This window comes from Rheinheimera pleomorphica, assembly GCF_011634895.1.
Classification (GTDB): domain Bacteria; phylum Pseudomonadota; class Gammaproteobacteria; order Enterobacterales; family Alteromonadaceae; genus Alishewanella; species Alishewanella pleomorphica.
Genome location: NZ_SIRR01000006.1, coordinates 1 through 57,671, shown reverse-complemented (window position 1 = coordinate 57,671; position 57,671 = coordinate 1). Strand labels below are relative to the sequence as shown.

The 57,671-nt window shown below is 51.8% G+C and carries 50 protein-coding genes; 34 read left to right on the top strand and 16 right to left on the bottom strand.

Going from position 1 to position 57,671, the window contains the following annotated elements:
- The first annotated feature begins 8 nt into the window (after window positions 1-8).
- The 4 genes from EYB30_RS06665 to EYB30_RS06650 are packed head-to-tail and all read left to right on the top strand — an operon-like array spanning window position 9 to window position 5,558.
- Window positions 9-1,376: an NADH-quinone oxidoreductase subunit L gene (locus tag EYB30_RS06665; RefSeq protein WP_166838141.1), complete on the top strand. Its 1,368-nt coding sequence runs from the start codon at window positions 9-11 to the stop codon at window positions 1,374-1,376.
- Window positions 1,373-3,796 (top strand): DUF2309 domain-containing protein, encoded by a 2,424-nt coding sequence (locus EYB30_RS06660; protein ID WP_166838140.1) that lies wholly within the window; start codon window positions 1,373-1,375, stop codon window positions 3,794-3,796. The genes EYB30_RS06665 and EYB30_RS06660 overlap by 4 nt, the downstream gene beginning before the upstream one ends.
- Window positions 3,793-4,587, top strand: coding sequence for a DUF6671 family protein (locus EYB30_RS06655; protein ID WP_166838139.1), 795 nt, complete (start codon window positions 3,793-3,795; stop codon window positions 4,585-4,587). Before EYB30_RS06660 ends, EYB30_RS06655 begins: the two co-directional genes overlap by 4 nt.
- On the top strand, window positions 4,584-5,558 hold the full coding sequence (locus EYB30_RS06650; RefSeq protein WP_166838138.1) for an L-threonylcarbamoyladenylate synthase: 975 nt from the start codon (window positions 4,584-4,586) through the stop codon (window positions 5,556-5,558). Before EYB30_RS06655 ends, EYB30_RS06650 begins: the two co-directional genes overlap by 4 nt.
- A 73-nt stretch (window positions 5,559-5,631) precedes the next feature.
- Here the strand turns inward: EYB30_RS06650 and EYB30_RS06645 are convergent, their stop codons facing one another.
- Window positions 5,632-6,447 carry a DUF2884 family protein gene (locus EYB30_RS06645; RefSeq protein ID WP_166838137.1) on the bottom strand — a complete coding sequence of 272 codons (816 nt, stop codon included), beginning with the start codon at window positions 6,445-6,447 and terminating at the stop codon, window positions 5,632-5,634.
- A gap of 341 nt (window positions 6,448-6,788) precedes the next feature.
- Here EYB30_RS06645 and EYB30_RS06640 point away from each other — a divergent pair, with 341 nt between their 5' ends.
- The 5 genes from EYB30_RS06640 to EYB30_RS06620 all read left to right on the top strand — a co-directional run bounded on the left by EYB30_RS06640 (window position 6,789) and on the right by EYB30_RS06620 (window position 14,395).
- Complete coding sequence (locus EYB30_RS06640) at window positions 6,789-8,378, top strand: M12 family metallo-peptidase (RefSeq protein WP_166838136.1); 1,590 nt, start codon at window positions 6,789-6,791, stop codon at window positions 8,376-8,378.
- A gap of 65 nt (window positions 8,379-8,443) precedes the next feature.
- The gene (locus EYB30_RS06635) at window positions 8,444-9,937 is read left to right on the top strand and encodes a M23 family metallopeptidase (RefSeq protein WP_166838135.1); all 1,494 of its coding nucleotides are present in this window, start codon (window positions 8,444-8,446) and stop codon (window positions 9,935-9,937) included.
- 183 nt (window positions 9,938-10,120) lie between these two features.
- Window positions 10,121-11,932, top strand: a complete 1,812-nt coding sequence (locus EYB30_RS06630) for an assimilatory sulfite reductase (NADPH) flavoprotein subunit (protein ID WP_166838134.1) — start codon at window positions 10,121-10,123, stop codon at window positions 11,930-11,932.
- A complete protein-coding gene (cysI, locus tag EYB30_RS06625) occupies window positions 11,932-13,650 on the top strand; it encodes an assimilatory sulfite reductase (NADPH) hemoprotein subunit (RefSeq protein ID WP_166838133.1) in 1,719 nt (572 codons plus the stop codon). The genes EYB30_RS06630 and cysI overlap by 1 nt, the downstream gene beginning before the upstream one ends.
- Window positions 13,634-14,395: a phosphoadenylyl-sulfate reductase gene (locus tag EYB30_RS06620; RefSeq protein WP_166838132.1), complete on the top strand. Its 762-nt coding sequence runs from the start codon at window positions 13,634-13,636 to the stop codon at window positions 14,393-14,395. The genes cysI and EYB30_RS06620 overlap by 17 nt, the downstream gene beginning before the upstream one ends.
- Before the next feature lie 3 nt (window positions 14,396-14,398).
- On the opposite strand, the gene EYB30_RS06615 is transcribed toward EYB30_RS06620, so the two are convergent.
- Window positions 14,399-14,797 (bottom strand): META domain-containing protein, encoded by a 399-nt coding sequence (locus tag EYB30_RS06615; protein ID WP_166838131.1) that lies wholly within the window; start codon window positions 14,795-14,797, stop codon window positions 14,399-14,401.
- 197 nt (window positions 14,798-14,994) lie between these two features.
- On the opposite strand from EYB30_RS06615, the gene ahpC reads away from it, so the two are divergent.
- From ahpC to rsuA, 9 genes are all read left to right on the top strand, one after another.
- Window positions 14,995-15,561: an alkyl hydroperoxide reductase subunit C gene (ahpC, locus tag EYB30_RS06610; RefSeq protein ID WP_166838130.1), complete on the top strand. Its 567-nt coding sequence runs from the start codon at window positions 14,995-14,997 to the stop codon at window positions 15,559-15,561.
- Window positions 15,562-15,740: 179 nt separating this feature from the next.
- Window positions 15,741-17,285, top strand: a complete 1,545-nt coding sequence (ahpF, locus tag EYB30_RS06605; RefSeq protein WP_166838129.1) for an alkyl hydroperoxide reductase subunit F — start codon at window positions 15,741-15,743, stop codon at window positions 17,283-17,285.
- A gap of 261 nt (window positions 17,286-17,546) precedes the next feature.
- A complete protein-coding gene (locus EYB30_RS06600) occupies window positions 17,547-17,834 on the top strand; it encodes a hypothetical protein (RefSeq protein ID WP_166838128.1) in 288 nt (95 codons plus the stop codon).
- Between the two features lie 245 nt (window positions 17,835-18,079).
- A complete protein-coding gene (gene cysG / locus EYB30_RS06595) occupies window positions 18,080-19,501 on the top strand; it encodes a siroheme synthase CysG (protein ID WP_166838127.1) in 1,422 nt (473 codons plus the stop codon).
- 10 nt (window positions 19,502-19,511) lie between these two features.
- On the top strand, window positions 19,512-20,423 hold the full coding sequence (gene cysD, locus EYB30_RS06590) for a sulfate adenylyltransferase subunit CysD (protein WP_166838126.1): 912 nt from the start codon (window positions 19,512-19,514) through the stop codon (window positions 20,421-20,423).
- A complete protein-coding gene (gene cysN, locus EYB30_RS06585) occupies window positions 20,423-21,868 on the top strand; it encodes a sulfate adenylyltransferase subunit CysN (RefSeq protein WP_166838125.1) in 1,446 nt (481 codons plus the stop codon). The genes cysD and cysN overlap by 1 nt, the downstream gene beginning before the upstream one ends.
- 72 nt (window positions 21,869-21,940) lie before the next feature.
- A complete protein-coding gene (cysC, locus tag EYB30_RS06580; protein ID WP_166838124.1) occupies window positions 21,941-22,540 on the top strand; it encodes an adenylyl-sulfate kinase in 600 nt (199 codons plus the stop codon).
- Between the two features lie 176 nt (window positions 22,541-22,716).
- Window positions 22,717-23,478, top strand: coding sequence for a 3'(2'),5'-bisphosphate nucleotidase CysQ (gene cysQ, locus EYB30_RS06575; RefSeq protein ID WP_166838123.1), 762 nt, complete (start codon window positions 22,717-22,719; stop codon window positions 23,476-23,478).
- A gap of 175 nt (window positions 23,479-23,653) precedes the next feature.
- Complete coding sequence (rsuA, locus tag EYB30_RS06570) at window positions 23,654-24,349, top strand: 16S rRNA pseudouridine(516) synthase RsuA (protein WP_166838122.1); 696 nt, start codon at window positions 23,654-23,656, stop codon at window positions 24,347-24,349.
- A gap of 45 nt (window positions 24,350-24,394) precedes the next feature.
- Here the strand turns inward: rsuA and EYB30_RS06565 are convergent, their stop codons facing one another.
- The 3 genes from EYB30_RS06565 to EYB30_RS06555 are packed head-to-tail and all read right to left on the bottom strand — an operon-like array spanning window position 24,395 to window position 26,109.
- Window positions 24,395-25,069 (bottom strand): DUF799 domain-containing protein, encoded by a 675-nt coding sequence (locus tag EYB30_RS06565; protein WP_166838121.1) that lies wholly within the window; start codon window positions 25,067-25,069, stop codon window positions 24,395-24,397.
- A 1-nt stretch (window position 25,070) separates the two neighbouring features.
- Window positions 25,071-25,415, bottom strand: coding sequence for a DUF4810 domain-containing protein (locus EYB30_RS06560; protein WP_166838120.1), 345 nt, complete (start codon window positions 25,413-25,415; stop codon window positions 25,071-25,073).
- A 10-nt stretch (window positions 25,416-25,425) separates the two neighbouring features.
- Window positions 25,426-26,109, bottom strand: a complete 684-nt coding sequence (locus EYB30_RS06555) for a CsgG/HfaB family protein (protein ID WP_166838119.1) — start codon at window positions 26,107-26,109, stop codon at window positions 25,426-25,428.
- A 306-nt stretch (window positions 26,110-26,415) separates the two neighbouring features.
- Here EYB30_RS06555 and EYB30_RS06550 point away from each other — a divergent pair, with 306 nt between their 5' ends.
- Together EYB30_RS06550 and EYB30_RS06545 are read left to right on the top strand one after the other, a co-directional pair.
- Entirely contained in the window at window positions 26,416-26,661 is a 246-nt protein-coding gene (locus EYB30_RS06550; RefSeq protein ID WP_166838118.1) for a GlsB/YeaQ/YmgE family stress response membrane protein, read from the top strand.
- An 88-nt stretch (window positions 26,662-26,749) separates the two neighbouring features.
- Window positions 26,750-27,727 (top strand): catalase family peroxidase, encoded by a 978-nt coding sequence (locus tag EYB30_RS06545; protein ID WP_166838117.1) that lies wholly within the window; start codon window positions 26,750-26,752, stop codon window positions 27,725-27,727.
- Between the two features lie 41 nt (window positions 27,728-27,768).
- On the opposite strand, the gene EYB30_RS06540 is transcribed toward EYB30_RS06545, so the two are convergent.
- A complete protein-coding gene (locus EYB30_RS06540; protein WP_166838116.1) occupies window positions 27,769-28,011 on the bottom strand; it encodes a DUF1289 domain-containing protein in 243 nt (80 codons plus the stop codon).
- Window positions 28,012-28,404: 393 nt separating this feature from the next.
- Here EYB30_RS06540 and ilvG point away from each other — a divergent pair, with 393 nt between their 5' ends.
- The 6 genes from ilvG to EYB30_RS06510 all read left to right on the top strand — a co-directional run bounded on the left by ilvG (window position 28,405) and on the right by EYB30_RS06510 (window position 34,662).
- A complete protein-coding gene (ilvG, locus tag EYB30_RS06535; RefSeq protein ID WP_166838115.1) occupies window positions 28,405-30,060 on the top strand; it encodes an acetolactate synthase 2 catalytic subunit in 1,656 nt (551 codons plus the stop codon).
- Window positions 30,057-30,311 carry an acetolactate synthase 2 small subunit gene (gene ilvM, locus EYB30_RS06530; RefSeq protein WP_166838114.1) on the top strand — a complete coding sequence of 85 codons (255 nt, stop codon included), beginning with the start codon at window positions 30,057-30,059 and terminating at the stop codon, window positions 30,309-30,311. Before ilvG ends, ilvM begins: the two co-directional genes overlap by 4 nt.
- A gap of 65 nt (window positions 30,312-30,376) precedes the next feature.
- On the top strand, window positions 30,377-32,227 hold the full coding sequence (gene ilvD, locus EYB30_RS06525) for a dihydroxy-acid dehydratase (protein WP_166838113.1): 1,851 nt from the start codon (window positions 30,377-30,379) through the stop codon (window positions 32,225-32,227).
- Between the two features lie 28 nt (window positions 32,228-32,255).
- Entirely contained in the window at window positions 32,256-32,399 is a 144-nt protein-coding gene (locus tag EYB30_RS06520) for a hypothetical protein (protein ID WP_166838112.1), read from the top strand.
- Between the two features lie 16 nt (window positions 32,400-32,415).
- Entirely contained in the window at window positions 32,416-33,984 is a 1,569-nt protein-coding gene (gene ilvA / locus EYB30_RS06515; RefSeq protein ID WP_166838111.1) for a threonine ammonia-lyase, biosynthetic, read from the top strand.
- 153 nt (window positions 33,985-34,137) lie between these two features.
- A complete protein-coding gene (locus EYB30_RS06510; protein ID WP_166838110.1) occupies window positions 34,138-34,662 on the top strand; it encodes a tetratricopeptide repeat protein in 525 nt (174 codons plus the stop codon).
- A gap of 469 nt (window positions 34,663-35,131) precedes the next feature.
- Here EYB30_RS06510 and EYB30_RS06505 read toward each other — a convergent pair whose 3' ends face one another.
- The 4 genes from EYB30_RS06505 to mtnA form a co-directional block, all read right to left on the bottom strand.
- A complete protein-coding gene (locus tag EYB30_RS06505; RefSeq protein ID WP_166838109.1) occupies window positions 35,132-35,413 on the bottom strand; it encodes a hypothetical protein in 282 nt (93 codons plus the stop codon).
- A gap of 217 nt (window positions 35,414-35,630) precedes the next feature.
- A complete protein-coding gene (locus EYB30_RS06500; protein ID WP_166838108.1) occupies window positions 35,631-35,885 on the bottom strand; it encodes a hypothetical protein in 255 nt (84 codons plus the stop codon).
- A 92-nt stretch (window positions 35,886-35,977) separates the two neighbouring features.
- Entirely contained in the window at window positions 35,978-36,247 is a 270-nt protein-coding gene (locus EYB30_RS06495) for a hypothetical protein (protein ID WP_166838107.1), read from the bottom strand.
- Between the two features lie 510 nt (window positions 36,248-36,757).
- Complete coding sequence (gene mtnA, locus EYB30_RS06490) at window positions 36,758-37,789, bottom strand: S-methyl-5-thioribose-1-phosphate isomerase (RefSeq protein WP_166838106.1); 1,032 nt, start codon at window positions 37,787-37,789, stop codon at window positions 36,758-36,760.
- Between the two features lie 86 nt (window positions 37,790-37,875).
- On the opposite strand from mtnA, the gene mtnK reads away from it, so the two are divergent.
- Window positions 37,876-39,078, top strand: coding sequence for an S-methyl-5-thioribose kinase (gene mtnK, locus EYB30_RS06485; RefSeq protein ID WP_166838105.1), 1,203 nt, complete (start codon window positions 37,876-37,878; stop codon window positions 39,076-39,078).
- A gap of 31 nt (window positions 39,079-39,109) precedes the next feature.
- Here the strand turns inward: mtnK and EYB30_RS06480 are convergent, their stop codons facing one another.
- Both EYB30_RS06480 and EYB30_RS06475 read right to left on the bottom strand, forming a co-directional pair.
- Window positions 39,110-39,709 (bottom strand): redoxin domain-containing protein, encoded by a 600-nt coding sequence (locus tag EYB30_RS06480; RefSeq protein ID WP_166838104.1) that lies wholly within the window; start codon window positions 39,707-39,709, stop codon window positions 39,110-39,112.
- Between the two features lie 31 nt (window positions 39,710-39,740).
- Window positions 39,741-41,813 (bottom strand): protein-disulfide reductase DsbD family protein, encoded by a 2,073-nt coding sequence (locus EYB30_RS06475; protein ID WP_166838103.1) that lies wholly within the window; start codon window positions 41,811-41,813, stop codon window positions 39,741-39,743.
- A 223-nt stretch (window positions 41,814-42,036) separates the two neighbouring features.
- On the opposite strand from EYB30_RS06475, the gene EYB30_RS06470 reads away from it, so the two are divergent.
- The 3 genes from EYB30_RS06470 to msrA all read left to right on the top strand — a co-directional run bounded on the left by EYB30_RS06470 (window position 42,037) and on the right by msrA (window position 46,952).
- A complete protein-coding gene (locus tag EYB30_RS06470) occupies window positions 42,037-44,301 on the top strand; it encodes a TonB-dependent receptor (protein ID WP_166838102.1) in 2,265 nt (754 codons plus the stop codon).
- Window positions 44,302-44,553: 252 nt separating this feature from the next.
- Window positions 44,554-45,636, top strand: coding sequence for a low-specificity L-threonine aldolase (ltaE, locus tag EYB30_RS06465; RefSeq protein WP_166838101.1), 1,083 nt, complete (start codon window positions 44,554-44,556; stop codon window positions 45,634-45,636).
- A 56-nt stretch (window positions 45,637-45,692) separates the two neighbouring features.
- Window positions 45,693-46,952: a peptide-methionine (S)-S-oxide reductase MsrA gene (gene msrA, locus EYB30_RS06460; RefSeq protein ID WP_166838100.1), complete on the top strand. Its 1,260-nt coding sequence runs from the start codon at window positions 45,693-45,695 to the stop codon at window positions 46,950-46,952.
- A gap of 241 nt (window positions 46,953-47,193) precedes the next feature.
- Here msrA and ppc read toward each other — a convergent pair whose 3' ends face one another.
- The gene (gene ppc / locus EYB30_RS06455) at window positions 47,194-49,824 is read right to left on the bottom strand and encodes a phosphoenolpyruvate carboxylase (RefSeq protein ID WP_166838099.1); all 2,631 of its coding nucleotides are present in this window, start codon (window positions 49,822-49,824) and stop codon (window positions 47,194-47,196) included.
- Between the two features lie 182 nt (window positions 49,825-50,006).
- The gene (locus EYB30_RS06450; protein ID WP_166838098.1) at window positions 50,007-52,517 is read right to left on the bottom strand and encodes a TonB-dependent receptor; all 2,511 of its coding nucleotides are present in this window, start codon (window positions 52,515-52,517) and stop codon (window positions 50,007-50,009) included.
- Between the two features lie 328 nt (window positions 52,518-52,845).
- On the opposite strand from EYB30_RS06450, the gene EYB30_RS06445 reads away from it, so the two are divergent.
- Together EYB30_RS06445 and EYB30_RS06440 are read left to right on the top strand one after the other, a co-directional pair.
- A complete protein-coding gene (locus EYB30_RS06445; protein WP_166838097.1) occupies window positions 52,846-53,580 on the top strand; it encodes a LytR/AlgR family response regulator transcription factor in 735 nt (244 codons plus the stop codon).
- Window positions 53,581-53,634: 54 nt separating this feature from the next.
- Window positions 53,635-54,345: a VC0807 family protein gene (locus EYB30_RS06440; protein WP_241697984.1), complete on the top strand. Its 711-nt coding sequence runs from the start codon at window positions 53,635-53,637 to the stop codon at window positions 54,343-54,345.
- On the opposite strand, the gene EYB30_RS06435 is transcribed toward EYB30_RS06440, so the two are convergent.
- Both EYB30_RS06435 and EYB30_RS06430 read right to left on the bottom strand, forming a co-directional pair.
- On the bottom strand, window positions 54,332-55,168 hold the full coding sequence (locus tag EYB30_RS06435) for an ion transporter (protein WP_166838096.1): 837 nt from the start codon (window positions 55,166-55,168) through the stop codon (window positions 54,332-54,334). The genes EYB30_RS06440 and EYB30_RS06435 overlap by 14 nt on opposite strands.
- A 96-nt stretch (window positions 55,169-55,264) precedes the next feature.
- Window positions 55,265-56,230 (bottom strand): integron integrase, encoded by a 966-nt coding sequence (locus EYB30_RS06430; RefSeq protein ID WP_166838095.1) that lies wholly within the window; start codon window positions 56,228-56,230, stop codon window positions 55,265-55,267.
- A 236-nt stretch (window positions 56,231-56,466) separates the two neighbouring features.
- On the opposite strand from EYB30_RS06430, the gene EYB30_RS06425 reads away from it, so the two are divergent.
- Both EYB30_RS06425 and EYB30_RS06420 read left to right on the top strand, forming a co-directional pair.
- Window positions 56,467-57,024, top strand: coding sequence for a hypothetical protein (locus EYB30_RS06425; RefSeq protein WP_166838094.1), 558 nt, complete (start codon window positions 56,467-56,469; stop codon window positions 57,022-57,024).
- 94 nt (window positions 57,025-57,118) lie between these two features.
- Window positions 57,119-57,529, top strand: coding sequence for a hypothetical protein (locus tag EYB30_RS06420; RefSeq protein WP_166838093.1), 411 nt, complete (start codon window positions 57,119-57,121; stop codon window positions 57,527-57,529).
- Window positions 57,530-57,671: the final 142 nt, after the last annotated feature.

The following is a 57,671-nucleotide window of genomic DNA, read 5'->3' as shown; positions in this document are numbered from 1 at the left end:
GATGTACTATGCAAGGCTTTTTCTCAGTTAATGCCGTGTCACTGCTGTTATTGGCGCTGGTCGCCGTGCTGGCGCTGGTGATTTGGCGCTACAGTGCCACCGCGCTGGCAGGCGAGACGGATAAACCCCGCTTTATGCGGGCGCTGGCCGCCACGCTGGCTGCGGTGGTGTTTACGCTGTTTAGTAATCATTTGCTGCTGTTTTGGCTGGGCTGGGTCGCGATCAGTCTGGCGCTGCAACAGTTGCTGTTGTTTTATCCGCAGCGGCCACGCGCCCAGCTGGCAGCGCATAAAAAGGCGCTCAGTGCACGCTTAAGCGAGTTACTGCTGGCCGTCGCCTTTACGCTGCTGTATCTGCAGTTTGACACTGCCATCATCAGCGACATCAGCGCTGCGGTTGCCGCTCAACCGGCCGGCAACCTGATGCTGCACGGTGCTGCGGTGTTACTGGTACTGGTCGCACTGTTAAACTGTGCCCAGCTGCCGCTGCATGGCTGGTTAATTCAGGTGGTAGAAGCACCTACGCCGGTATCTGCCCTGCTGCACGCCGGCATTATCAACTTAGGCGGTATCTTGCTGCTATGCTTTGCGCCGCTACTAAGTTACAGCAGTCCGGCCTCTGCCCTGCTGCTGGCAGCGGCGCTGTTTAGCACCATACTGGCGGCCCTTATTATGACCACCCGCATCAGTATTAAGGTGCGGCTGGCCTGGTCTACCGTGGCACAAATGGGCCTGATGCTGGTAGAAATTGCGCTGGGCCTGTATACCCTGGCATTGCTGCACCTGTTGGCACACTCCTGCTACAAAGCTTACGCTTTTTTACACAGCGGCAATGCGGTGAACCATTATCTGGCGGCGCAGCTGGCCGAGCAAACCAACCCGGCGGCCCGCCACTGGCTGCTGTCACTGACCCTGGCCGCGGCTATGGTTTATCTGGTGCAACTGCTGATACCGTTATCGAGCTTAAGCAGTGCGGTGTTACTGGTGCTGGCTATTACTGTGCTGCTGGCGCCGTCAGTATATCGCGCCGATAAGCGCCGACCATTGCGGGTGCTGCTGGCGCTGGGGTATGCGCTGGCGTTGCTGGCGTTATATTTTGCGTTAAAAACGCTGCTGCGCCAGGTTCTGCCGACCCCTGAACCCGTGGCATTACTGGCAGATGTGATTACCAGCCTGGCGTTTGCCGCCTTGTTTGTGCTGGCGATACTGCTGCGCTATCACAGCCAGCATAAAGCCGTGAATAAGCTGTTTATCTGGTTAAACGCCGGAGGCTATCTGGACGAGTGGGCGACCCGCATCACCTTGCAAATCTGGCCCTATCATGCCCGGCACACAGCAACCCATCAGCATAACAACAGCCTGCAGGAGATAAAATGAGCGCATTAAGCCTGTACCCAGCCGACACTGACAAAGCCGTGCTCGCGTTAATTCACCAGGCAGCCAGCCAGATTGCCCCGCAGTGGCCGCTGGACCAATTAATTGCTGTTAACCCCTGGTGGCCGAAGCGGCAGCAGCCATTCAGCACAGTTTGTGCCGAGCAACAACAGCTGGCCGGTACCGACTGTTTAATGAGCGCCAGCTGGTATTTAAGCCAGTGGCAACAGCAAATTCAGCCGGGCCATTTACAACAAGCGCTCAACGAGCAAGGCCTGATAATGACGCCGGATGCCGCTGTGGCCGGCCTGAAACAACAACCGCGGCTTAACCGCTGGCAGCGGCTGTCTGAGTTGTTGGCCACGCAACAGCCACAGCAATCCGGCCTGCCCTGGCCACAATTAATTGTGCAGCAGCTAAGTCAGTTTCTGGCGTTGTATCATCAATATCCAGAGCGCTTCAGTGTGGATGCCGACAGTGAACATCACGCCTACCACAGCTGGTTAACCGTAGTGCGCCAGGATAAAGGCCTGCAGGTGCTCTCCTCCACCCGGCTGACAAGTTTATTTGCCGCGCTGCCAGATGCGCCAGAGCAACTCATCGCCACCTTATCACCCTGGCTACGCAGCTGGTGCCCTGACGAACAAGGGCAGCTGGCATATTTCGAGGCCTTATTGCAAAGTTTGTCCGGCTGGGCGGGCTGGCAAGCCTGGCTGGACTGGCAACAGCAATTACAGGGCAACAGCAGCCATCAGGCGGTATGCCAGCTACTGTATATGTTGCTCGGCTGGGATTGGGTACTGTGGCAACACAGCCAGCAGCATAACCAACAGCATCTGGCGTTACTCAGCCAGTTACAACTTCAGGCCAGGCAGCGCAAACAACAGCTGGGCTTGCTGCAGCAGCAGTTACAACTGCGCCAAAGCTGGCAGCGCGCGCTGGAGCTCAGTGTGCAGCAGCCACTGCTGGCACAGATACAGCAACAGCAGCAAATGCTGGCCAGTACCGGGAACCATCGCCCCCGCCTGCAAGCGGCTTTTTGCATTGATGTGCGCTCAGAGCTGATGCGCCGTGCGTTAGAACAACAAAACCCTGACATTCAAACCCTGGGGTTTGCGGGCTTTTTTGGCCTGCCGCTCGCCTATAAAACGGTTGGCAGTAAGTTACAACGGCCACAACTGCCGGGCTTACTGGCGCCGGTACTGACCGTAAGCCAGATAAAGCCCGATGTAGCACCACTATCACGCCAACCGGATCTGGGTTGGAAACAAGGTTTTGATCTGGCTTCATCCAGCCTGGGTATGGTAGAAGCTGCCGGCCCGGCGAAACTGGTTAGCCTGCTAAAACGGGCTTTCTTTCGTCCCCGGCCGTTACATGCGTTAAATAAGCACCTGGATGATAGCCGCTGGCTATTGTGTAAAGATAAGCAACCGTTAAGTAGTGCAGAGCAAGCCGAACTGGCCGCTGCCATTCTCACCGCCATGGGGTTAACCGGCCAGCTGGCGCCGGTGGTGCTGCTGTTTGGCCATGGCAGCGACAGCTGCAACAACCCGCATGCGGCAGCACTGGACTGCGGTGCCTGCGGCGGCCAGACCGGCGAAGTGAATGTCAAAGTGTTAGCGCAACTGTTAAATGACGACGAAGTAAGGCAAGCCCTTAGCCGCCATCATGGCATAAGCATTGCGGCAGATACCCGGTTTTACGCCGGTTTGCATCACACCACTACCGATGAATTACAGCTGTATCAAGCCCCGGCGCAGGCTCAGTGGCAAAGCTGGTTAACTGCCGCATCCACCCAGGCGCGCCGGCAGCGCTCAGCGCAATTTAGCGAGGCTAAGCCTGCTGACAGTGCGCTGGCACGCTTCTTTAAATTACGCAGTACCGATTGGGCCCAGTTGCGCCCGGAATGGGGCCTGGCCAATAACGCCGCTTTTATTGTTGCGCCCCGGGCCTTAACCAAAGGCCTCGATTTACAGGGCCGGGCATTTTTGCATGATTACGATGCCAGTAAAGACCAGGATTTCAGCCTGCTGTACAGCATTATGACAGCGCCGATGATCGTCACAAACTGGATTAACCTGCAGTACTACGCCTCTGTTGTCGCGCCGGAAAAATACGGCAGTGGCAATAAGCTGCTACACAATGTGGTGGCCGGCCACATTGGCGTATTTGAAGGCAATGGCGGCGATTTACGCAGCGGTTTAGCCTGGCAGTCGGTACACGATGGCAAAAAACTGATGCATCAACCGGTGCGGTTAAGTGTCATCATAGCAGCGCCGCGCGACGCCATCGCCAACGTGATAAACCGGGCGGCTGATGTCGCAGCCTTGGTCAATAACCAATGGTTGTTTCTGTATCAGCTCTGTGCTGATGGCAGCATCTGCCAATGGCAGCAGCATAGCTGGCAGCCGGTAATACTATGACACAACAGGTAGCATTACTGACACGACATGACAAAGCACGGTTGATTGCGCCTGCGCTTAGTCAGTTGCCCTGGCAAGTGTCAGAGATACAAAGCTTTGATACCGATGCTCTGGGCAGTTTTTCTGCTGAGCGGCCAAGGTTTATGTCGCCAAACGAGTGCGCACTGCGCAAAGCTGCTCTGGCGGCGGAGTTGTCGGGGTTGGATATCGGCCTTGGCAGTGAAGGCAGTTTCTCGCCTGGCCCTTATGGCCTGGGAACCTATAATCTGGAGCTACTGTGCTGTGTCAATATTGCTCAGGGCTGGGCGGTAACCGGGCGTTTTTACGGCCCCTCAATGGCACAGCAATGGCAGCTAACCAATTTGGCGCAATTGCAGCAGGCGCTAACGCAAGTGCCTGCCGGACAACACCTGCTGTTGCAGCAAGGCTCGCGTATCGATAAGGCACTGACGGCACAACAAGCGTATCAACTTGGCAGCACTCTGCTGGCACAGGGGGCGCTCACACTGAGTTATGATCTGCGGGCACACTTAAGCCCAGAGCGACAAATCCACATTGCAAATGCTGCCGCAGACTTACAGCAGCGTATACTTAGCCTGTGTCCTGCATGCGCCACGCCGGGGTTCTGGCCAGACAAAGCCATACCGGGTTTACCCTGTGCAGCCTGCGCTACGGCAACGTCATTAACCTTACACAAGTTGGCGTGCTGTCAGCGCTGCCAATTCAGCACGACACAAGCCGTTGCCGCGCGCTATGCCGAGCCTCAATATTGTCCGGAGTGTAATCCTTGAATACCATATTGTTAAACGCGCAGCGGGATGCCGATCTGGCCTTAGCGGCTGGCTGGCTTAAAGCGGGCAAGCTGGTTGCTGTGCCTACTGAAACCGTTTATGGCCTGGCGGCGGATGCTTCCAACCCAGATGCTGTCAGCGCCATTTTTACCGCTAAGGGCAGGCCGGCAAATCACCCGTTAATTGTGCACCTGCCAGACAAAACCGCTATTGGCGACTGGGCCTGCAATATTAACACCGCGGCTTATGCGTTGGCAGAAGCATTCTGGCCTGGCCCGCTCACTTTGCTGCTGCATAAAGCGCCGCAGGTTAATCCGGTTGTGACCGGCGGGTTAACGACGGTAGGTTTACGGGTACCGTCACATCCGGTATTGCTGAAGTTACTGCAGCAGCATCAGCTGGCGCTGGCCGCGCCGTCGGCCAATCTATACAAAAAGCTGAGTCCAACGTCGGCAGCACAAGTAATGGTTGGGCTGCAGGGTAAAATAACGGCGGTGCTGGACGGCGGGGAATGTCAGTTTGGTGTTGAATCAACCATTATCGATCTGACGCAAACAGTACCGACTATTGTGCGTGCCGGCCCGATTACGGCGGCACAAATTGAGGCCGTATTGGGGCGACCGGTGGCACAGCCCCGGCAACACAACGTTAGCGTTTCTGGCAATGTCGATGCGCATTATCAGCCAGAAAAGCCCCTGCTATGTTTTAGCCGCGAGGAACTCTTATTGCATTTGCCGCAGCAGAAACAGCCATTAGCCTTGTTGCATTACACCCCCTTCGCTGACTATCCGGGCCTGACACAATTAACCATGCCCACTACGGTGCAGGCCTTTGCCCAACGCTTGTATGCCAGCTTGTTCAAGGCAGACCAGCTAGCAGTAAGCGCCATTTGGTGTGAGCTGCCGCCGGATACCGACGCGTGGCGGGCAGTTAATGACAGGCTGAGCCGGGCCAGTAGCCAGCGACGTTAATAAAAAAGGCGCGCTGTCGGGATGAGAGCAGCGCGCCAAAGTCGTGGTTGGGAAAAGCACACGAAAGTGGTTGCTAGTTAAACAGGTGAAATGCCGTTTTGTTATTCACGCTGACGTCGATTAAATCGTACTGCTGCATTTGCGGTATTGCCTGCTGGATCTGGCTTTCCAGCACATCAAGCTGCTGCAGATTGGTGCACATACTGTCGCCACGCTGCTCCAGTGCTTGCGCTTGCACATCCATCCGCGCTTCTAAATCTTCGCCAAAACGCTCCATCCGCTGGCCAAAGGCTTCCATCCGCTGTTCAAAAGTACCTTCACCGCTGGCCATTGCTTTGCCAATAATCGTAAAGATACTGCCCATCGAGCTGGTAACGGCTTCTTCAATCGCTTGTTCAAATTCCGGGCCAAATGCCTGATCGATATTGTCGAACCGGCTACCGTAGATATTAATAGTGTCACCGCTACGCTCTACGACACCGGCGGTGGTGGTACGAATTTTTTCCAGCGCGGTTTGCAGCGCGGGATGCTGTTGCAGTGTTTCACCGGTTAGCTCTGTCAGCACCGAATTAACCGCGTCGGCCGCCAGCACCAGCGCGTCTTCTACCAGTGCTACCGTTTCCAGCGTTTGGCTACGGATACCGGCCTGATAATCACGTAATAATGCCTGGGTCTGACTATCGGTAGTAACCGCTTTGCCATCTAACCACAGCTGGCCGTTGTCACTAATACGCCACAGCTCAGTGCCCTGCTCCAGCATCGCCACCTGGCTGCTGTTGATGGTCAAATCTTTGTCAAAGCTGATATTGCAGCTATGGTTGTCGTGCGCCATCACAGCGCTGCTAATACTGGTTAACATAAAACCGCTGGCGATAAGTAAGCTTTTCATATTGATTATCCTTGTTGGCATGGCCACTGTTGATTACGCTTCTAGCATTACAAACTTAATGCCAAAATTAACTATTTGTTTTTTATTATTTTTATTAAAAGCCACTCCCACAAAAAGCCCCCAAATTAGTAAAAATGACCAAAAAGTAGTGTTTATTGCTACAGGCGTTAGCAGCATACGGTTGACATCACCGGGAAAAGTTGAAAAAATGCGCAAGTTAATATTATATTAATCAAGTTAATAGAAAGTGTTCCTATAATACTTAAACCCGCTGTTAACGCAGCCAGCCCCACCTCTGGCTTACAGCAATAACAATTAGCCTCTTACTTAAAGGACATCCGATGAAATTTGCGTTACTTGGCGCAGCGTTACTGTTTAGTGTCGCCGCCCATAGCCAAAGCGAACTGTTATTTGAAACGCTGGAGTATCAGCAACATAGCACTAAAGCACTTAAAGGTGCACCTGCTCATGCTGCCAGCCATACTGCCATTAAAGTGCGTATTAACAAGACGTTACTTGCCAAACAACGGCTGCAGTTTAAGCGCTCGGCAAAAACTGCACGCCAACGTGAAGCTTTTAGCCTCAGCTTGCCCGATGGTAGCGTGCATGACATTGTTATTACCCGGGTTACCAACAATACCAATAACGGCTTTTCACTGTTTGGCCATATTAGCGGCCAGCCGCAGTATAAAGTGGCGCTGAACAGTGTTAATGACACCGCCTTTGCCGGCACGGTGATGCTGGATGATATCAGCTATAAAATTATGCCTGCCGGTGATGGCCTGGCGTTAATTGAGCCTATTGTTGGTGAAGAACATCAATGTGGCGGCGGCCAGACCGACCATGCACTGGAGCAGCAAATTAAAAGCCAGCTAACCCCACAGCTGGAGCAGTTAAACCAAACACAGACACTGAACAGCACAGCGCCAAGCCAGATAGATGTGATGCTTATTTATACTGCCGCCGCACGCAGTGGTGCCGGCGGTACTAATAATATGCAAGCACTGGCGCAGCAATCGGTAGATCAGATGAATTTATCGCTGCAAAACAGCGCCGTTAATGCCCGGGTTAATCTGGTGTATGCCAATGAAATTGCTTACCAGGAAACCGGTAATGGCTATACCGATCTGGACTGGGTTACCAGTAACAGTACCGTTGCCCGCCTGCGCGACCAGTATGCCGCCGATTTAGTGGGCATGATCCTGGAAAACCCGGGCAATCTGTGTGGTTTAGGCTGGTATATGGGCACCCCCAGTGTCAGCTTCGCGTCACGCGGCTTTCAGATCACCCGCCGCAGCTGCGTAGGCGGCTGGACCATAGCGCACGAGTTTGGCCACAATATGGGCTTACAGCACGACCGGGCCAACGCCGGCGGCACACCTGGCCCAACGCAGTACAACTATGGGCATATACTGGCGAACAATACCCACACTATTATGGCGTATGGCAGCTCTTGTAACTGGTGCCCGGCCATTAACCATTTTTCTAACCCGGACGTGTACTACAACGGTTATGCCACCGGCAGTGCCTATCACAACAATGCACGACGCTTAAACGATACCCGGGCCATAGTGGCAAACTTTCGCCAGGGCGATAGCAGCACACCACCGGATGACGATTTTCAATACCAGGAAAGCAGCTACCTTAACGCCCGTAGTTACGCCATTATGCCGAAAAACAACTACGGCTATTACTATGCCAAAGCCGGTTTGCAACAAGCAGAACTCAGCGTAAATGCTAATGGCGCAGCCGATTTTGATTTATACCTGCAACGCTGGAACGGCTATCAGTGGGTAACGGTTGCCAACAGCACCTCGCCCGGCAATGACGAGCGTATCAGCTATAACGGCAGCGCCGCTTACTATCGCTGGTATATCTACAGCTACGCCGGTGCCGGTACTGCAACCCTAAGTTACAACCTGCCGCAATAATGTATGCCGCCGGCAGTGCCGACGCTGCCGGTAGGCAACCAGACTAGCTCCTAACAGGTGATAATATGAAAACCGCCGTTTCTTTCGCTTTGGCTGCCAGCCTCAGCTTTGGCAGTGCCGCCGCTACCCTACCAGGCACTGCACCACAGAGTATCAGCAAACAACAGTTGCTATACGACTACGACGAAATGTTAAATTTTGACCTGAAGCAATACTTACAGCAGCACGCACCGCATCTGCTGGACCACGTCGAGGCCATTTCACACTATGCCGGTTACTCATCGATCAGCCCGAAACTGCTGCTTGCTTTAATGGAGCAACAATCGGCCGCTTTGTCTAAACCGCACACGGCTGACCAGCTACAGCAGCCTTTTGCAAATTTATCTACCAGGCAAGGCTTTGTTGCCCAACTGGCAGATGTCAGCAACAGGTTGACGCAAGCGTTTTATCAGGGCCATGCCTACCACAAGACCGGAAAAAATGAAAAACACACCAGCGATAAAGATGCCCAGCGTGCTATTGAGCAATTATTCGCTGATCAACATCTTAGCCGCCGCAGCCCGCAGGCGACAGAACTGACGCAGCAAGATTCCCGCCGTTTAACGGCGTTGTACAAAAGGCTGTTTAGCCAAGTGGCTAATGACAGCGACACTTTACCGCCACAACACCAAGCACAACCAACTCAAGTGCAAAACGGTGATATTGCAGATATTAACCAGTATTTTCAGCTGCCTTTTCCAACGGGTGAATACTGGCGTAACGGTGGCAGCCATACTCACTCTGGCAGCGGCAGTTATCCGCAATCGTCACTCGACTTTAACCGCGGTGGCAATTGGGGCGACAACTTAAGTTATATTTGGGTAGCAGCTGCCGCGCCAGGCGTTGTGAAGTATCACTCGTCCTGCTTTATGGAGATTATTCATCAAGATGGTTGGTCTACCACTTATTATCATTTATCAAATATTCAGTACGGCACCGGTGCTTATATTGAGCGTAATGTGCCGATAGCCAACTACGCCAGCTACAAAGGCCAGGCGCTGTGTAATGGTGGCGCGTCCAGCGGGCCGCATTTACATTTTTCAATGAAAAAAAATGGCCAGTACTACCACTTAAATGGCATGCGTTTCTCAGGTTACGCGGTGCAGGCTGGCCGCAGTAGCTACGACGACAGTTGCAGCTATTTCTGGTTAGCCAAAGACGGCTATCGTTATTGTGCTTGGTCGCGTATTTACAACGCCGGCGTAAGCCAGAGCGTGCCGCCGGATAATACTAACCAGTACAGCGGTTATCTGGCGCACCGCGCCAGCCAAATTCAGCCTGACGGCAGCTGGTTTTCTTACAGCGGAGGGCGTATCAGCGCCAGCCTGACCGGACCGGCCAATGCTGATTTTGATTTACGGCTTGAACAATGGAACGGTTACAACTGGTACAGTGTTGCCGTGTCTGAAACACCTTCATCAGCTGAACAGCTTAGCTATCAGGCTGGCTCGGGTTACTTCCGGCTGGTAGTGCTTTCATATGCGGGTGCCGGCAATTACCAACTAACCTTAAGCCGTTAATTGCAACCTGCCTTAATAGCCAGGGTGCTATTAAGGCAATTCTGGGTAAGGTAATTTTCGGCTGTAATGGCGCTAGCAGCCGTTTTTAATTACTTATTGGAATAAAGAAGAGATTTCCATTCTTTTACCGGCATACATATAGATGGCTAAAATGCCCACAATTCCAGTGTGGCAGGATCTATTATGCTTTTATCTTCGTTAGTGGCGCAGGCCAGTCCGTTATCCGAGCAGCAGGTACAACAGCTGCAGGGCTTAGTCAGCCAGTTAAACCCTATTCAGCAGGCCTGGGTCAGTGGTTATCTGGCGGCCAGCGCCCAACTGGCCGGGCAAGTCGCCGGCCAGGCAGCCCCTGCGGTGGCGACAGCCAGTGCCGGCCTGACCATTTTATTTGGCTCGCAAACCGGTAATGCCCGTCATGTTGCTGAGGCCTTAGCTAAACAAGCGCAAGGCAAAGGCATAACAGCTAAAGTGCTGGATATGGCCGAGTACAAAACCAGCCAGCTGAAAAATGAGCAGTATCTGGTTATTGTTACCTCGACCTACGGCGAAGGTGAGCCGCCGGAAAATGCCATTGGTTTGCACAATTTCTTATTCAGTAAAAAAGCGCCCAAACTCACCGGCTTAAAATATGCGGTGCTGGGGCTAGGTGATACCAGCTATGAGTTTTTCTGTAAAACCGCGCAGGACTTTGACCAGCGTTTAGCGGAGTTGGGCGCAACGTCAGTACAAGCCCGCGCTGATTTAGACGTTGATTATCAGGCACAGGCCGATAGCTGGAGCGGCGAAGTTATTGCCAAACTGGAGCCTGAGCTGAAAGCTACTGCCGCGCCGTCAGCCCAGGTTATTGCCTGGCCCGGCGTGGATACGGCCGGCAGCGTCAGCCAGTACAGCAAGCAAAACCCGTTTGCAGCCGAGCTGTATACCAACCAGAAAATCACCGGCCGCGATTCCACTAAAGATGTGCGCCATATTGAAATTTCATTAGCCGGCAGTGGTTTAACTTACCAGCCGGGTGACGCGCTGGGCGTGTATTTTAGCAATGACGAGGCACTGGTACGTGAGCTGCTGTTGTTAACCGCAATAGCCCGCGATACGCCGGTACAACTGGCAGGTGAAACCCTGGCCATTGAGCAGGCGTTAACCGGGCAACTGGAGCTGACGCAGTCTTATCCGGCCTTTGTCGAGAAATACGCCGCAGCCACCAACAACGCGGCGTTATCTGAACTGGCAAGCGACAAAGCCGCACTGCGCGCCTATATCAGTGAGCGGCAGATCATTGATATCGTGCGCGACTACCCTGGCTTACTTAGCGCGCAGCAACTGGCCGATGCGCTGCGTAAACAACAACCACGGCTGTATTCTATTGCCTCGTCACAAGCCGAAGTGGAAGACGAAGTACACCTAACTGTGGGTGTAGTGCGTTATGATGCCTACGGCCAGCCACATTTAGGCGGCGCTTCGGGCTTTTTGGCCGAACGCTTAGCCGAGGGCGACAAGGTTAAGGTGTTTGTTGAGCAGAATAATAATTTCCGCTTACCGGCCAACGACGACACGCCGCTGATTATGATTGGCCCCGGCACCGGCATAGCACCGTTTCGTGCTTTCCTGCAAGAACGTGATGCCCGTGGCGCCAGCGGTAAAAACTGGTTGTTTTTCGGCAACCCGCATTTTACCCAGGACTTTTTATACCAGCTGGAACTGCAGAATTACCTTAAACGCGGCCTGTTAACTAAGCTTAATGTCGCCTTTAGCCGCGATCAGGCAGCTAAGGTGTATGTGCAGGACAAGCTGCGCCAACACGGCAGCGAAGTATGGCAATGGCTGGAGCAAGGCGCCCACCTGTATATTTGCGGTGACGCCAACCGCATGGCCAAAGACGTGCAGCAGGCGCTTATTGATATAGTGCAACAATATGGCGGCAAAACCGCTGAGCAGGCGCAGGCCTATTTAGACGAATTACGTGTCGCCAAACGTTATCAGAAGGATGTGTATTAATGAGCCAGTATCCAATTAAGCCAGAGCTAGTCGCACCGGGTGCACTGTCTGATAACGAACGCTTAAAGGCAGAAAGTGAACATTTGCGTGGCACTATCGCCGCCGATCTGAAAGATGACATCACCGGCGGTTTTAACGGCGATAATTTTATGCTGATCCGTTTTCACGGCATGTATCAGCAGGATGACCGCGATATCCGCGCCGAGCGCACCGCACAAAAGCTGGAACCGCTACACAATGTCATGCTGCGCGCGCGGATGCCGGGCGGCATTATTACGCCACAGCAGTGGCTGGCAATTGATAAATTTGCGCAAGAAAAAACCCTGTACGGCAGCATTCGGTTAACCACGCGCCAGACGTTTCAGTTTCACGGCGTATTAAAGCCGAACATTAAACCAATGCACCAGTTTTTACACAGCATTGGTATCGACTCTATTGCCACCGCCGGTGACGTAAACCGTAACGTGCTGTGTACTTCTAACCCGGTCGAGTCTGAGCTGCACCAGCAGGCGTACCAGTGGGCGGCAAAGATTAGCGAGCATTTACTGCCGAAAACCCGTGCCTATGCCGAAATCTGGCTGGATGAAGAAAAAATTGAAACCACCGAAGTGGAGCCAATTTTAGGCGACAACTATTTGCCGCGTAAGTTTAAAACGGCGGTAGTGATACCGCCGCATAACGATATCGATGTGCATGCTAACGATTTAAGCTTTGTCGCTGTAGCGGAAAATGGTCAGTTAATCGGCTTTAACGTGCTGGTGGGCGCTGGCCTGGCCATGACCTGGGGCGATACTGCCACCTATCCACGGATGGCGGACGATTTGGGCTTTATCCCGCTCGAGCATACGTTAAAAGTGGCCGAGCATGTGGTCACAGTGCAGCGCGATTATGGCAACCGCTCCAACCGTAAAAATGCCAAAACCAAATACACTATCGATCGCATCGGCCTTGACGCCTTCCGCGCTGAAGTGGAAGCGCGCACCGGCGTGGCGTTTGCACCGGTACGGCCTTATCAGTTTACCAGCCGCGGCGATCGCATTGGCTGGGTGGAAGGCATCGACGGTAAGCACCACTTAACGCTGTTTATTGAAAACGGCCGTATTCTGGATTTCCCCGGCAAGCCACTGAAAACCGGCCTGGCAAAAATTGCCGCTGTGCATCAAGGCGATTTGCGCATGACCGCGAACCAGAACCTGATTATTGCTGGTGTACCTACGGAACAAAAAGCGGAAATTGAGGCCATTGCCCGTGCCCATGGCTTAATTGATGACAGCCACAGCGAGCAGCGCAAAAACTCGATGGCCTGCGTCTCGTTCCCGACCTGCCCGCTGGCGATGGCCGAAGCTGAGCGTTATCTGCCAGAGTTGGTCAGCAAAACTGAAGCCTTACTGGCTAAACATGCCATTGCTGATGAGCATATTGTGCTTAGGGTCACCGGCTGCCCGAATGGCTGTGGCCGCGCCATGCTGGCCGAAGTGGGCCTGGTCGGTCGCGGGCCGGGTAAATATAACCTGTATCTAGGTGGTAACCGCGAAGGTACCCGTATTCCACGCCTGTTGCTGGATAACGTCGGCGAGACGGATATTCTGGCCACCTTAGATGGCTTAATTGGCCGCTGGGCTGCTGAGCGCCATGCTGACGAAGGCTTTGGTGATTTTGTAATAAGGGCCGGGGTGGTAAAACCGGTAGTGGTGCCAAAAGATGACTTCCATAGCTAAAGTGGCCGATACCGATTACCGCAATATTTTGCAGCAAGATGGAGCCACACAGCAGGCATGGCTGGCTGAGATAAACCATTTGCTAACACCGCTCAGCGCCGCTGAACGGGTGCGCTGGGCATTGGCGAACCTGCCGCAGAGCCCGATGCTAAGCTCCAGCTTTGGCATTCAGGCGGCGGTGATGCTGCATCTGGTAACACAGCAGCAGCCGGATATTCCGGTGGTGTTAACCGATACCGGTTATTTATTCCCGGAAACCTATCAGTTTATTGACCAGTTAACGGAACAGCTAACACTAAACCTGAAAGTGTACCGGGCTAAGCTTAGCCCGGCCTGGCAGGAAGCCCGTTTTGGTAAACTGTGGCAAAGCGCCGACGGCATTAAGCAGTACAACCAGCTGAATAAAGTTGAGCCGATGCAGCGCGCGCTGCAGGAGCTTGGCGTAGGCAGCTGGTTTACCGGCCTGCGCCGCAGCCAGAGCAGCAGCCGTGCCGACAAAGACATCGTCGAAATTAGCCGCGGCGTGGTGAAAATTCAGCCGATTATCGACTGGAGCAATAAAGACGTGTTCTATTACTTAAAAGAACACGGCTTAAGCTACCACCCGCTGTGGGAGCAAGGCTATGTCTCGGTCGGTGACACCCACTCCACCCGCAAGCTGGAGCTGGGCATGAGCGAAGAAGACACCCGCTTTAATGGCTTCGGCCGTGAATGCGGCCTGCATATCGACGGTGATGGTATCTAGCCATCACCGGCTGTTTTGCTGCTGTGTTTCTGCGCTAAACCGGTATTCAATGTCATCTTTGCGCAATACCAACACCTTATCTTCAACACTTAGCGCAGGTTTGTTCTGCAAAAACTGCATAAAGGCCTGCTCGCGCGCCATTGCCTGCTCGCTGCACGCCATCATGGTACCGGCCAGTTGAGAAACCACCAGCTCGCCCTTATCTACACTGAAGCTGCCCATAGCCCGGTTACAACCGGTAAAACCGCTGAGCCGGTCCTGGTCAAACTGCAGGCTAAAGGCTTTGTCGCCCGCGCCCGGGTTAAGTTGCAAGTACTGGCCCTTGGGCAAGGCAGCTGGCTGACAGGCACCCAGCGTAATGGCGGCGCATAACAACGAGAACTGGCGGATTGAGGTGAGCATAGAAACTCCTGTGGCGTAAAAAGGCCGAACTATGGTGCCTGAGTATAGTTAAGTGCCAGCTGAACAACTGTGATAATTTTTTAATCATAAAAATTGATTAAAGTAATTTGTTTTATTCGTTTTGACAAACATCATCAGCAGGTTAAACTGCATGGCGTTGAAACATGAACTGTTAACTAACCGAAAGGAGCAAGACTATGTCTTCTATTATCAACACTAAAGTTAAGCCGTTTAAAGCGACTGCCTTCCATCAGGGTAAATTTGTTCCTGTTTCAGATCAGGATTTACTGGGCAAATGGTCTGTAGTGGTATTCTACCCAGCTGACTTCACGTTCGTATGTCCAACTGAGCTGGGCGATCTGGCAGATTTCTATGCTAAGTTCCAGGAAATCGGTGTAGAAGTGTATTCAGTATCTACTGACACCCACTTCACTCACAAAGCGTGGCACGATGCGTCTGACACCATCAAGAAAATCAACTACCCAATGATTGGCGACCCAACAGGTACTATTACCCGTAACTTCGGTGTAATGATTGAAGAGGAAGGCCTGGCCCTGCGTGGTACTTTCGTGATTAACCCGGAAGGCGAAATCAAAGTAGCTGAAATTCATGACCTGGGTATCGGCCGTAGCGCTGCTGAACTGTTCCGTAAAGTACAGGCTGCTCAGTACGTTGCTAACCACGACGGCGAAGTATGTCCAGCGAAATGGACTCCGGGCGAAGCCACTCTGGCGCCGTCACTGGACCTGGTTGGTAAAATCTAACTTTGCTACAAGCTGCAGGCAACTGCAGTGCCGGAAGCGGCAAACAGCTCCTGTCTTAAGAAGCTGTTTCCAGCTTCCCCACTGCTAACACCCTTGTTTGCACGGGCTGGTTAACCCCAGCCCGACCTTAGCGGCTGACTTTTTTTCGCACTATCTGAATTACGCACAACGGAGTTACCATGCTAGATACTAACCTGAAGCAAACACTTAAAACCTATTTGCAGAACCTGAAAACACAAGTTGAGCTGGTGGTATCTTTAGACGATAGCGCCAAAGCCAATGAAGTGAACACGCTGGCAAACGAGATTGCCGAATTATCTGATTTAGTGTCATTGCGCCGCGATGACAATGCCCTGACCCGCAAACCGGCCATGCTGGTGCGCTCCGTGGCGAACGATACCCATATCACCTTTGCCGGTGTGCCGCTGGGCCATGAATTTACCTCCTTAGTGTTGGCATTGCTGCACTCTGGTGGCCATCCCATCAAGGTCGAAGCCGATATTATTGAGCAGATCCGCCAGTTACCCGGTAGTTTTGCCTTTGAGACCTATGTGTCATTAAGCTGCCAAACTTGTCCGGAAGTGGTGCAGGCGCTGAATATTATGGCAGCGATAAACCCGAACATTACTAACGTAATGATTGACGGCGCTATGTTCCAGCAGGAAGTGGCCGACAAAAACATTATGGCTGTGCCGTCAGTGTATTTAAACGGCGAGCTGTTTTCGCAAGGCGCCATTACGCTGGAAAAAATCATCCAGAAAATCGACGTTAACGCCGAAAAACGCCAGGCCGAAGCATTAAAAACCAAAGCCGACTTCGACGTATTAGTGGTTGGTGGTGGCCCGGCTGGCGCTGCAGCCTCTATTTATGCTGCCCGTAAAGGCTTAAACACCGGTATTGTTGCCGAGCGCTTTGGCGGGCAGGTAGCCGATACCGTCGGTATCGAAAACTTTATTTCAGTGCAGTACACCGAAGGGCCGAAGCTGGTAAACAGCTTAGAAGCCCATGTGCGTGAATATAGTGTCGATATTATGAATAACCAGCGCGCGGTAGCGCTGCGTAAAGACGGTAAGGTACAGCTGGAGCTGCAAAACGGCGCTGTGCTAAACAGCAAAACGGTCATTTTAAGCCCGGGCGCACGCTGGCGTGAAATGAACGTACCCGGCGAGCAGGAATACCGCGGCAAAGGCGTAGCCTACTGCCCGCACTGCGATGGCCCGTTGTTTAAAGGCAAAAAAGTCGCGGTTATTGGTGGCGGTAACTCCGGTATTGAAGCCGCAATTGACCTGGCTGGTATTGTCGAGCACGTTACCGTACTGGAATTTGCTGCCGAACTGCGCGCCGATGCCGTGCTGGTGAAAAAAGCCAATTCGATGGGTAATATCACTATTATCACTGAAGCCCAAACCACTGAGGTGACCGGTGATGGCAGCAAAGTAAACGGTATTAACTACACTGACCGCAAAACCGGTGACAAACATCATATTGAACTGGCCGGTATCTTTGTTCAGATAGGTTTAGTGCCAAATACCGAATGGTTACGCGGTGCGGTGGAATTATCGCCACGTGGTGAGATTATCGTCGACGAGCGCGGCCAGACCTCAATACCTGGCGTATTTGCCGCCGGTGATGCCACTACAGCGCCGTATAAGCAAATAATTATCGCCATGGGCTCGGGCGCTAACGCCGCCTTAGGTGCCTTTGATTATATGATTCGTAATTAAGTTAGCCGTCACTAACTGATCGTTAACTAAGCAGATTACGTTAAACCTTTAGCTTCACTCTCTCTGTAGCTTTAACGGCAACTTCGGTTGCCGTTTTTTTTGCCCACACTGTCAAACCCAACAGCTGCAAAAAGTTCTGTATATTACAATACTGGCATTCAGGATTTTATCGCCCGTCAACTGCCATAATCAGTATCAGCGTTAACGGCTGCGAACAAAGCTACCGCTAACGCTAACGCTATTGTTGAAGAGTGTTCCATTATGAAAAAAAGTTTGCAAGCAATCAGATTAACTGCGCTATCCGTAATGCTGGGTGCGGCTCTAATTTATTTTAGCGCCACTGTGCTAACAAGCACGGCTTTTGGCTCAACATTCTGGCTAAATAGTGGTTTTGTACTGCTGAATATTTTGGCTTTCATTGAAAGAGAACAACTTTGTAACTCTGCAAGCGCTTTTTTACGCGCAAAAAAGGACAATCCACTGTTAAATACCTTAACTGTGCTAGCCTTATTATGCTTTTGCGCGGCAGTTTATACATATAGCGCATAACACAGGCAGCACTTTAATACCTGCATAGTCTGGTGCACGCTTCAATAGCTTTAATGGCAACTTCGGTTGCCGTTTTTTTGCCGGCGTATTATACCCTGCACCGCTCTTCTTATTCCAAACTTGTCATTAATTCCTTTTAGTTATATCTGAGCGTAATTAACTATTTTATAAAAGCCATGCAGACGGCTATTCTGGCTGGCATAAGCTACATTTTAAACGCCAAAGTGCTAAGTGCCGGAGTCCCTGTGCAGTATTTACCTCTTTTTGTAAAGTTAACCGATAAAGCGGTGCTGATTGTCGGCGGCGGCTCGGTCGCGCTGCGCAAGGCCGGTACCCTGCTTAGCGCTGGTGCTAAGTTGACGGTAGTGGCACCAGACTTCGCCGATGAATTCTTACAATGGCAGCGCGAAGGTAAAGCCGAGCTGATAAACGGCTACTTTGCGCCGGAATTGTTAGACGGCAAGCTTCTGGTGATCGCCGCGACCGACAATGATGCGGTAAACGCCGCCGTGTATGACGCCGCCAGCGCGCGCAATATGCTGGTGAACACGGTAGACGATCAGCCCAAATGCGGTTTTATTTTTCCGTCGATTATCGACCGCAGCCCAATATTAATTGCCATTTCCAGCTTTGGCACGGCACCGGTGCTGGCGCGCCGCCTGCGGGAAAAACTGGAAGCGCTGCTGCCACAGCATTTAGGCCCTCTGGCACAACTGGTTGGCCGCTTTCGCGAACAGGTAAAAGCGAAAATAAGCGGCTTTGCCGCCCGGCGGCAATTCTGGGAGCAGGTATTCGATTCTGACGTGGTGCGTGATGTGCAGACCAATCAGCTGCAAAGTGCCGAGCAGCGCCTGCACACTATGCTAGAGCAGCCACAAAATCAGGCCGGTGAAGTGTATGTGGTCGGTGCCGGCCCCGGCGATCCGGAGCTGTTAACGCTAAAAGCGCTGCAACTGATGCAGCAAGCCGATGTGGTGGTGTACGACTATTTAGTGTCGCCGCAGATCATGGAATTGGTGCGCCGTGATGCCGAGCGCCTTTGTGTCGGTAAAAAAGCCGGCGCCCACTCGGTACCACAGCAGGACACCAACCAGTTACTGATTGATTTAGCCCTGGCCGGTAAAAAAGTCTGCCGCTTAAAAGGCGGCGACCCGTTTATTTTTGGCCGCGGCGGCGAAGAAATTCAGGCGCTGCTGCCACATAACATCGCTTTTCAGGTGGTACCCGGTGTTACCGCCGCAGCTGGCTGCGCCGCTTATGCCGGTATACCGCTGACACACCGTGACTATGCCCAGAGCGTGCAGTTTGTTACCGGCCATTGCCGGCCCGATGGCAGCGAGCCCGACTGGCAGTGCATGAGCAAAAGCAACCAGACACTGGTGATTTATATGGGCCTGATGAAGGCGGCGCATATTCAGCAACAGCTGATTGCCGCCGGCCGCAGCGGCGATACGCCGGTGGCCATTATTGAAAACGGCAGCCGGCCAGAGCAACGCATTGTCACCGGCACGCTGTACCAGCTGGCCGACTTGGTCGCACAACATCAGGTCAGCTCGCCGGCGTTGCTGGTGATAGGTGAAGTGGTGGCACTACAACAAGATTTACATTGGTTTGGTCAACGGCCGCAAGCGGCGGTATTTGGCCAGACTCTTACCCGGATGGCATAAGGATCAACACATGTCTGAGTTAGCAGGTGCGCTGTCGCATTTACAGCAGCTGGAAGCCGAAAGTATCCATATTTTCCGTGAAGTGGCGGCTGAATTTAAAAAGCCGGTAATGCTGTATTCAATTGGTAAAGACTCATCGGTATTGCTGCACCTGGCGCGTAAAGCCTTTGCGCCGGGCAAAATTCCATTTCCGTTGCTGCATGTTGATACCGACTGGAAGTTCCGCGAGATGATTGAATTTCGCGACCGTTTAGCCAAAGAGTACAACTTTGAGCTGCTGGTGCACAAAAACCCGGAAGGCTTAGCGATGAACATCAACCCCTTTGTGCATGGCAGTGCTAAGCATACCGATATTATGAAAACCCAAGGCTTAAAGCAGGCGCTGAATAAGTACGGCTTTGACGCTGCTTTTGGCGGGGCACGGCGTGATGAAGAAAAATCACGGGCGAAAGAGCGGGTGTACTCGTTTCGCGACAAACACCACCGCTGGGATCCAAAAAACCAGCGGCCAGAACTGTGGAATTTATACAACGGCGCCATTAACGAAGGTGAGAGTATCCGGGTGTTTCCGCTGTCGAACTGGACCGAGCTCGACATCTGGCTTTACATTCTGCAGGAAAATATCGACATAGTACCGCTGTATTTAGCCAAGCCACGGCCAGTGGTTGAGCGCAGCGGCAGCCTGATCATGGTGGATGATGAGCGTATGCCGCTGGACGCTGGCGAAGCGCCGCAGCTAAAGTCGGTACGCTTTCGCACCCTGGGCTGCTACCCGCTGACCGGCGCCATTGAGTCAACCGCCGACACCCTGGAAGGCATAGTGGAAGAAATGCTGCGCGCCCGCACATCGGAGCGCCAGGGCCGGGTGATCGATCAGGATCAGTCGGGTATGGAACTGAAAAAACGCGAGGGCTATTTCTGATGACTGTAGTAAATTTCACGCCGGTTACCTCGTTAAACGAGCAACTAAACAGCTTAGGTATTCGTGGCTATTTGCAGCAGCACCAGGATAAAGGCCTGCTGCGGGTGCTAACCTGCGGCAGCGTCGATGATGGTAAAAGCACCTTGATTGGCCGCCTGCTGCACGATAGCCAACAACTGTATGATGATCAGCTTGATGCCTTAAAGCGCGACCATAAAGGCCGCAACAGCGAAGGCGAGTTAGAGCTGGCGATGCTGGTTGATGGCCTGCAGGCCGAACGCGAGCAAGGCATTACCATAGATGTGGCTTACCGGTATTTTTCTACCACCGAGCGTAAATTTATTCTGGCCGACACGCCGGGACATGAGCAATACACCCGCAATATGGCCACCGGCGCGTCCACCTCAGATGTGGCAATTTTGCTGATAGATGCCCGCTACGGTGTACAAACGCAAACCCGCCGCCACAGCTTTATCTGCTCTTTGCTGGGTATTAAGCATTTAATTGTCGCAGTAAATAAAATGGATATCGTCGGCTACAGCGAAGCTACCTATAACGCCATCAACCAGGATGTGCAGGCGTTAATGGCGCAGCTGCAGGTGCCCACCGTAGATGTGGTGCCTATCAGTGCCCTTAAAGGCGAAAATATTTTAACCTTATCGGCCAATATGCCCTGGTATAGCGGCACTGCCTTACTGCCGCTGCTGGAAACCCTGCCTATTCCGCAGCGTGGCGGCGCAGCGACACGCTTTCCGGTGCAGTATGTAACCCGGCCCGACTTAAACTTCCGTGGTTTTGCCGGCAGCCTGGTCAGTGGCCGTCTGGCGGTTGGCCAGGCAGTAACCGCCTACCCGTCTGGTAAAAAAAGCACCATTAAGCAGATTGTCAGCTTCGAGGGTGATCAGCCATCGGCCATTGCCGGCCAGGCCATAACCGTGACGCTAAACGATGAAATTGATATCAGCCGTGGTGACTGGCTGGTGCCGTCAGACGACAGCATAACACTGACCAACCGGGCGCTGGCGTATCTGGTGTGGTTTAACGATCAGCCACTGCAGAGCGGCCGGCTCTACGATATAAAGCTGGCAACGCGCAAAAGCAGCGTCAGCATTAACCGCCTGAACCATAAGGTAAATGTGAATACCTTAACGCAGGAAGCGGCCGAGCAGGTGGCAATGAACGACATTGCTTTGGTTGAGCTGGAGCTGACCGAAACTCAGCCACTGGACACCTTTAAAAACCAGCCGGGTACCGGCAATTTTATTCTGATTGACCGCTTAACCAATGCCACTGTCGCGGCGGGTATTATCCAGAACGTGCTGGCAGAGGAAAAACCGGTTGCCACTGATATCAGTGCCTTTGAACTGGAGCTAAATGCGCTGATCCGCAAACACTTCCCGCATTGGGGAGCACAAGATGTGCGTGAGCTGTTTAACAAAGCATAGTGAGCGCTTATTATCAGCACTGTCGTGCTGGTATGTCTGCCACTGATTTGCCCGTTTTAAGTGATTAGCACAATGACAAATACTGATATTAAATGGCAACAACATGATATTAATGCCCAGCGCCGCGAGGCCTTGTTTGGCCATCAAAGCGCGGTGATCTGGTTTACCGGCTTATCCGGTTCGGGCAAATCGACAGTGGCCAATGCCTTAGAGCAGGCGCTGGCGGCACAGGGTAAACACACCTATTTGCTTGACGGTGACAATGTGCGCCACGGTTTATGCGCCGATTTAGGCTTTAGCGCACAGGACAGAAGCGAAAACCTGCGCCGGGTCGGTGCCGTCGCCGGCTTAATGGTCGACGCCGGCTTACTGGTATTAAGCGCCTTTATCTCGCCCTATCGTAATCAGCGCGCGCTGGTTAAAAGCTTTATTCCGGCCGGTAAATTTATTGAAGTGCATATCGCCACGCCGCTACAAGTGTGCGAGCAGCGCGATGTCAAAGGCCTGTACAAAAAAGCCCGTGCCGGGCAAATCAGCCAGTTTACCGGTATATCAGACCCATACGAAGCCCCAGAAGCAGCCGATTTGGTGCTGGACACCTCAGTTACCTCGCTACAAGATAGTGTGCAGCAGTTGCTGGCGTTGCTGAAAGAAAGACAGATTATAAGCTGATGCCAAGGCGCAGCGACAAGGTGTGCTTTCGTAGCAGCGGCAGGGAGGCCGCACAGGCTGAGACAGCACAGGGACGTGCTGTTGAAGGCGGCGAAGAAAGTATTTCCTTGTCGCTACGCTTAAAACTGAGCTGAAAGCTCCGACAGCCAACAGCACCAAAACTGAAGGTTACTTACATGAACTATTTACCTGCCATTATCGATATCGCTGAACAAGCCGGTCAGGCTATTCTGGCAGTGTATCAGCAAGACAACGCCGCCTTTAACATCACCGGCAAAGCCGATGATTCACCGCTGACTGCGGCCGATTTAGCTGCGCATCAACTGATTGTTAAAGCGCTGACGGCACTCACGCCAGAACTGCCGGTTTTGTCAGAAGAAGCCGCGGATATCAGCTGGGATATTCGAAAGACCTGGCAACGTTACTGGCTGGTAGACCCACTGGATGGCACCAAAGAGTTTATTAAGCGCAATGGCGAGTTCACGGTAAATATCGCGTTGATTGAACACGGCGAGCCAGTGCTGGGCGTAATACACGCGCCGGTACTAAATAAAACCTATTATGCCGCTAAAGGTGAAGGCGCTTTTTTAAAACAAGGCGCCACCCGCAAGGCCATTGCGGTAGCAACGCCCGGCAACACCGTGCGGGTGGTGGGCAGCCGCAGCCACCCCAGCCCCGATTTAGCCGGTTATCTTACGCAATTCCCCAAGCACGATATGGTGCCGGTGGGCAGCTCATTAAAGTTTTGTCTGGTGGCTGAAGGCAGCGCCGATGTGTATCCGCGCTTTGGCCCGACGATGCAGTGGGATACCGGTGCCGGCCATATTATTGCGCTGGAAGCCGGTGCCGGCGTAAGCTTTGACGGTATTGCCGATAAAGTGTACCAACGCGAAAACCTGCGTAATCCGAATTTTATTGTCTCAGCGCTAACGCAGTAAAATAGCGACGAACAAACCAAATTTGGTTACACTGGCCAAATACCCAAACTAATTAAAGTTGTCGCCAGGCAAGCGAGCGAATCCCTATGGGCATAGACATGCTATGTGATTAGGGTGAGAGAGCGCAGTCAACAACGCTGCAGCTTTAAGTAGGACGGGGATTTATAGGTGATGTATGCGTTTAGATAAATTTATATGTGACTGTACCGGCCTAACCCGCAGCCAGGCCGGTAAATTAATTCGCCAGGGGCTGGTTACGTTAAACGGCAACAAGGTAAAACAAGCGGCACTGCAGGTAAAAGATACCGATGTGGTCTGTCTGGATGATGAGCCGTTACAACTGATTGGCCTGCGCTATTTTATTATGCACAAGCCGGATGGTTATGTGTGCTCGACCGACGACCCGGAGCATAACACCGTATTTACCTTAATGGACGAGCCGTTAATCGAACGGCTGCACACCGTCGGCCGGCTCGATTTAGACACCACAGGTTTAGTGCTTATCACCGACGATGGCCAGTGGTCGCATCGTATCAGCAGCCCTAAGCATCATGTGGCGAAAACCTACCGCGTCTGGACTGCCGACCCTATCCCGGCAGACGCCGTACAGCAGTTTGCTGAGGGCGTGATGCTGCGCAATGAAAAAACCGCCACCCTGCCCGCCGAGCTGGAACTTGTCGGCGACAACGAAGCCCTGCTCACTATCCACGAAGGCCGTTACCACCAGGTAAAGCGCATGTTTGCTGCTATCGGTAATAAAGTGGTGCGGCTACACCGCGAAAGAATTGGCGGTTTACAGTTGCCTGAGGATTTAGCTGAGGGTGAGTATCGTATGCTGAGTCAGCAAGAATTTGATCTACTAAAAAATTAACAAACGGGGCTGAAGCCCCGTTTTTGACATTATGTACTGCAGAAATTACTGCTTTTTCTCGCTAGGTACCGGTTGACCATATTTGGGCGATCTAGGACCATAAAGCAGGCCGTTGTGATCTTCAACAAACAGTAAACGGTTAGCGCTGATAGCGGCGATATCAAAACCACGGTCGGTAACAGTTTCAATAATCTGGTTCAGTGCGGCCTCTACTAACATGCCAACCAAACCACCACCACCATTGCCGCGCTGTTCAGCTGAAGAAGCACTGGCAGTGTCTTGCCACAGCACCACACCAGAGCGCAAGTCGACCAGGGTAGCAGACACTTTCACGACTGTTTCACTGGACAGTACAACATAGCTGGTACCATATTCTTCAATAGTCATGTACAGGCCTGTGTCTGCACCGAAAATTTCATGCACTTTCTGAAACGGCACAGCATGAATATCAGCAGCTTCGGTCAAGCCGTTACTGCGGAACGTCTGATTCACCAGGGCCACTGGAAACACATAGTAGCCCGACTCCGCAATCGGCTGGCTAACTTGTGACATCAGGCTGTAAGGGGCGATTACTTCAACGCTGTTGTTAATTGGCGGTAATACCAGTACAGAATGCGGATCAGCATTACGAAATGCGGTGTAATCGTGCGCTGGTGGCGCGCTGACACAACCGGTCAATATGACTACTGTGCCTATAAGGCAAAACTTTAACCAGCTCATATCAGGCTCCTTGCCGGGATTTCAATAAAAAGTCGAGGTACTTAGCCGACTCAGGAAACAGCACTTTTTCTTGCTCAAAATGCTGTTGCCCTAAATCAACATTGCCAGAATCGAAATACAACAACCCAAGGTGAGCATGAATACCGGGAGCAACAGGTTTACCCGCATTGGCCGCAGCCTGAATAGTTTGCTGTAACATACTGATTTGCTCTTCCAGCGTGGTATCTTCTGCCTTGAAATAGGCATACACCGCCTGGTTATAAACACCGTGGTGATATAAAGGCTCAGTGGTCTTACAAGCAGATACTGACAATGCCAGTAATGCTACACAAAATAGTTTTTTCATTTTTAGTTCTCTATTCTGCTTGCCATTGGCCCGACTCTAAGCCGGTTACCAGTTTGTTCACTACTTCGCGGATCGCCAAGTCCAGTACTTTGCCGTTTAACGTTGCATCGTAACCTGCTGTACTGCCAAAGCCGATAACTTCGCGCTCAGACAAACTATACTCGCCCGCACCTTGCACTGAATAAACGACTTCGGATGTCGTCACATCAACTACATTCAATGTCACCTTAGAATAGGCGATTTGCGACTTTCCTTTACCCAGCAAACCAAACAGCTGCTTGTCGCCAACCGATTTACGACCAAACTCTGTCACATCACCAGTAACGACATAACGGGCACCTTTGATTGACTGTTGCACACCGGACAGTCCTGCCTCTCCAGACAACAGCTGCATATTGTCACGGTCCATCACACTAAAACGGTTAGTTTGCTGTAAATGGCTAATCAGGGTCGTTTTGGCTTGATTGCCAAGCATATCAACGCCATTAGAAAAGATACCATTCTGGAAGTTTGAGCGGTTAACAAACTGGCCAATAACCAACTTACTTTTTGCACCACTATAACTAGTGCCATAGCTGGCAACCGTTGGTGTTTCAATTACTTTAGATGACGTTGTTGCACAACCGGCAATTAAAGATGCCGCAACACCGGCCATCACAACAGATAAAACTTTTTTATCTAAATTCCTATTCATATTTGTTCCTTGGTAAGACTAACAATTGTAACGGCACCAGACTGGCGTTAACAAAAACACACTTATAGGCTCTCGCTACCGCCCACATAATATCATTAGCATTAAAACTTGGTAGAGAATTTAACTAGCAAAGCAAATATTTAAAATGACTTCACTGACAAGCTTCATTTCTTTGACCCAAACCTATGTACGATATTCCGCTGCTCCATTTTATGTTGCAGGTGTTAACTGGTAATTTTTCGCGTTAACGCTAGGCTTTAGCTAACCTACTGTCTTGGGTTAACCAATAACCAATGGGAAATTGCGATGAACTTTATACTGTTTTTAATTATCGGTGCCATTGCCGGCTGGCTGGCCGGCACCATTATGAAAGGCCGCGGTTTTGGCTTGTTGGGCAATATGGTGGTCGGTATTGTCGGCGCCTTTGTCGGCGGTTTTTTATTCAGCGCTGTCGGCCTGGCATCGTATGGCTTGATTGGCTCGCTGATCACGGCGACCGTTGGCGCTGTAGTACTGCTGTTTTTAATCGGCTTAATTAAAAAAGGCGGTTAATCTCACTGGCAGCGAAATATTTCTGCCAAAACATCTGTCCTGTGCTGCACGGCGTAACCTTATTACGCGTCTAGTACAGGACTTTGCTATGTCAAAATTTTTGTTAAGCAGCCTAACGGTTGCTGTTCTGGCCGGTTTTTCAGCCCAAGCGCAAACTGCGCCAGCACAACCTAATGATTTTATTCAGGTATTCGCTAAGTTATTTGGCGAGCATCAAGGCGTCCGTAAAGGCCATGCTAAAGGGGTGTGTGCGGTGGGCGACTTTACCCCCAGTGCTGCGGCGGCCGCCCGCTTTGATGCCGCGTTGTTTTCCAGCGCCACTGTGCCGGTTACTTACCGTTTTTCAATGGCAGGCGGCAACCCGAATGTACCGGATTATGCCCGCTCTCCGCGGGGCCTGGGCGCACAGTTTACGCTGGCAGACGGCAGTAAACACAATATCGCTACCCTAACGACGCCGGTGTTTGGTGCGAAAAACCCGGAGAATTTTTTAGGCCTGCTTAAGGCATCCGTGCCGGGCGTTGATGGCAAACCGGACCTGGCGAAAATTCAGGCGTTTCGTGCTGCCCATCCTGATACCCAGCCGCAGGCACAGTGGCTGGCTGCCAATCCGCCACCATGGAGTTATGCCACGGCAGAGTACTTTGGTATTCATACTTTTTATCTGGCAGATAAAAGCGGCGAAAAGGCGAAAATACGCTGGCATTTGCAGCCAAAAGACGGCGTCAAGGGCTTAACTGAGGCCGAGATTGCGCAGCAAAATGCTAACTTTCTCGATGAGCGGCTAAAACAGCGTTTAACCGATGGCGCGGTCGAGTTTGACTGGATCATCAGCTTTGGTGAGGCAAACGATAGCGACATCGACCCGTCGCAGCAGTGGCCAGAGCGGCCCACACTTAACGCCGGTACCTTGCGTATAAAAGCCAGTGGCGATGCCAGCTGTAGCAATATTAACTTTGACCCTAATGTGATGAGCCGCGGTTTTAGCGCCAGTGCCGACCCGGTATTAAGAATGCGCTCGCCGGCCTATGCTATTTCGTTTGGTAAGCGCTTAAGTGGGCAGTGATATTGATAGACCAAACTTGCAGCGCGCGCTGGTAGTTTGGCTTAAAACAACTCCAACGACTCGCCACTTGCTGGTGAGTCGTTATCCTTTTTCGCTTTGGCGTTTAATCTGGCGCGGCGTTGGCTTAGCAGTTTCAAGATATGTGCGCGCTCTTCCACCGGCTTGGCATGCCAGTTAAAGCGCTCTTCGCGCGAGCGTAAGCAGCCAATACAGTAGCCACGGCTGTTGCTTTGGCATACACCGATACAAGGATTGGGCAGGTCAAACAGCTCTAACTGATCCACAGGCCACCACGCAGGTTAACGACTAGCTTAAGTGTACGTCGCCTATCGTATCGGGTGCAAATTGACTATTTTTTAGCTAATGACAAAAATCTGTTGACTTCAGACTGATAGACGGCTATTTCTAATAGCAATTCGATCTGCATGACAGATCAATATAACTAAAACGATTTTTAACCAAGTAAATAAGTAAGAATCATAAAATGCGTTTAGCTGCTGTTCTGAACATTATTGTCCTCGTGGTCGTGGTGATTATTAATCTCCGCGGGGGCGGTGTTTTGGAAAAAAAGTAGCGTAAAAAGCGAATTCCAACAAAACCCCCGCTCCGCAAGGACCGGGGGTTTTGTCGTTTCCGGGCCTTGAAAAAAGCGGTTTAGCATAACAAGGATACAAAAAATGAAAGGCGCAGAATTGGTACTTAAGGTGCTGCAACAACACGGGGTCGATACCATTTTCGGCTACCCCGGCGGTGCCATTATGCCGATTTACGATGCACTGTATCAAAGCAGCGTTAAACACTACCTGTGCCGGCATGAGCAAGGCGGCGCCTTTTCGGCCATCGGCTATGCCCGCGCCAGTGGTAAGGTTGGCGTTTGTATGGCGACCTCCGGCCCGGGTGCGACCAATTTAATCACCTCACTGGCCGATGCGATGCTGGACTCAGTGCCGGTCGTGGCTATCACCGGCCAGGTGTCACAAGCCGTGATGGGCAGCGATGCGTTTCAGGAAATTGATGTCTTAGGCTTAAGCCTGGCGGTGACCAAACACAGCTTTATGGTGCGCAGTGTCGAAGAGCTGGCGGCAACGCTAAACGAAGCCTTTGCCATAGCGCAAAGCGGCCGCCCCGGCCCGGTGCTGGTGGATATTCCCAAAGATGTGCAACTGGCGGATATCGATTATCAGCCTGAAGCTAGCACCAGTGTTAAGCCTGCGCCTGTTGCTACTTCACTGGCCAATGCCGCCAAAGCCCGGGCATTAATTGCTGCAGCAAAAAAGCCCATCGCTTATATCGGCGGCGGCGTACATATGGCCGGCGCTATGGGTCAGCTGCAACAATTTTTAGCCGCCAACCCTATGCCGTCGGTTACCACGTTAAAAGCCATGGGCTCGGTGGCAAAAGACAACGCCCATTACCTGGGTATGCTGGGTATGCACGGCACTCAAGCGGCGAATTTAGCGGTACAGCAATGCGATTTACTGATCTGTTTAGGCGCCCGTTTTGATGACCGGGTCACCGGCAATCTGCAAAAGTTCGCGCCACTGGCTAAAGTAATCCATGTCGATATCGATCCGGCCGAGATAAACAAAGTCCGCTTTGCCGATGCCGCCTTGCTGGGTGATATGCAGCAAATATTGCCGGCCATTTCAGCCGGCACCGACTGCGCAGACTGGCTTAGCCATTGTGCGCAGTTAAAACAGCAATATGGCTGGCGTTATGACCACCCAGGCGAGCGTATTTACGCGCCGCTGATGTTAAAGCAATTAAGCGAGCGGATGCCGGATAACAGCATAGTGTGCTGCGACGTAGGCCAGCATCAGATGTGGGTAGCACAGCATATGCGCTTTAGCCACCCACGTAACCATTTATCCAGCGGTGGTTTAGGCACTATGGGTTTTGGTTTGCCAGCCGCTATCGGTGCCAAGTTAGCCAGGCCGCAGGATACGGTAATAGCCGTTAGCGGTGACGGCTCTTTTATGATGAATGTGCAGGAGCTGGCCACCATTAAGCGGTTTCGGTTGCCGGTAAAAATTGTCATTGTTGATAACCAGCGCCTGGGCATGGTGAAGCAGTGGCAGCAGCTGTTTTTTAACGAGCGTTACAGCGAAACTAATTTATCCGACAACCCGGACTTTGTCGCACTGGCCGCAGCCTTTGCCATACCGGGCCACTGTATAACGCGCAAAGATGAAGTAGAAAGCGCATTGGAAGCCATGTTTACCTGGCCAGGGCCTTACCTACTGCATGTGTGTATAGATGATAAAGACAACGTCTGGCCATTAGTACCGCCGGGTGCGGCTAATGAAGAGATGATAACGGAGACAAAAGCATGAACCATGTACTGAATATCACCGCCAGCAATACCCCGGCTGTAGTAGAACGCCTGTTACAGGTGACCCGCTATCGCGGTTATCAGCTGACCGGCCTGCAAATGACGCCGCGCGCCGATAGCCGCAGTGTGGCGATCAAACTAAGCGTCAGCGGCGATAAACCGATCCATTTATTAACCAGTCAGTTGCATAAGCTGTATGACGTGCAGCAACTGGAACTGGTATCAGCAGAACTGGCTGTATTAAGCGCATAAAGCTGAATTAAACACGCTGAATTAAACCTATACTTTTTTATTTACCGAATACACGGAGTACCGCAATGCCAAAGTTAAGATCCGCCACCGTTACCGAAGGCCGCAATATGGCAGGTGCCCGCGCCCTGTGGCGAGCCACCGGCGTTAAAGATACCGATTTTGGCAAGCCGATAGTGGCGGTAGTGAACTCCTTTGTTGAGTTTGTGCCCGGCCATGTGCACTTACGTGATTTAGGCAAACTGGTGGCCAACAGCATTAATGAAGCTGGCGGCATCGCTAAAGAATTCAACACCATAGCGGTAGATGATGGCATTGCCATGGGCCACGGCGGCATGCTGTACAGCCTGCCTTCACGCGAGCTGATTGCCGACTCCGTGGAGTACATGATCAACGCCCACTGTGCCGATGCCATGGTGTGTATTTCTAACTGTGACAAGATCACCCCCGGTATGTTAATGGCCGCCTTGCGGTTAAATATTCCGGTGATCTTTGTCTCTGGCGGGCCGATGGAAGCCGGTAAAACCAAGCTGTCGGATCAAATTATCAAGCTGGATTTAGTCGATGCCATGGTGTCGGCGGCAGATCCTAAAGTCACTGACAGCGACAGCGAGCAAATTGAACGCAGCGCCTGCCCGACTTGCGGCAGCTGCTCGGGCATGTTTACCGCCAACTCAATGAACTGCCTGGTAGAAGCTTTAGGTTTAGGCCAGCCCGGTAACGGCTCGCTATTGGCAACCCACGCCGACCGTAAAGAGTTATTTGTGCAAGCAGGTTTCAGAATTATGGAGCTGTGTAACCGCTGGTATAAACAGGATGACGCCACAGCCTTGCCGCGCAATATTGCTAATAAGGCCGCCTTTGAAAACGCCATGATGCTGGATATCGCCATGGGCGGCTCCACCAACACCGTACTGCATTTACTGGCGGCAGCGATTGAAGCGCAAGTTGATTTTGGCATGAATGATATCGACCGCTTATCACGCATCGTGCCGCACCTATGCAAGGTGGCACCGTCGACGCAAAAATACCATATGGAAGATGTGCACCGTGCCGGCGGTGTTATCGGTATTCTGGCCGAGCTAAACCGCGCCGGCTTATTAAACCCGAATGTGCCGCATGTGGCCGGTTCAAGCCTGGCCGCGGTGCTGGAGCAGTGGGATATTAAAACAACCAGCAATGAAGACGCCAAACAAATGTATCTGGCTGGCCCGGCCGGTATCCGCACTACGCAGGCTTTTTCACAAAATTGTCGTTACCCAAGCCTGGATGATGATCGCGTAGACGGCTGTATTCGCAGTAAAGAACATGCCTATTCGCAAGATGGCGGCTTAGCGGTGTTGTTTGGCAACCTGGCGCCGAATGGCTGTATCGTAAAAACTGCTGGCGTCGATGAAGAGTGTCTGGTTTTTACCGGCCGGGCGCGTATTTTTGAAAGCCAGGACGATGCAGTAGACGCTATTTTAAAAGGCAAAGTCGTGGCCGGCGATGCGGTCATTATCCGCTATGAAGGCCCCAAAGGCGGCCCGGGTATGCAGGAAATGCTGTACCCGACCAGTTACTTAAAGTCGATGGGCCTAGGTAAAGCTTGCGCCTTGATCACCGATGGCCGTTTTTCCGGCGGTACCTCGGGTTTGTCGATTGGGCATGTGTCGCCGGAAGCCGCTAGCGGTGGCGCTATCGCCCTGGTGCAGGAAGGCGACAGCATAGAAATTGATATTCCCAAGCGCAAAATTGGCATTGCCATTAGTGATGATGAGCTGGCAGCGCGGCGCGCCGCGATGGATGCTAAAGGCAAGCAAGGCTGGAAACCACAGAGCCGCCAGCGCGTTGTTAGCGCCGCATTGAAAGCCTATGCCCTGTTGGCCAGCAGTGCAGATAAAGGCGCAGTAAGAGATCTGTCGAAACTTGAAGATTAAGTGTGTCTATTGGAACAAGCAGCATAACTTGAGACGAAGGGACAAGGTGTACTTTCGTAGCAGCGGCAGGGATGCCGCGCAGGCTGAGACAGCACAGGGACGTGCTGTAGAAGGCGGCGAAGAAAGTATTTCCTTGTCGCTGAGTTTAAACCTGACGCGTTTGATAAATTAACAGCAGTGGAGCAACAATGAGTAACCTGGCAACAGTACAAGCAGAGCAAACAGATACCGACTTAATGCAGCAGTATCTGCGTGAAATTCTGCTGTCGCCGGTATATCAGGCCGCGGTAGAAACCCCGCTGGATGCCATGAGCAAACTCAGCCAACGCCTGGGCCATAATGTGCTGCTAAAGCGCGAAGACAAGCAGCCGGTGTACTCGTTTAAACTGCGCGGCGCTTTTCATAAACTGCACAAAGTAAAACAGCACAGCCCCGATGCCAGTGTGGTGTGCGCCTCGGCCGGTAACCATGCCCAGGGCGTGGCATTATCGGCCAGTAAGTTAGGCCTGAATGCCACTATTGTGATGCCGATCACCACACCCGAGATCAAAGTCGCCGCGGTAAAAGCCCTCGGCGGCAACGTGGTGCTGCACGGCACTGCCTTTGATGAAGCCAACAGCTACGCCATAAACCTGGCCAACACCGAGGGCGCCGTTTATATTCCGCCGTTTGATGATAGCGACGTGATCGCAGGGCAAGGCACCGTAGCCAAAGAGCTGCTAAGCCAGCACAACCAGCTCAATGCGGTGTTTATTCCGGTCGGCGGTGGCGGCTTAATGGCCGGTATGGCAGTGTATATCAAAGCCATACAGCCAAATGTCAAAGTGATCGGTGTCGAACCGGAAGATGCCGCCTGCTTAAAAGCGGCGTTGGCTGCCGGTCAGCCAGTCACATTAGAACGGGTCGGTTTATTTGCCGATGGCGTGGCGGTAAAGCGTATCGGCACGGAAAATTTTAACCTGGCGAAACGTTTTTGCGATGAAGTCATTACCGTTAGCAGCGATGAAATTTGCGCCGCAATAAAAGATATTTTTGATGACTTGCGCGCCGTAGCAGAACCGGCCGGAGCGCTGGCGCTGGCGGGGTTAAAAAAGTACAGCCAGCAGCTGAAAAACAGCACGCTAAGCAAGCCGCAGCAGTTTGCTGCTGTGTTAAGCGGCGCTAATTTAAACTTTGATACGCTGCGCTATGTGTCTGAACGCTGTGAGCTGGGCGAGAAAAAAGAAGCCGTATTTGCCGTAACCATACCGGAAGAAAAAGGCAGCTTTCGCCGCTTTTGCCAGACACTGGGCGGGCGGGCGATTACAGAATTTAACTACCGTTATGCCAGTGATAACAAAGCGCATATCTTTGTTGGCATTAAACTGCGCCACGGCCAACAAGAGCTGAACACGGTAAAAGAGCTGCTTAGCAAGGCTGGTTATGACTATCAGGACTTGTCTGATGATGAGCTGGCCAAACTGCATGTCCGGCATATGGTTGGCGGTATGCCACCGCGTAAGCTGCAGGAGCAGGTGTACCAGTTTAACTTTCCGGAATACCCCGGCGCCTTGATGAATTTTTTAAATACGCTCGGGGAACACTGCAATATTACGCTGTTTCATTACCGTAACCACGGCGCCGCCACCGGCGATGTGCTGGCCGGTTTTGAAGCCGCCAATCACAGTGACATCGCCGCCTATTTAGACAAACTGGGTTACCAATATCAACAGGTAAGCAATAACCGCAGCTATCAAACCTTCCTCACGGCTGGCTAAGCCAGCCAGATGACAGTCATAGCAGTGCGATAAGTGAAAATAATTCACTTATCGCATTTTTTTTTATCGTTTGTCAGTTCTAGTGCTTTTGCTCAAACTTACACATGCAGACCGACAGCGGCTGCCTGGATGGGAAATTGGGAGCAACACACTATGAAAGCGAGAGTAATTAAATTAGGCAGTACTTTGGCGTTGATGCTGATGGCCTCGGGTTCATTTCTCGCATCAGCCAACACCAACGGCTATAAAATGGTCCTTATTGAAGATGCCCCTGGCGTGGCAGCCCTGCAGGCTGGCCAGTTTGATCAGGGTATTACTGAAACATTAAACAGCAGCGTTGAAGTGGATAACTTCTCACGCCAGATGAGCCTGTGCGTTGGCTTTACCAAGAGCGCCCAGCTGGATAAAGCAGCCACTGCCTGCGACAACGCGGTATCGGCCGCCCAGCAGCTGCACCTGGTTAGCAGCAGCGACAAGCGTGAAATGCGCGCTTATGCCCTGACTAACCGCGGCGTACTGCGCCTGCTGCAAAACAACAACCTGGCAGCTCTGGCCGACTTTAACCGTGCGGCTGAATTAAACCGCAGTGATGTTAGCCTGCATAACCTGCAACGGCTGGAGCTGGCATTAAACAACGCCAGCAACGGCTTAGATGTTGCTATGGTATCGGCTGACTAGCCAACCCCATTCTGCTACCTGCAGATAGTGGCCCGGAGTAAGCGCCCGTGCCACGCCTCAGCTAACAGAGTAAGCGCCTGTTAACTGTTGTTTTAACTACACTCCCCCGTGTGTATACAGCGTTATCCCCGGATAACGCTGTTTTTTTATGCATCGATATATTATGTTTCTCGCATCGAAAATGCATTTTTGTAGGAAAAGAGACGACTCAGATCTGATATATCATGTCTCACTATTAGACGCTTTGTTCTTGATGTAAATCTTTCCAACAACAAAAGTAGCAACCGAACAAAAAACATAAATTAAATTTGGTTCAAAATTGGTAGCAATAATTTTATATACAACCATCATTGCTCCAGAAACACACAAGTACATTAAGTAGAATTGAATAAAGATTTTGCTCATAACCTCATCCCTTGCGGATGTCTAGATCACCAAAATAAGGCTCTAGACATTAATTTTCTTAAAATCAATGCTCTACATAGTGCCAGATTGCTTGATGTGCGCTACCTCCAGCAGCAGCTCCAACGCCACTAAAATAAAAAGTAGCAGCTCTCCCACCTCCTGCCAGAGCGGAAAAGCCGCTAGTCACCGCACCTGCAACGACAGCGCCGCCAAACCCACTCCAAGAAAACGATCCTGTAATCGCAGCACCAATACCATAAGTAACCGCACCGACTGCGGCACCTGCTGCGAAGTTACCCAGTCCACCATTTACCACGTCAACTTGCTCAAAAGTTAAATTTTTCATCCTATCCCTCCTTGAGACATTTTTAAGTTTAAAGGTTTGCTCGTTATGAGCGTAATAGCCGCAAAGTACAGCTGTTATAAGCACGCATTATTTATGCATCAGGATAAGTAAGCTGGCTGGTGTTGCTTTTTCAGCAACACGGCGCCCCAAAATGCGTGTTTAGCCAGCTGATCATATGAAGTAGCGCTTTTAGGGAAACTGTCAGATTTAACAGCCTTTACAGCAGGGAAAACCAAAGCGGGAGGAATAATTCAACAAGTATTGCAATGCCAGCAACGGCGTAGATGTTGCTATGGTATCGGCTGACTAGCCAACCCCATTCTGCATCAAGCTTTGTATTGCCGCCCCCACAGCTAAAAACCGGGCTTTGTGCATACATTTTTGGGGTGACGAATGAGAGGAAATCGGCGAGCATTGTTTTTACATTCATGGTTTGTGAGTTTTGGTGAATGATCTGCTCGGAAACTGCCATGAATGTTTCCTGCGCTTCTTACTATTTTTTATCTACGCCATTCGTGGGAATTCGTCAGAAAGACTACAGAGATAAAAACTCCGCAAGGAGAATTATTCCTGTGATTTTGAGAAATCTTTTTCATTTTTCTTCCATAAGAAGTAACCAAAAGTAAAACCCAGCACTGAACACAAAGGAAGTCCAAGCTTCAAGTCAGAAACCAATCTAGACCAGTCAACCTCATAAAGAACTATATCTACGATGTGCCTGCCCAGAAAAACGCTACAAAATAGGAGCAGTCCCCACGACAGCACGCCTTTTTTAATACAGAACCAAACAAGACCTTGTTCTCTTTCTGCACACCACGGTTTGGACTCAAACATATAACACCCTTTGAATTATTAATATCTAATAAGCCACACTGACGACTCTTAGATCTTGTGTGGCTAAATTTAAAAATTAATAGTTATTTGTATACTACCGTCTTCTCTACACTCTTTATATTGCCACCAACAAATCCAAAGCCTGCAGACATGCCGGCCCCACAGCACCCAGGGCCGCCCCCGCGGGCCCAACTGCGCCACTCACTTTGTCGACTTGATCAAATTTTAGCATTTGCATCCTATCTCTCCTTGAGACGTTTTTAAGTTTAAAGGTTTGCTCGTTATGAGCGTTCTAGCCGCAAAGTACAGCTGTTATAAGCACGCATTATTTATGCATCAGGATAAGTAAGCTGGCTTGTGTTGCTCCTTCAGCAACACAGCGCCCAAAAATGCGTGTTTAGCCAGCTGATCATATGAAGTAGCGCTTTTAGGGAAACTGTCAGATTTAACAGCCTTTGCAGCAGGGAAAACCAAAGCGGATGGAATAACTTAACAAGTATTGCAGCACCGTTACTTGCCGGTAAACTGCTGCAAGACGCCGGCGGCGATATCTGCCTGTGAGTACACCCCTGTGTCCAGCACCCAACCGGTGACCAGTTCAGCGGGTGTCACATCAAAGGCCGGGTTGAATACCGGTGCTTGTTCCGGTGCCCACGTCGCTTGGCCAAAACCACCGCTAACGCCGCGCACTTCATCGCCATGACGTTGCTCTATCGGGATAGCGCTGCCATCGGCGCAGGCCAGATCGACCGTGGTATGCGGTGCCACCACGTAAAACGGTACCTGATGATAATGCGCCAGTACCGCCAGCGAGTAAGTACCCACTTTATTGGCAAAGTCGCCGTTGGCGGCAATACGGTCCGAGCCGACAAAGATGCGGTCTACCTGGCCGCGCGCCATTAGCATGGCGGCCATATTGTCGCAGATCAGCTGATACGGAATACCCAGTTGTTGGCACTCCCAGGCGGTTAAACGCCCGCCTTGCAGCAGTGGCCGGGTTTCATCTACCCACAAGCGGATGTTTTTGCCTTGCTGATGCGCCAGATTTATCACCCCCAGCGCAGTGCCGACACCGGCGGTAGCCAAACCACCCGTATTACAATGGGTTAACAGCTGCTCGCCTTGTTGCACCAGTGCCGCGCCGTGTTCGGCCATGCGCTGACACAAGGCGACATCCTCGGCAAAGAGCTGCTCAGCGCAGGCGATGGCAGCGGCTTTAAAATCATTCTGCGCCAGCGCGGCTATCATGCTATCGAGGTTATTCATCAGGTTGACGGCGGTGGGCCTTGCGGCGCGCAGTACTTCAGCGTCCAACAGTAATTGCTCCCGGCTGTCGCCAACACTTGCCCGATACGCCAGTAGTAAACAGGCACCAATGCCAATGGCCGGCGCACCGCGTAGCTGCAGCGCTTTAATCATGCTAACCATATCACTCACTGTGCTGCACTTTAGCCAGCGTTGCTGCTGTGGCAGTAACGTCTGATCCAGCACATACAGCAGGCCTTGTTCAGTTTTCAGACTCAGGGCGGTTAGGTTTTTCATAGCTTATTCCTGTTTGGCGTTGCAGACGTCTATCAGGTTTGCGATTATGCAGCCCAGCTTTAATCAACACAAGTAAGAGACCCCCTATGGCAGAATACCGCACCTTTACTAATGATGATGCTATGCGCTTTGCTGATGAACACAGTGGCCTGTTTGGCGATCACAGTAAACTTAGCTGTGAGGAGTTTGGTGATGGTAACCTGAACCTGGTGTTTCGGGTAAGTAACGACAAAGGCAGCAGCCTGATTGTCAAGCAAGCCCTGCCGTACGCGCGCTGTGTTGGTGAGAGCTGGCCGTTAACCATAGACCGCGCCCGTATTGAAGCCGAAGTACTGCTGAAGCACCGCAAGCTCTGCCCCGAGCATACGGTAGAAGTTTTGCATTATGATGCTGAGCAGGCCGCCATTTTAATGGAAGATTTAAAAGACTACCGCATTTTGCGCAGCGAGCTGATTGCCGCTAAGCAGTTCCCGCACCTGGCAGAGCAACTGGCAAGCTATATGGCCAACACCCTGTACTACAGCAGCGACTTTGCCTTAACCGGGCCAAATAAAAAGCAGCAGGTCGGCAAGTTTTTAAACCCTGAGCTGTGTCTGATCACCGAAGATTTATTTTTTACCGATCCGTACTGCAACCACGAGCGCAATAATATCCACAGCGGGATTCGTGCTGAAGCACAGCAACTGTGGCATGACGAAGTGTTGCAGGCTGAAGTCGCGCAGCTGAAGGCCGACTTTTTATCTAAACCGCAGGCCTTACTGCATGGCGATCTGCACAGCGGCAGTATTTTTATCAACGATGACAACTGCAAAGTTATCGACGCCGAGTTTGGCTTTTATGGCCCAATTGGCTTTGATGTGGGTAGCCTGCTGGGCAATTTACTACTGAATTACCTTGGCCATTTCGGCCTGACTGCTGATGCCGCTGCACGCGAGACACAGCAGCAGTATTTACTTGCGCAAATCGAAACGCTTTGGCAACAATTTAGCCGCCAGTTTAGCGCGCTGATGAGCAGCGAATGCCGCGAGCCGGCGCTGCAAAACAGCCTGTATCAGCAACGTTTTATGCAGCAGATTTGGGCTGACAGCTTAGGCTATGCCGGCTGTGAGCTTATTCGCCGTACGGTAGGCCTGGCGCATGTTGCCGATCTGGACACTATCGGCGACAGCGCAGTGCGCGGCCAGTGCGAAGCTAAAGCCCTTAAGCTTGGCCGCGAGCTGATACTGCAGCGCCACAGCCTGTCCAGCATGGCACAAATGCTCACCCTGCTGCGCTATCAACAGGGTTAATTGGCAGCAGGATAAGCGCTGGCGGCGCAGCCTAATATTTTACGCTGCAGCCATAAGGTTTAGTCACCGCCGGATCAGGCGTCTGGCCGGTTAATACCGCTTTGGCCGCGTTAGCAAAATAGGGCGTGGCTTTGGCGATATCCTCGACCTTGGCCGAGGGGATACTGTCGATACCGCCCATATACTGCAGTACGCCGGCTTTATCAATAACATACATATGCGGTGTGGTTTTGGCATCATAGGCTTTACCCACTACACCGCTTTCGTCAAACACCACCGCCGTTGGCAGTGCACTGCGGCTGGCGGTTAACTCATCCGCTTTAGCGCCGCTGACATGGCCCTGCTTGCCTGGTGCGGAAGAGATCACGCTGAGCCACACCACATTCTGTGCTGTCATTTCAGCCTGCAATGCCTGCATATTGCCGCTGTAATGTTTTTTCACGAACGGACAATCATGGTTAGTCCACTCCAGCACCACATGTTTACCGGCAAAATCTTTTAGGTTATGGCTGTTGCCTTTGGAGTCAACCACCGTAAAGTCGGGCGCCGGCGCGCCTACCTGTGGTGCGGCCGCCAGCCCGAGTGAAAACACAGCAGCAGACGCTGCCAGCACCAGTTGAGTTAGTTTCATCTGCATTACTCCTGTTTTATCGTGTTGCACATTAAGGTTGCCGACTTAATCGCTCCAGCGTGGTCGCCAGCGTGTCGGGGGTTAAAATTTGCGGCAGCACTTCTGGCGGCTGCCCCGGCCAATACACCACATACAGCGGCACGCCATCGCGCTGATACAAGCGTAAATACTCGGTGATAGCCGCATCACGCAACGTCCAGTCGCCTTTTAAATAGGTCACATCGTACAGTGCCAGCGCAGCTTTACTGCTGTCGGTATTCAATGCCACCCGCTCATTGACTAAACAGGTAATACACCAGTCGGCGGTCATATTCACCAGCACCGGTTTACCGTCGGCGCGCAGCTGCTGCAGTTTTTCAGCTGACCAGCGTTGCCAGTGCTGGCTGCTTTGCGGCTGCGCCAGGGTGGCGGTTTGTGTCGGTGCCCATACCGGCAGCAACAACGCCAACAGCAATAACAATAACGCCAATACCACGCTGACCTTACCCGCCTGCGCCAATTGCTTACGGCCCCATAACCAACAGGCTGCTGCGATACACACAGCACCAACTAATACCAACGCTTGAGCGTCAATACCCACTTGCCGGCCATAGACCCACAGCAGCCATGCCGCACTTAAGTAAAGCGGATAAGCCAGCCACTGTTTCAATGTTTCCATCCAGGCACCGGGCCTGGGTAGCAGGCCGGCAACGCCCGGCACAAACGCCAGCAGTAAGAATGGCAATGCCATGCCCAGCCCTAAGGCAACAAACACCGTAAGCGCCACGGCGGCATTTTGGCTTACCGCATAACCCAGTGCCGTGCCCATAAAAGGCGCCGTGCAGGGGCTGGCCACCACTACCGCCAGCACGCCGGTAAAAAATGCGCTTTTACTGCCGTTGCCAGCCGTTAAACGGGTGCCACTGTTCATTAACCCTAAACCAAACTGCACCACGCCGGATAAACTTAACCCCAGCGCCAATAGCAGATACACCAATAGCGCCACCAGATAAGGGCTTTGCAACTGAAAGCCCCAGCCCACCGCCGCACCGGCGCTACGCAGCGCAAGCAGCAGTAGTGCCAGCGCCACAAAGCTTAGCAGCACCCCAAGGCTGTAAAATATGGCGTCGCGCTGTTGCCGGCTGCGTTGCTGGCTGTTGGCGGCAATGCTCAGCGCTTTTAATGACAACACCGGAAACACGCACGGCATTAAGTTAAGCAGCAAGCCGCCGCTGGCCGCCAGCAATAATATCAGCCACAGTGCAGTATCGGTGTTTTGCCCGGCCGTGATCAGAATTTCGGTACCCACCTGCCCAGCCTGTTGCAGCTGCAGACTGTAAGCACCGTTGTCGGTTATGACTACCAGCTCCAGCTGCGCAGGCGCAGTAGTAAAATAGGTATTTAAAGGCTGCTGCAGCAGGAGCTGACCATTGTGCAGGCTGATTTGCTGGGCCGCGGCGTGATCCACCAACTCAGAGGCAGCGACAAAGAATTGCCGTACCTGAGCGCCTTGCGGCCAGTCCAGCACAGCAGAAAAGGCACCACCGGTGGTATCAAAGCGACCGTCATTGTTAAGCGGTACCGGCTGCTGTTGCTGTGCCTGCGTAAATAAGCCCTGATATTGCTCTGCGGGTAATGGCTCTGCCGCTACCGGCAGAGTAAGGCTAAACTGCGCGTCGGCGGGGATACACACTTCTTCACACACCAGCCAGTCAACCTGTAACTGGATCGGCAGGCTGTCAGCAGAGTAATCCGGCGCTATGCTCAGCTCAGATAACAGTATGGTCTGGCCTTCAAAGCCATAGTTCATCAGAGGTGGCAACGCGATAGCGCTGGGTGTTGGCCATTGAATAGCACCCGCCGTCACCCCCTTGGGCAACTGCCAACTTAAACTGGTCGCCAGGCCAGAATCACCGGGGTTTTGCCAATAGGTATGCCAGTGTTTGTCGGGCACAAAATGCAGCGCCAGTTGCACGCGCTGGCCCGGTGTTACCTGCCGGTACTGGCTGACCAGCTCAGCCTTTAAATGGCTGGCACTTTGCCAACCGCTGCTGACGGCCTGGGCAGGCCCACTGAAGCAGGCTGATAACAACAATGAAAATAGCAATCGCATCAGGTTAGGCATAGCAGTCTCTGGTTAGGTGCCTGTAGCGACTACGAGCCTACACCGGTTTCGATCAGGTTGCTTAGAAATTCAGCGCAAAACTACGGCAAATTGAGCATTTTGCGCGACAAACTGCTATATTAGCCCAGGTTTAGCGTTAATGGCCGCTGTGGTCACTCCAGCAAAATTGCCGTTACCAAACACACACAACTTCGCAAAAACTATCAATAAAAGGTTCACCTTAATGAAGCCATTTACCAAGTCAGCGTTATCTGCGGCGATGCAAGCTGCTCTGTTCGGCGCAGCTGTTGGTCTTTCTCCTGTGCTGATGGCGCAGGAAAGTGACAAAGACCAGGGTGCAAAAGAGCAGGAACTGGAAACCATCACGGTAACCGCGCAAAAGCGCAGCCAGAGTATTCAGGAAGTGCCGATCTCGATAGCGACACTGTCAGGCGAGAAGTTTGATACCATTTTCGCCTCCGGCGACGACATTACTGCACTGGCGATCAAGGTGCCGGGCTTATATGCCGAAACTTCTAACGGCCGTGCTGCGCCACGTTTTTATATCCGCGGTTTAGGTAACACTGACTTTGACTTAGCCGCCTCGCAGCCGGTGTCCATTATTATGGACGACGTGGTAATGGAGAACGTGATCTTAAAAAGCTTCCCGCTGTTTGACGTACAGCAGGTAGAGGTGATCCGCGGCCCGCAGGGCACGCTGTTTGGTCGCAACACCACAGCCGGTATTATCAAGTTTGACAGCGTAAAGCCACGTCAGGAATTTGATGCCTATGTTAAAACCACCCTGGGCACTTTGGGTCAGTTGAACCTGGAAGGTGCAGTCGGTGGCGGTTTAACCGATGAGCTGTCAGCCCGCGTGTCATTACTATCACAACACCGCAGCGATTGGGTAGATAACAGCTTTAGCGGCGAAAGCGACGCCATGGGCGGCTATAATGAACGCGCTGGCCGGCTGCAGTTTTTATATGAAGCTGCCGATTTTGATGCACTGTTAAATGTACACTCACGCAACTACGATGGCACCTCATCACTGTTCCGCGCCAATATCCTCTCCCCCGGCAGCGACAAGCTGAATGACAACTACGACCGCGATACCGTGTCATACGACAACCCCACCGCCAACAGCCAAAGCTATGATGCCTGGGGTGCTTCATTAAAACTGGATTTCCAGTTAGACGGCATGACACTGACCAGTATTTCAGCGCTGGAACGCGCTGACGGTGGCGGTATCGGTGATATCGACGGCGGCACCCCGAATGGCCCAGATTTCATTTTATTCCAGGCCGTAACGGAAGATCAGTTAAAAGACTTAAAGCAATATACGCAGGAAATCCGTTTAGCCAGTGATACCCGTGATGCCTTAAGCTGGCAGGTCGGTGGTTTCTATTTTGATTCCACCTTTGGAGTAAACAGTATCGATGGTTTCTTTGGTGCCACCGAAGTGTTCCATGGCAACACCAGCTGGGCCCTGTTTGGCCAAACGTCTTATAAAATTAACGACAAATTGGATATCACCGGCGGTATCCGTTATACCGACGATGTGAAAACCTTCTCAGTCGGCCAACAGAATGTTGACGCTATAGCATTGATTGTTGAGCCACCGGCGGCGGCGATTCAAAACTACGACCCGATCAAGGTATCAGATGACCAAATTAGCTGGGAGTTAAGCGCCAACTATCGTTTAACCGATAAGACCAGTTTATTTGCCCGTGTTGCTGATGGTTTCCGTGCCCAGTCAATTCAAGGGCGCGATGTCGCCTTTGAAAAATCCCCTTCAGTTGCTGATTCTGAGACTATTACCTCTTTTGAGGTGGGAGCTAAATCAGACCTGCTGAACAACACTTTACGTGTTAACGGGGCACTGTTTTACTACACCATAGATGATATTCAATTATCCGCTATCGGTGGCGAAACCCAGGGTAATCAGTTAATTAACGCTGACAAAGGTGTTGGTTACGGTTTCGAATTCGACTTTGACTACCGGGTATTACCAAACCTGAGTATTGGTGGTGGTTTTAGCTACAACAAAACCGAGCTAAAAGATGATGCACTTACCGTAGCTTATTGCGGAGCGCTGAACCAGAACTTCCAGCCTTACTGTACGCCACTGGATCCAAGCGCCGGAGGCAATCTGGTGTATATTGACGGCAACCCGTTCCCGCAGGCGCCGGAAACCATTCTGACGTTAAATGGCCGTTATGATTTCCCGATTGAAAGCGGTGAAATATACATTTATGGCGACTACCAGCTGCAGGGTAAAACCAATTTGTTCCTGTATGAATCAGCCGAGTTCAAGTCGAACAACAACTACGAAGCCGGTTTACGCGTAGCTTATATCAACTACGACAATAACTACGAAGTAGGTGTATTTGGCCGTAATATCACGGATCAGGACAACTTAAAAGGCGCGATCGATTTCAATAACCTGACCGGTTTTGTTAACGAACCACGCACCTTTGGTGTCGACTTTAAGATTAATTTTTATTAATCGTTGAGCTGCTGCGAATCGACTTGCTCTAAGTCAACCGTTGAAGGCATGGATGCCTGAGTCGAGCCCCCAGGGAAGGGTTTACGGCGCGTTGACGTGGGCGAGCCGGTTTGCAGCTTCTAACCAATAAGCTTCTCCTTTTTGCGTTCACATCACTTTATTTCAGCGAATAGTTCTGCACTTCAACCCATTCTGATTGCACAACCTTACACCGCGCCTTAGTCTGTCTACAGCATAATTATGGAGCACAGCATGGCCGATTTTCGCAGCGATACCGTTACTCAACCCTCTGTTGCAATGAAACAGCGTATGTTCAGCGCAGCGCTGGGCGATGACGTATTTAACGATGACCCCACTACGCTGGAACTGCAATGCACAGCCGCTGAACTGCTGGGTTTTGAAGCCGCGTTATTTGCCCCCAGCGGCACCCAGACTAACCTGATAGCGATGATGAGCCATTGCCAGCGTGGTGATGAGGCCATCGTCGGCCAGCAGTGGCACACTTACAAGTGGGAAGGTGGCGGCATGGCGGTGCTGGGCTCTATTCAGCCACAGCCGCTGGAGCTGCAAAATGACGGCACCTTAGCGCTGAGCGATATTGCCGCAGCGATAAAACCGGACGACCCGCATTTTGCCCGTACGCGCCTTATCGTGATTGAAAACAGCGTCGGCGGTAAAGTATTACCGCTTAGCTATATGCGCGATGTGGCGGCACTGGCTAAAGACGAAGGCTTAGCCTGCCATATCGATGGCGCGCGGCTAATGAATGCTGCCGTGGCGTTAGCGCCACAGCATAGCCTAACGCCACAGCAGATGGCGCGTGAACTGTGCCAGGGATACGATTCGGTATCCTTGTGTTTATCCAAAGGCTTAGGCTGCCCGGTTGGCTCTTTGCTGCTGGGCTCGAATGCGTTTATCGCCCGGGCGCGGCGGGTGCGTAAGATGCTGGGCGGTGGTATGCGCCAAACCGGCATTTTAGCTGCCGCCGGTTTATATGCGCTGCAGCACAATATCGACAGGTTGGCCGATGATCATGCTAATTGCCGACATTTAGCCGAGGGTTTAACCACCTTAAGCGCGCAACTGCCGGCGCTGCAAGGCAAGCTTGTGACATTGCCGGTACAAACCAATATCTTGTTTACTGATGTTGAACTCAGCCTGGCAGAGCAGCTAGTGCCTTACTTAGCCGAACGTGGCATTAAGCTGACCGGCAGTAATTACCAAAGTGCCAATGGCAGCATTAAGCGACTGCGCTGGGTGTGCCATCTGGATATCAGCCGCGATGATATTGAGCGCACACTGCAAGCGGTAACGGAGTTTGCTGAAAGCGACTAACCCTTTTGCCTGTCTATTACGTATAAGCCTTCAGGTAATAACAGACAGAGGTAGTGATGTTAACTCAGTTTATCCGGCTGTGTGCCCTAACCATGCTGTTTAGCGGCAGCGTCATAGCCAAGATGCCCGCTACCGAGCATATTGACAGCATTGTGCTTGGCGCCGGTTGTTTCTGGGGCGTAGAAAAACGCTTTGAAGCCATGCCGGGCGTTATTGATGCGGTATCCGGTTATGCCGACGGTAACGGTGTAAAACCCAGCTACCGCGTGATTACGCAAAAGCGGCATCAGTTTAACCCGAATAATCACGCTGAAGTGGTAAAGGTGCGCTTTAATCCGGCGCAAATCAGCCTGGATACACTGCTCAAGCGCTATTTTGAAATGCACGACCCCACGCAGCTTAACCGCCAGGGCAATGATATTGGTACCCAGTACCGTAGCATTATCTTGACCAACAGTGATGCGCAGGCAGCGACAGCGCGCCAGCTTAAAGCGGAATATCAACCGCTGCTCAGCGCTGCAGGTTATGGTGTTATTGCTACCCAGATCAAACCACTGCGCGAGTTTTTTCCGGCCGAAGATTATCATCAGGACTATATCGCGAAAAATCCCAATGGCTACTGCCCGGATCACAGCACCGGCGTGCGCTTTACTGATACGCCAGTGCCGCACACAGCCAGCGTGGATAACAATGCCTTGTTAAGCGGTAAGCATATACTAGTGATCGATTCTGCAAGCTACTGCCCTTACTGCGAAAAGTTTAAAGCGGATACCGGCAACGCCTATCAGGGAGATATCCCGCTGCATTACCGCTATGCCAGCCAGCTGCAGGGGCTGCAAATCAGCTCACCTACCTGGGCCACACCAACCATTATTTTGTTGCAGGATGGCAAAGAAGTGTTTGGCCGCCAGGGCCTGTTAAGCAGTGAGGAATTTTATCGGCTGCTGGGCAAATTTAAACTCGGCGCCAGCGAGGCCTTTAATGTTGCCTTTGATGAAGGTACCGATGCGCGCTTTTGCCAGCAGTATGAAATCTTTAAAAATACCCCGGACGGCGTCTTTGTCGATAAGCTTAGCGGCGCACCGCTGTTCGACACCCGCCACCGCTTTGACTCCGGCACCGGCTGGCTGTCATTTACCCGGCCGGTCGCCGGGGCGGTAATTGAAAAACCGGATAACCGCTACGGCATGCGCCGCACTGAAATTCGTGCCAAGGTATCCGGCATCCATTTAGGCCATGTTTTTGATGACGGTCCAAATGGCCAGCGCCGCTACTGCATTAATGCCACCGTGCTGGATTTTGTGCCGCGGGGCTAGGACCTGATGCGTGGGAGGGGTAAGATTTACTCTAAGCCGACCGTTGACGGCATGGATGCCGGACAAATTCGTCAGGAACGAATTTGAACAGCTTTGCTGGTCCGCAGGATAAACTTCAAGGATGAAGTTTATAATCGAGCCTACAGGGATCTATCCACGGCGTGTCGGTGTGAGTAAATGTTATCCCTCAGATAGAGAAAACCGGCAGATTATGCCGGTTTTCTTATTTGCTAACGAGCCCCTAACCAGAATTTCGCATACCGGCAGCAATACCGGCGATGGTCACCATTAAGGCACGGCTGATGGTCGGGCTTACCCGCTCCGGTTGATGCCTGACCCGGTGCAGCAACTCAGCCTGCAGGATATGCAACGGGTCAACGTAAGTGTTGCGCAGCATTATCGACTCTCTGATCCAGCTCTCTTTCGCCATTAGCGTATCGCTGTGGATCAGCTGTAGCAGCAGCTCGCGATCGGCCGTTAACTGATCACGCAGCTGCTGGCCTAAGTGCTTGAGTTCGTCCGGCACCAGCACCTTGTCGTAGTAAGCGGCAATGTCGCTGTCGGCTTTTAAAAACACCATTTCCAGCATCGACATGCGGGTGGCGAAAAACGGCCACTGCTGCTGCATTTCATCAAGCAGTTCTGCTTTATTCTGTTCGGCCGCTTTGGCTAAGGCCGAGCCGGCACCAAGCCAGGCTGGCAACATTAGGCGGTTTTGCGACCAGGCGAAGATCCACGGTATCGCGCGCAGGCTTTCTACGCCGCCGGTCGGGTTGCGTTTGGCCGGCCGGCTACCCAGCGGCAACTGGCCCAGCTCTTGCTCGGGCGTGGCGGCGCGAAAATACGGCACAAAGTCTTTGTTGTGCCTAACCACAGCACGGTAGGCTTCGCAGGAGTCTGCAGAGAGCCGGCTCATCAGCTCGCGCCAGCTTTGCTTGGGTACCGGTGGTGGTAATAACATGCCTTCGAGCACGGCACTGGCATACAGCGCCAGACTACGCTCGGCTAATTTGGGCAGGCCAAATTTAAAGCGGATCATCTCGCCCTGCTCGGTCACCCGTAATCCCCCCGCCAACGAGCCTGGCGGCTGGGATAAAATAGCGGCATGCGCCGGGCCGCCGCCGCGGCCGATAGTACCGCCGCGGCCATGGAACAGCGTCAGTTGCACCTTGGCCTGCTGGCAAATCGCCACCAGGGCTTCCTGCGCGCTGTATTGCGCCCAGGCGGCGGCAAACACACCAGCGTCTTTAGCCGAGTCGGAGTAACCAATCATCACTTCCTGTTTGCCGTTAATATAACCGCGGTACCAGTCGATACTCAGCAGTTTGCGCATACAATCGGGTGCGTTTTGCAAATCGCTGAGCGTTTCAAACAGCGGCGCCACCGGCATCGGGAAGCTGATGCCAGCTTCTTTTAGCAACAGTTGTACTGCCAGCACATCGGACGGTTTGCCGGCCATTGAAATAACATAGGTGCTGAGCGCTTCGCTGCCATGGCGGGCGACGATATCGCAGGTGTCCAGCACTTCCTGCACATCGGCTGATGGCTGCCAGCTTTTCGGAAACAGCGGCCGCCGGTTGGCCAGCTCGGCCAGTAAAAATGCCTGGCGGGCGCCCTCGTCCCAGGCGGCATAATCGCCCAGGCCGAGATATTGCGTCAGTTCGCCGAACACCTGAGCATGACGGCCGGCATCCTGGCGGATATCCAGCTTGAGCAGTGTTAAACCAAAGGCGTAAGCGCGGCGCAAGGTGTCGAGCAATTTGCCGTTGGCAATAACGGCCATACCGCAATCAAGCAGCGACTGATAGCACAGCAGCAAGGGGTCAAGTAATTGCTGGTTATGCCAGATCAGATCCTGCGGTCGCTGCAAGCGATCATGCTTTAACGCTTCGGTTAACCAGTCCCGGGTATGCAGCAAGCCGCTACGCAGCTTGTTCAGCACCTGCCGGTAAGGCTCGCTGGCCTCGCCTGCCACCTCAATGAGCGCCGGGCTGGCCTGATACATCGACAACTCGCTGCTGAGCAGGTCTAAATCTTTGGCAAACAAGTCAGCGGCTTTCCAGCGGCTGAGTAACAGCACCTGTCGGGTCACCTTGGACGTCACAAAGGGGTTGCCGTCACGATCACCCCCCATCCAGGAGGAAAACTTTACCGGCGCCGCATCCAGTGCCAGGCCCTGACCGGTTGCACTTAGCAGCTTGCCATCCAGCTCGCGCAGAAAATCCGGTATCGCCTGCCACAATGAGCTTTCAATGACGGCAAAGCCAGATTTAGCTTCATCCACCGGTGTGGGTCGCTGTTCGCGAATTTCATTGGTGTGCCAGGCCTGAGCAATTAACTCACTTAAACGCTGCTCTACCCGCTGTTGCTGCGCTGGTGTTAAATCCTGCTCTAACTCGGTTAAACAGCCGGCAATTTCGGTTAGCTTATGAATAAGGGTACGGCGCGAGACTTCGGTAGGGTGTGCTGTAAGCACCAGCTCTATCGATAAATTAGCCACCGCCTGCTGCACCTTAGCCGTGTCCAGTTGTTTGTCAGCCAGCAAACTAAACAGCTCTTGCAGTGGCTCGGGCTTTTCGATACTGGCATGACCAATACGGCTGATACTGTGATGCTGCTCGGCTAAATTGGCCAGATTCAAAAACTGGGCAAACGCCCGTGCCACCGGCAGCAGTTCATCATCGGTTAAACTTTGCAGCACCTGCTTTAACTTGTCGGCTTGCAGCTCTTCCCCCTGGCGCGCCGCTTTGGATAACTGGCGAATTTGCTCTACCCGCTCCAGCAGCGCGTTGCCTAACTGGCTGCGAATAGTATCGCCCAGCTGGGTGCCCAGTAACCCGACATTGCTTTTTAATGCAGCATAATGATCCATCTTGCTTACCTCAGTTAGCCTGTGTGCTACCACCCTAGCTGGTAATTAACTGGTACTCAACATTGATTGATTACAAAGTGGGCAACGGAATTGGTAAGACCAAATAACCAAAAATAAAAACACGGCGTGCACCGCAAAAAAAGCCCGCCATTACGGCGGGCAAACATCAGGAAGCTGATGAATTAGAACTTGTAGCTTACGCCACCGTAGATCTGGCGACCGATAGTGTCGAACACTTCCGGCACTGTGCCACCATCGCTGCCGTTCGCCACATACGATGGCTCTTCGTCAGTCAGGTTTTTCACGCCCAGCGACACACTTAAACCGTCAGTAATAAAGTAGCTGGCGGCGATATTGTGATACAGCACGGCATCAATGCGTGAGCCGTCAGCCAGGAAGTCGGTTTTACCGATGTAACGGTTAAAGTAGGTAACAGTCCAGTCGCCCTGGCCGGCCTGCAGGCTGAAGTTATTGCGTAGTTCAGCGTAGCCACCAAAGTTACCGTCGATGGTGTTGGTGTAATCAATGCCGTCCTGCTTAAACTTCAGTAACCAGGTGGTGTCGTTGTTGATTTTCCAACTTAAACCCAGTGCATCAAAGCGGTACGCCACGTTAATATCGACACCGCTGGTGTCCTGGTTACCGACGTTAGTCAGCGGGTTGGTAAAGTTAGTCAGGTCACCTGCCAGCGTAATATTAAAGGTGTCACAGGATGCCTGATCGCCGGCAAAACAGTTATCCAGGCCAGCCTGCGCATCTAAACGGGTAATGGCATTGGACACTTTAAAGCGCCAGTAATCGACTGTTAACGATAAACCGTCAATTTGCACCGGTGACAATACCAAACCTGCAGTAAACGACTCAGACTCTTCCGGCTTAATATTGGCATCTGAGGTGTAGTTCACCAGAATTTGCGGGTCTTGCTCATTGCCCCACGGGTCGGTTAAGTAGTCGTATGAGCCGGTGTTACCGCCATACAGCTCGCTGACGTTTGGCGCCCTAAAACCGGTAGCCGCTACCGTACGCAACATTACTTCGTCTGATAATTCATAGGTTAAGCCCACTTTCCAGGTGCTGGCTTTACCAAAGGTTGAATAGTCGTCAAAGCGCAGTGCAAATTCGCCGGTCAGTTTGTCGCTAAACGGTACGCTGACTTCCTGATAGAACGACACTACGCTGTAGCTGCCTTTGGTCGGGTCTTGCTGTGCTGCTGTGCCTTCACCGGCCACAATCACCGGATCCGGGTTGTAGAAACCGGCGTCGCGGCGATATTCTGCGCCGATGGCAAAACCGACAGCACCGGCGTCTAAGTCAAATAAATCACCGTTTAATACGCCGGCAATAATACTTTGCGAGTTACCGCCATCGGCCTGCTCTAAATAGCCAATGTCGTTAACAATAGCGCTGCTCAGCGGTGCGCCGCTGAACCAGGCCGCCTGATTGGCATAGACCGAGTTTTCCATTTGCACGGCGTTAATGGAATTGGCTACCGAGGTATCGGCTTCATTTTTACCGTAAGTGTACGACAGCTCCCAGTTTATGCCGGTGTGTACATCCAGATTACCGGCTAAGGCTGCCGACAAACGCAGGGTGTCGGTGTCCTGCGCATAAATACGCGGGCCAACATCGTTAGTGCGGCGACGGTAGTTAATACGGCCGGTATCATCTGCCGCTAAGCCGCCAGCCAGCATGGCCGGGGTTAAGGTAATGCAGTTTTGCAAGGAGGCACCCGGCGCACCACAGACATCCAGCATAATATCACCCGGCTGCGGCGCTAACTGCTGGTCTGACTTACGCTTGGTGTATAACGCATCGGCGCTCAGCACTAAATCGTTATCCAGCTCTTGCGTGGCATTAGCAAACAGGCTGTAGCGTTTGCTTGGGGTTTGGTACCAGCTGTCTTTGGTAAAGTCGTAACCGCTGCTGCGCGCTACCCATTCGCCGTCGGCATTTTGTACCTTGCCGCCCAGACTACCGGTAGGGATAAACGAGCTGCTGCCCGGCTCTGTCCAGTCACGGTCTGACTGTATTACACCTTTACGATCGGCATAGGTTGCGCCGACAGTATAGTTGCCGCTGTTAGTGCTAAAACCATACAGGGCGCTTAGCTCACCGGTTTCACCATCGCCTTTGTCAGTGCTGCTGGCGTTCAGATCCAGCTGTACGCCGTCGAAGTCTTTTTTAGTGATAATGTTGATTACGCCGGCAATGGCGTCAGAGCCATACACGGCTGAGGCGCCATCTTTTAAAATTTCGACCCGGGCAATCATCGCTACCGGAATGGCGTTTAAGTCTACCGCGCTGTCGGCACCCGAGCCGGAGTTCACCATACGGCGGCCATTCAACAGCACTAAGGTACGCTGGGCGCCCATACCGCGTAAATCTACCTGGGCTACGCCGTCGGCGCCATTGTTAGTAGTTGAACCTACTGCCGCACCGGCCATTGAGGTTTGTGCCTGCAGCAGCTGATCAACAGAGGTAAAGCCTTCAACCCGGATAGCGGCTGCATCAATCACCGTTACCGGCGACGCGGTTTCCATATCCTGGCGCTGAATGCGTGAGCCTGTTACTTCAATGCGTTCTACCTTGGCCACTTCTTGCTGTGCCATGGCCGTAGCCGTTACGCCTAGCGTGGACATTGGTAATGCCAGCATGGCAAAGCGCACGGCTTTACTAACTAATGATTGTTGCATGTAATTCCCCCTGGACGCCGTAAAACGGCTGCCTTTGTTATAAGTGGTGGTTTTTCCGGCGCTGACGCTACTGCCGTTTTGTTGCCAATACCAGCACAAAGTCACCAAAGTGCGGCCTGGCGTGACCAACAGGAGGAAAACTGCAACGAGCCTGGCAGCTGTGTAAATTTGTAAAAACTGCTGCCAAAGCCAGAGAAAATAAGACCAGCGCTATACATTCATCTTTGTATCTTTGTTAAACTGCGCGCCCTTTATGCCCAACGGCACAACCCGCTGACAACACCTAATGCCATCAGCGCCGTATTATTTTTACTTTCCCGGGTCGGATATGAAATTACGTTGTTTAATAGTGGACGACGAACCTTTAGCCAGGGCTGGCATAAGACATCTGCTGAGTCAGCAGCAACAATTTGAAATTATGGCTGAAGCCGATAACGGCACCGATGCCTTACGCCTGGCGCAGCTGCATCAACCGGATATTATTTTTCTCGATATTCAAATGCCCGGCTTAGATGGCCTGAGTGTGCTCAAGCAACTGGCCAATAAGCCAGAGGTTATTTTCTGTACCGCCTATGCCGAGCACGCCGTCACGGCCTTTGAATTAAGTGCCACCGATTATCTGCTAAAACCCTTTAGTGCCGAGCGCTTCCAGCAGGCCTTGTTTAAAGCCTGTAGCAAAATTATTGCCCGGCTCAGTGGCTCAGCGCCAGCGGCAACAACTTATGCTGATCGCCTTACTATCCGCGATCCGGGCCGGTTGCGCATTGTTGACGTCAGCGACATCAGCTGGATAGAAAGCGCTGGCAACTATGTTGATATTCATGTTTATTCGCAGCAAAAAAGCTATCTGCTGCGCGATACCATGGCGGCGATAGAGAAAAAACTCGACCCGGCGCAATTTGCCCGTATCCACCGCTCTAGCATAGTGCGCAAAAGTGATATTGCCGAGCTGCGTCCCGGCGATAAAGGCGATGCTGAAGTGATTTTAAAGTGCGGCGCCAAACTAAGTATGTCGCGACGCCACCGCGCTGCACTGGCCGATTTGTTGGGTCAGTTAAACTAGCGCTGGCAGCAATAAAGCTTGATATACTGGCTGCAAAGCCTTGTTGAGATTGCAATGATGACGACACAACCACAAACCGCACCGGCCAGGAAAAAATCCGGCTTTTTATCTAACTTACTGATAAACGTTGTGATACCGGCGGTCATTTTAAGCCGCTTTAGCGGCGATGATACGTTGGGCCCGGTGTGGGCCGTGGTCGTCGCACTGGCGTTTCCGCTGCTGTTTGGCCTGTGGGAGTTAAAGCAGAGCGGTAAGGTAAATTTTTTCTCGGTACTGGGTATTATCAGTGTGCTGCTAACCGGTGGTATCAGCCTGCTGCAGCTGCCGCCGTCTTATATCGCCATTAAAGAAGCCCTGGTACCGGCGTTAATAGGCATAGTGGTGCTGGTTAGCCAATACACCCCCTACCCGCTGGTTAAAAAACTGCTGATTAACCCCGAGCTACTGGATCTGCCCAAATTAGAACAGGCGCTGGCCGCACAAAATAACAGCGCCCTGTTTAACCAACGCATGGGCCGGGCCGGTTACGTGGTGGCGGCGGCGTTTTTCTTATCGTCGGTGCTTAACTATATTCTGGCCAAAGCCATCGTCGTCAGCCAGCCTGGCACCAGCGCTTATGCGGAAGAGCTGGGCCGTATGACCTGGCTTAGTTACCCGGTAATAGTGTTGCCTACTATGGTAATGTTGATGGGCGCTATTATTTATATGTTTGTGCAAATTGGCCGGCTAACCGGCCAATCGCTGGAAGACTTTATTCTGCAGTAGGCTTTTTCAACTCTGTCCGCAGCTGCACTAACTCTTGCTGCAGCTGCTGCATTTGCACCAGCAGTTGGTGCTGGGTTGCCACATCGGCATCATGCTCGGCTTTATGCTCTTCATCGTGCATGCTTTGCACCGCATTCACGATAACAGCAATAAATAAATTCAGCATGGTAAAGGTGGCGATTAAGATAAAGGGCACAAAAAAGGCCCAGGCATAGGGGAATTGCTCCATCACTGGCCGCGCTATACCCATAGACCAGCTTTCCAGCGTCATTATCTGAAACAGCGTATACAGCGATGCGCCTAAGCTGCCAAACCAGTCCGGAAAGGCCTGACCAAACAGCTTGGTTACCATCACCGCGGCTACGTAATAAATTAGCGCCAGCACCATGGCAATAGACAGCATGCCATTAAGCGACTGAATAAGCGCGCCAACAATTTTGCGCATTGACGGCACAAAGGTCAGTACCCTTAGCACCCGCAGCACCCGTAGCGCCCGCAGCACGGCAAAAGGCCCGCTGGCCGGTACCAGCGCGATGCCCACCACTATAAAGTCAAACACACTCCAGCCGTCTTTAAAAAACGCCAGCCGGTGCACAAACAAACGAATGGCAATTTCTACTACAAACACCACCAGTATGGCCTTATCCAATGCCAGTAAATAAGAGCCAAAGGCTGCCATCACACCGGGCATGGTTTCCATACCCAGGATCACGGCATTAATTAAAATCAGCGCCAGTAAGGTGCGTTGCACCAGGCTGTTTTCAATAAATTGCCTGCATCGCTCTCGCAACGTTGGCGCGGCTATCACGGTGTCACTGCTCATACGGCTACCTTAAGCAAAAGAAGTGGCTAAATTGGCGCTATTGTATGCCAGCGGTAACGGCCGTCAATGGCTTTGCAGTAGTAATAGGTAAAGGCTTTACAGCAGTTGCGACAGCGGGCTTTTTACCCCAGCCGCACCACGATTAAGCACATGGGTATAAATTTGCGTGGTGCGTACATCGGTATGCCCCAGCTGCTCCTGCACAGTACGGATATCGGCACCGGATTCTAATAGGTGTGTAGCGAAGGAGTGACGCAGGGTATGACAGGTGACATTTTTGCTGATACCGGACTTTTTTGCGGCAATTTTAATTTCGCGCCTGACGCAACTCTCGTCCAGGTGGTGGCGGCGCAGAAGCTTAGAATCTGGATCGACGCTAAGCTGCAAAGACGGAAATAAATACTGCCAGCCTAGCTCTTTAGGTGCATTAAGGTACTTACGCGCCAACGCATAAGGCAACCAGCTTCCCGCATAATCGGGGTTTGCCAAATCGGCCTGAAAATATTGCAACACAAACTGCGTTTGTTGTTTAAGTGATGCCACTAATTCTGCGGCCAAAGTTGTACGGCGGTTTTTATTGCCCTTACCCTGCCACACCATGACCGACAGGTAGTCGTAGTCAATATCATGCACACGCAACCTAACCGCCTCCATCAGTCGCAAACCACTGCCGTACATCAACTGCGCCAGCAGCTTATAGCGCGGTTCAATAACCCGTAACAGAGCAAAAACTTCACTGCGGGTGAGCACTACCGGTAGCTTAGGGGAAAGCTGTGAGCGATTAAAGTTCAGGTTTAAAGACAAGGGTTTTTGCAACACCGTTTTATACAAAAAGCTCAGCGCATTAAGCGCCGACGCCTGGGTGCGTGGTGCAACATTACGCTGATTGGTTAAATACGATAAAAAGCGCTCGACATCCTGTTCGGTTAACTGTGCCGGATGCTGTTTTCTGTTAAACAAGATGTACATCTTTATCCAGTACACATAAGCTTCCACCGTCCGTTTAGCATAACGGCGGGCGTACATAAACTCAGCGATATACTGCAAAAACGGCGATGCCATAACATTTCCCTTAAAACAATTTAAATGTACGCATATACAGTAGTAGGTAAATTTATTGTAAGCAAATTAATCGCAAGGTTTAAACCCGCTTTCTACACCTACCGATAGGCAAACCGTTAAAATTCTGTTGATTTGGGTAGGGTTATTGGATAGTTTGTTGCCAATTATTAAAGATAGAAGGGAGCAAGCACTGCGTGAAAGCGTGCAAGCTCCAATTTATTAAGCTGTTATATGCCATGAAACATCAGCTGCTTTTTATAGTTTTTATGAATTTATTCTTGGTTGGCTGCATCGCCAAACCTAGAGGAACTTACTATCAACCTTTTCACCCACTTGGTCAGTCATTGTCTCGTTCGTGCGATCATAATAGCAATAAAGAACGCATTGAAATCCCTATTGTCGAAGGCGTTTTGCTTCACTCCTCTTTAATTGAAGAGAATGCCGGCACCTTTGTGCTATCAATCAGTTTCGTTTTAGAAGAGGGCAAAAGCATAAGACTGCTTTCAGACAACATTTCCGTTCAGACCAATGGGAATAAACCAATGATTTACTCGCTGAAGGAATGGCAAGACGGAGTTTTAGTCGGTGGAGTAGTAAAACAGAATTACCATGAAATGATACTCACCTATAACAAGTCTTTTGGTGAAAAAGTAAATATTGGCGCAAACATCGGTGATACTCTGAAAATCGAAGTTCCAGAAGTTGAAATTTCTAGTGGGCGGATAAAACTTGCTCCAATTGAATTTAAGAAGATGTCTGGGGAGGTACAGTGGCTACCGAAACTGAATTGCTAGCATATAACAAGCGCAATCACAACGGGCCTGCGGCCCTCGACTCACAACAAGTTGCTCGCGTGTGTTGCGGGCGTTATGCAACCAGTGAGCACCGATGAAATATTGCAGTTTAGATAAACATGACAAGCTCTCTTTGAACTTGGACTCTAGCAAGTTTATAGGTATTTATTGTTGTTTCTTTATCTCACTTGCCTTCACTATTGACACACCAAGTGCCGAACGCTGGATTTTTACAGTTGTATTTGCGGTTTCATCGCTTTTAATGTTTTCCTGGGCAAATGAAGTGAAGTTGATGGTAAAGCGCTTGGTGGGTTACCGTTTTTACACACTTACAACATTTGCATTAGTTCCTATGGTTGCAGTGCCTTGGTTTTTTGAAATTCCATCTGGCATCACAATGACACTAACGCTTCTTGTAAGCCTAAATTGCTTAGTATGGCCTTTTGTTACCGTCAGTGAGTATGAGAAAAATTACACTGCAATATTTGGGTTAATGGATGCATAACAATCGCCATCAAAATGCCGCTTCGCGGCTCGACTCGCAACACGTTACTCGCGTTTGTGGCGGGCGTTGGTATGACTCCCCACGTCAAGCAGGTTGAGTAAAAACCTGCTCATTTAAGAACCATCTTTTACCGTTAAAGCGA

Excerpts from the sequence above, each read along its gene's own strand:
- EYB30_RS06665 (WP_166838141.1), top strand. The coding sequence starts at position 9 with ATGCAAGGCTTTTTCTCAGTTAATGCCGTGTCACTGCTGTTATTGGCG.
- EYB30_RS06660 (WP_166838140.1), top strand. The coding sequence starts at position 1,373 with ATGAGCGCATTAAGCCTGTACCCAGCCGACACTGACAAAGCCGTGCTC.
- EYB30_RS06655 (WP_166838139.1), top strand. The coding sequence starts at position 3,793 with ATGACACAACAGGTAGCATTACTGACACGACATGACAAAGCACGGTTG.
- EYB30_RS06645 (WP_166838137.1), bottom strand. The coding sequence starts at position 6,447 with ATGAAAAGCTTACTTATCGCCAGCGGTTTTATGTTAACCAGTATTAGC.
- EYB30_RS06640 (WP_166838136.1), top strand. The coding sequence starts at position 6,789 with ATGAAATTTGCGTTACTTGGCGCAGCGTTACTGTTTAGTGTCGCCGCC.
- EYB30_RS06635 (WP_166838135.1), top strand. The coding sequence starts at position 8,444 with ATGAAAACCGCCGTTTCTTTCGCTTTGGCTGCCAGCCTCAGCTTTGGC.
- EYB30_RS06630 (WP_166838134.1), top strand. The coding sequence starts at position 10,121 with ATGCTTTTATCTTCGTTAGTGGCGCAGGCCAGTCCGTTATCCGAGCAG.
- cysI (WP_166838133.1), top strand. The coding sequence starts at position 11,932 with ATGAGCCAGTATCCAATTAAGCCAGAGCTAGTCGCACCGGGTGCACTG.
- EYB30_RS06620 (WP_166838132.1), top strand. The coding sequence starts at position 13,634 with ATGACTTCCATAGCTAAAGTGGCCGATACCGATTACCGCAATATTTTG.
- EYB30_RS06615 (WP_166838131.1), bottom strand. The coding sequence starts at position 14,797 with ATGCTCACCTCAATCCGCCAGTTCTCGTTGTTATGCGCCGCCATTACG.
- ahpC (WP_166838130.1), top strand. The coding sequence starts at position 14,995 with ATGTCTTCTATTATCAACACTAAAGTTAAGCCGTTTAAAGCGACTGCC.
- ahpF (WP_166838129.1), top strand. The coding sequence starts at position 15,741 with ATGCTAGATACTAACCTGAAGCAAACACTTAAAACCTATTTGCAGAAC.
- EYB30_RS06600 (WP_166838128.1), top strand. The coding sequence starts at position 17,547 with ATGAAAAAAAGTTTGCAAGCAATCAGATTAACTGCGCTATCCGTAATG.
- cysD (WP_166838126.1), top strand. The coding sequence starts at position 19,512 with ATGTCTGAGTTAGCAGGTGCGCTGTCGCATTTACAGCAGCTGGAAGCC.
- cysN (WP_166838125.1), top strand. The coding sequence starts at position 20,423 with ATGACTGTAGTAAATTTCACGCCGGTTACCTCGTTAAACGAGCAACTA.
- cysC (WP_166838124.1), top strand. The coding sequence starts at position 21,941 with ATGACAAATACTGATATTAAATGGCAACAACATGATATTAATGCCCAG.
- cysQ (WP_166838123.1), top strand. The coding sequence starts at position 22,717 with ATGAACTATTTACCTGCCATTATCGATATCGCTGAACAAGCCGGTCAG.
- rsuA (WP_166838122.1), top strand. The coding sequence starts at position 23,654 with ATGCGTTTAGATAAATTTATATGTGACTGTACCGGCCTAACCCGCAGC.
- EYB30_RS06565 (WP_166838121.1), bottom strand. The coding sequence starts at position 25,069 with ATGAGCTGGTTAAAGTTTTGCCTTATAGGCACAGTAGTCATATTGACC.
- EYB30_RS06560 (WP_166838120.1), bottom strand. The coding sequence starts at position 25,415 with ATGAAAAAACTATTTTGTGTAGCATTACTGGCATTGTCAGTATCTGCT.
- EYB30_RS06555 (WP_166838119.1), bottom strand. The coding sequence starts at position 26,109 with ATGAATAGGAATTTAGATAAAAAAGTTTTATCTGTTGTGATGGCCGGT.
- EYB30_RS06550 (WP_166838118.1), top strand. The coding sequence starts at position 26,416 with ATGAACTTTATACTGTTTTTAATTATCGGTGCCATTGCCGGCTGGCTG.
- EYB30_RS06545 (WP_166838117.1), top strand. The coding sequence starts at position 26,750 with ATGTCAAAATTTTTGTTAAGCAGCCTAACGGTTGCTGTTCTGGCCGGT.
- ilvG (WP_166838115.1), top strand. The coding sequence starts at position 28,405 with ATGAAAGGCGCAGAATTGGTACTTAAGGTGCTGCAACAACACGGGGTC.
- ilvM (WP_166838114.1), top strand. The coding sequence starts at position 30,057 with ATGAACCATGTACTGAATATCACCGCCAGCAATACCCCGGCTGTAGTA.
- ilvD (WP_166838113.1), top strand. The coding sequence starts at position 30,377 with ATGCCAAAGTTAAGATCCGCCACCGTTACCGAAGGCCGCAATATGGCA.
- ilvA (WP_166838111.1), top strand. The coding sequence starts at position 32,416 with ATGAGTAACCTGGCAACAGTACAAGCAGAGCAAACAGATACCGACTTA.
- EYB30_RS06510 (WP_166838110.1), top strand. The coding sequence starts at position 34,138 with ATGAAAGCGAGAGTAATTAAATTAGGCAGTACTTTGGCGTTGATGCTG.
- EYB30_RS06505 (WP_166838109.1), bottom strand. The coding sequence starts at position 35,413 with ATGAAAAATTTAACTTTTGAGCAAGTTGACGTGGTAAATGGTGGACTG.
- EYB30_RS06500 (WP_166838108.1), bottom strand. The coding sequence starts at position 35,885 with ATGGCAGTTTCCGAGCAGATCATTCACCAAAACTCACAAACCATGAAT.
- EYB30_RS06495 (WP_166838107.1), bottom strand. The coding sequence starts at position 36,247 with ATGTTTGAGTCCAAACCGTGGTGTGCAGAAAGAGAACAAGGTCTTGTT.
- mtnA (WP_166838106.1), bottom strand. The coding sequence starts at position 37,789 with ATGAAAAACCTAACCGCCCTGAGTCTGAAAACTGAACAAGGCCTGCTG.
- mtnK (WP_166838105.1), top strand. The coding sequence starts at position 37,876 with ATGGCAGAATACCGCACCTTTACTAATGATGATGCTATGCGCTTTGCT.
- EYB30_RS06480 (WP_166838104.1), bottom strand. The coding sequence starts at position 39,709 with ATGAAACTAACTCAACTGGTGCTGGCAGCGTCTGCTGCTGTGTTTTCA.
- EYB30_RS06475 (WP_166838103.1), bottom strand. The coding sequence starts at position 41,813 with ATGCCTAACCTGATGCGATTGCTATTTTCATTGTTGTTATCAGCCTGC.
- EYB30_RS06470 (WP_166838102.1), top strand. The coding sequence starts at position 42,037 with ATGAAGCCATTTACCAAGTCAGCGTTATCTGCGGCGATGCAAGCTGCT.
- ltaE (WP_166838101.1), top strand. The coding sequence starts at position 44,554 with ATGGCCGATTTTCGCAGCGATACCGTTACTCAACCCTCTGTTGCAATG.
- msrA (WP_166838100.1), top strand. The coding sequence starts at position 45,693 with ATGTTAACTCAGTTTATCCGGCTGTGTGCCCTAACCATGCTGTTTAGC.
- ppc (WP_166838099.1), bottom strand. The coding sequence starts at position 49,824 with ATGGATCATTATGCTGCATTAAAAAGCAATGTCGGGTTACTGGGCACC.
- EYB30_RS06450 (WP_166838098.1), bottom strand. The coding sequence starts at position 52,517 with ATGCAACAATCATTAGTTAGTAAAGCCGTGCGCTTTGCCATGCTGGCA.
- EYB30_RS06445 (WP_166838097.1), top strand. The coding sequence starts at position 52,846 with ATGAAATTACGTTGTTTAATAGTGGACGACGAACCTTTAGCCAGGGCT.
- EYB30_RS06440 (WP_241697984.1), top strand. The coding sequence starts at position 53,635 with ATGATGACGACACAACCACAAACCGCACCGGCCAGGAAAAAATCCGGC.
- EYB30_RS06435 (WP_166838096.1), bottom strand. The coding sequence starts at position 55,168 with ATGAGCAGTGACACCGTGATAGCCGCGCCAACGTTGCGAGAGCGATGC.
- EYB30_RS06430 (WP_166838095.1), bottom strand. The coding sequence starts at position 56,230 with ATGGCATCGCCGTTTTTGCAGTATATCGCTGAGTTTATGTACGCCCGC.
- EYB30_RS06425 (WP_166838094.1), top strand. The coding sequence starts at position 56,467 with ATGAAACATCAGCTGCTTTTTATAGTTTTTATGAATTTATTCTTGGTT.
- EYB30_RS06420 (WP_166838093.1), top strand. The coding sequence starts at position 57,119 with ATGAAATATTGCAGTTTAGATAAACATGACAAGCTCTCTTTGAACTTG.